This is a genomic window from Streptomyces sp. GD-15H (genome assembly GCF_045291515.1).
Taxonomy (GTDB): Bacteria; Actinomycetota; Actinomycetes; order Streptomycetales; family Streptomycetaceae; genus Streptomyces.
In genome coordinates, this window is the sequence record NZ_CP149447.1 from 2,869,600 (window position 1) to 2,927,270 (window position 57,671).

General features: G+C 73.3%; 20 protein-coding genes and 7 pseudogenes (2 of these 27 only partly in view). 11 read left to right on the forward strand and 16 right to left on the reverse strand.

Going from position 1 to position 57,671, the window contains the following annotated elements:
• The 5 genes and pseudogenes from WJ438_RS13315 to WJ438_RS13335 form a co-directional block, all read left to right on the forward strand.
• On the forward strand, positions 1–226 hold the 3' portion of the coding sequence (locus WJ438_RS13315; protein ID WP_406725430.1) for a cellulose-binding protein. Its footprint begins 710 nt before the window's first position; 226 of the gene's 936 nt are visible here — the last part of the coding sequence; its start codon lies off the left edge, out of view; its stop codon occupies positions 224–226.
• A 101-nt stretch (positions 227–327) separates the two neighbouring features.
• Complete coding sequence (locus WJ438_RS13320; protein WP_406725431.1) at positions 328–1,281, forward strand: ABC transporter ATP-binding protein; 954 nt, start codon at positions 328–330, stop codon at positions 1,279–1,281.
• A 2-nt stretch (positions 1,282–1,283) separates the two neighbouring features.
• On the forward strand, positions 1,284–2,054 hold the full coding sequence (locus WJ438_RS13325) for an ABC transporter permease (protein ID WP_406725432.1): 771 nt from the start codon (positions 1,284–1,286) through the stop codon (positions 2,052–2,054).
• A 157-nt stretch (positions 2,055–2,211) separates the two neighbouring features.
• Positions 2,212–3,511 (forward strand): annotated as a pseudogene (locus WJ438_RS13330) (ABC transporter ATP-binding protein).
• A gap of 221 nt (positions 3,512–3,732) precedes the next feature.
• Positions 3,733–4,365, forward strand: a pseudogene (locus WJ438_RS13335) (ABC transporter permease subunit); the annotation flags it as partial.
• Between the two features lie 32 nt (positions 4,366–4,397).
• On the opposite strand, the gene WJ438_RS13340 reads toward WJ438_RS13335, so the two are convergent.
• Complete coding sequence (locus WJ438_RS13340; protein WP_406725433.1) at positions 4,398–4,730, reverse strand: ATP/GTP-binding protein; 333 nt, start codon at positions 4,728–4,730, stop codon at positions 4,398–4,400.
• Positions 4,731–4,973: 243 nt separating this feature from the next.
• Between WJ438_RS13340 and WJ438_RS13345 the strand changes: the two are divergent.
• Positions 4,974–6,003 (forward strand): annotated as a pseudogene (locus tag WJ438_RS13345) (LLM class flavin-dependent oxidoreductase).
• 86 nt (positions 6,004–6,089) lie between these two features.
• On the opposite strand, the gene WJ438_RS13350 reads toward WJ438_RS13345, so the two are convergent.
• Complete coding sequence (locus WJ438_RS13350) at positions 6,090–6,482, reverse strand: SCO5389 family protein (protein WP_406725434.1); 393 nt, start codon at positions 6,480–6,482, stop codon at positions 6,090–6,092.
• Between the two features lie 314 nt (positions 6,483–6,796).
• On the opposite strand from WJ438_RS13350, the gene nucS reads away from it, so the two are divergent.
• The gene (gene nucS / locus WJ438_RS13355; RefSeq protein ID WP_406725435.1) at positions 6,797–7,468 is read left to right on the forward strand and encodes an endonuclease NucS; all 672 of its coding nucleotides are present in this window, start codon (positions 6,797–6,799) and stop codon (positions 7,466–7,468) included.
• Positions 7,469–7,569: 101 nt separating this feature from the next.
• Here the strand turns inward: nucS and WJ438_RS13360 are convergent.
• The 3 genes and pseudogenes from WJ438_RS13360 to WJ438_RS13370 all read right to left on the reverse strand — a co-directional run bounded on the left by WJ438_RS13360 (position 7,570) and on the right by WJ438_RS13370 (position 11,798).
• A pseudogene (locus WJ438_RS13360) lies at positions 7,570–10,132 on the reverse strand (ATP-binding protein).
• A gap of 327 nt (positions 10,133–10,459) precedes the next feature.
• A complete protein-coding gene (locus tag WJ438_RS13365) occupies positions 10,460–10,783 on the reverse strand; it encodes an STAS domain-containing protein (RefSeq protein WP_363037596.1) in 324 nt (107 codons plus the stop codon).
• Between the two features lie 166 nt (positions 10,784–10,949).
• On the reverse strand, positions 10,950–11,798 hold the full coding sequence (locus WJ438_RS13370; protein WP_406725436.1) for a 3-hydroxyacyl-CoA dehydrogenase family protein: 849 nt from the start codon (positions 11,796–11,798) through the stop codon (positions 10,950–10,952).
• A 343-nt stretch (positions 11,799–12,141) separates the two neighbouring features.
• Between WJ438_RS13370 and WJ438_RS13375 the strand changes: the two genes are divergently transcribed.
• Both WJ438_RS13375 and WJ438_RS13380 read left to right on the forward strand, forming a co-directional pair.
• Entirely contained in the window at positions 12,142–12,876 is a 735-nt protein-coding gene (locus tag WJ438_RS13375; protein ID WP_406725437.1) for a D-Ala-D-Ala carboxypeptidase family metallohydrolase, read from the forward strand.
• A gap of 154 nt (positions 12,877–13,030) precedes the next feature.
• Entirely contained in the window at positions 13,031–13,603 is a 573-nt protein-coding gene (locus tag WJ438_RS13380; protein WP_406725438.1) for a cob(I)yrinic acid a,c-diamide adenosyltransferase, read from the forward strand.
• Positions 13,604–13,655: 52 nt separating this feature from the next.
• Here WJ438_RS13380 and WJ438_RS13385 read toward each other — a convergent pair whose 3' ends face one another.
• The gene (locus tag WJ438_RS13385; RefSeq protein ID WP_406725439.1) at positions 13,656–13,790 is read right to left on the reverse strand and encodes a hypothetical protein; all 135 of its coding nucleotides are present in this window, start codon (positions 13,788–13,790) and stop codon (positions 13,656–13,658) included.
• Between WJ438_RS13385 and WJ438_RS13390 the strand changes: the two are divergent.
• Both WJ438_RS13390 and WJ438_RS13395 read left to right on the forward strand, forming a co-directional pair.
• Positions 13,783–14,055 (forward strand): annotated as a pseudogene (locus WJ438_RS13390) (two-component sensor histidine kinase); the annotation flags it as partial. The gene WJ438_RS13385 and the pseudogene WJ438_RS13390 overlap by 8 nt on opposite strands.
• Before the next feature lie 11 nt (positions 14,056–14,066).
• Entirely contained in the window at positions 14,067–14,705 is a 639-nt protein-coding gene (locus WJ438_RS13395; RefSeq protein WP_406729674.1) for a response regulator, read from the forward strand.
• Here WJ438_RS13395 and WJ438_RS13400 read toward each other — a convergent pair.
• The 10 genes and pseudogenes from WJ438_RS13400 to WJ438_RS13445 form a co-directional block, all read right to left on the reverse strand.
• Positions 14,629–16,518, reverse strand: coding sequence for a ketoacyl-synthetase C-terminal extension domain-containing protein (locus WJ438_RS13400; RefSeq protein WP_406725440.1), 1,890 nt, complete (start codon positions 16,516–16,518; stop codon positions 14,629–14,631). The two genes, WJ438_RS13395 and WJ438_RS13400, sit on opposite strands and share 77 nt — an antisense overlap.
• An 83-nt stretch (positions 16,519–16,601) precedes the next feature.
• The gene (gene fabD / locus WJ438_RS13405; RefSeq protein ID WP_406725441.1) at positions 16,602–20,294 is read right to left on the reverse strand and encodes an ACP S-malonyltransferase; all 3,693 of its coding nucleotides are present in this window, start codon (positions 20,292–20,294) and stop codon (positions 16,602–16,604) included.
• Positions 20,295–20,418: 124 nt separating this feature from the next.
• A pseudogene (locus tag WJ438_RS13410) lies at positions 20,419–26,271 on the reverse strand (amino acid adenylation domain-containing protein); the annotation flags it as partial.
• A 41-nt stretch (positions 26,272–26,312) separates the two neighbouring features.
• Positions 26,313–27,509 (reverse strand): methyltransferase, encoded by a 1,197-nt coding sequence (locus WJ438_RS13415; protein ID WP_406725442.1) that lies wholly within the window; start codon positions 27,507–27,509, stop codon positions 26,313–26,315.
• 2 nt (positions 27,510–27,511) lie between these two features.
• Positions 27,512–29,950, reverse strand: coding sequence for a beta-ketoacyl synthase N-terminal-like domain-containing protein (locus WJ438_RS13420; protein ID WP_406725443.1), 2,439 nt, complete (start codon positions 29,948–29,950; stop codon positions 27,512–27,514).
• Between the two features lie 4 nt (positions 29,951–29,954).
• Positions 29,955–38,900, reverse strand: a complete 8,946-nt coding sequence (locus tag WJ438_RS13425; protein ID WP_406725444.1) for an SDR family NAD(P)-dependent oxidoreductase — start codon at positions 38,898–38,900, stop codon at positions 29,955–29,957.
• Positions 38,897–39,274, reverse strand: a complete 378-nt coding sequence (locus WJ438_RS13430) for a phosphopantetheine-binding protein (protein WP_406725445.1) — start codon at positions 39,272–39,274, stop codon at positions 38,897–38,899. The genes WJ438_RS13425 and WJ438_RS13430 overlap by 4 nt, the downstream gene beginning before the upstream one ends.
• Complete coding sequence (locus WJ438_RS13435) at positions 39,163–40,092, reverse strand: KR domain-containing protein (RefSeq protein WP_406725446.1); 930 nt, start codon at positions 40,090–40,092, stop codon at positions 39,163–39,165. Before WJ438_RS13435 ends, WJ438_RS13430 begins: the two co-directional genes overlap by 112 nt.
• A gap of 970 nt (positions 40,093–41,062) precedes the next feature.
• Positions 41,063–57,579 (reverse strand): annotated as a pseudogene (locus tag WJ438_RS13440) (amino acid adenylation domain-containing protein); the annotation flags it as partial.
• Positions 57,540–57,671: the 3' end of an SDR family NAD(P)-dependent oxidoreductase gene (locus tag WJ438_RS13445; protein ID WP_406725447.1), read on the reverse strand. It continues 2,481 nt past the right edge of the window; only the last 132 of its 2,613 coding nucleotides appear in the window; its start codon lies beyond the right edge, outside the window; it ends in the stop codon at positions 57,540–57,542. The gene WJ438_RS13445 and the pseudogene WJ438_RS13440, both read right to left, overlap by 40 nt.

Consider the following 57,671-nt stretch of genomic DNA (forward strand, 5'->3'; position numbering starts at 1 on the left):
GGCCGAGGACATCGTGGCCGACGCCAACGCCAAGGCCGACCGGATCCGTTCGGAATCCGAGCGGGAGCTGGCGGCGCTGACCAACCGTCGCGACTCCATCAACGCCCAGCTGACCAACGTCCGCGAGATGCTGGCGACGCTCACGGGCGCCGCGGTGGCCGCGGCAGGCACGCCGGCCGAGGACGAGACCGCCTCCCGCGGGGTTCCGGCCCAGCAGACCCGGTAGGCAGCGGTTCCGGTTACCGGCCGGAATACCGTGGCTGAACATCGGCGAAGCCCTCTGCCACTGGGGTGGCAGAGGGCTTCGTCCCGTTCTAGCGTGGCCGCATGATCGAGCTCGAGGGGCTGACCAAGCGGTACGGCGAGAAGGTGGCGGTCAACAACCTGACGTTCACCGTCAGACCGGGCATCGTCACGGGGTTCCTCGGTCCCAACGGCGCGGGCAAGTCCACCACCATGCGGATGATGCTGGGCCTGGACCGGCCCACGGCCGGTGACGTCCGCATCGACGGCCGGCACTACGACCGGCTCAAGGACCCGCTGAAGTACATCGGCGCGCTGCTCGACGCCAAGGCCATGCACGGCGGCCGCAGCGCCTTCAACCATCTGCTGTGCCTCGCCCAGAGCAACGGCATCCCCCGGCAGCGGGTGCACGAGGTGCTGGACACGGTGGGACTGACGTCGGTCGCGAGGAAGAAGGCCAAGGGGTTCTCGCTCGGTATGGGTCAGCGGCTCGGCATCGCCGGCGCGCTGCTCGGCGATCCGCGCATCCTGATGTTCGACGAGCCGGTCAACGGCCTCGACCCCGAGGGCATCCACTGGATCCGCACCCTGATGAAGACGCTCGCCGCGCAGGGCCGTACGGTCTTCGTCTCGTCCCACCTGATGAGCGAGATGGCGCTGACCGCCGACCACCTCGTCGTCATCGGGCAGGGCCGGCTGCTCGCGGACACCTCCATGGCCGACTTCATCACGCGCCATTCCCGTTCGTACGTCAGGGTCCGCTGCCCGCAGCGGGAACGGCTGCTGGACGTGCTGCACGAGGCCGGCCTCACGGTCGTCGAGAGCGGCGACGGGGTGCTGGAGGTGGACGGCGCCAAGGCCGAGCGGATCGGGGAGCTGGCGGCCGCCCACCGGCTGGTGCTGCACGAACTGAGCCCGCAGCGGGCCTCCCTGGAGGAGGCGTTCATGCGGCTGACCGCGGAGTCGGTGGAGTACCACGCGCACTCCGACACACCCGCACCCCCGCAGCAGTGGGACGACGGCTGGAAGAGGGGCTGAGCATGGCGGCGGCGCAGGTCGTCCGGTCCGAGTGGACCAAGATCCGGTCGGTGGCGTCCACGGTGTGGACGCTCTCCCTGGCGGTGGTCGTCACCATCGCGCTCGGCATGCTGATCTCGGCGCTTTCCGCGAACGAGTTCGACGACATGAGCCCGCGGAGCAGGCTCTCCTTCGACCCGACGTTCATCAGCTTCGCCGGGATGAGCCTCGGTCAGCTCGCGATGATCGTGTTCGGGGTGCTGGTGGTGTCGAACGAGTACAGCACCGGCATGATCCGCACCTCGCTGGCCGCCGTGCCGCAGCGCGGCGCCTTCCTGGCCGGCAAGCTCGGTGTGGCCACCGCACTCGCGCTCGTCGTCTCCATGGGCACCAGCTTCGCCGCCTTCTTCCTCGGGCAGGCGATGCTCGGCGAGCACAAGGCGTCCCTCGGGGACGACGGAGTGCTGCGGGCCGTCATCGGCGGCGGTCTCTACATGACCCTGATCGCGGTGTTCTCGATGGGCGTCGCCACGATGCTGCGCTCGCCGATGCTGTCGCTGGGCATCCTGATGCCGTTCTTCTTCCTGATCTCCAACATCCTGGGCAACGTCGACGCGACGAAGAAGGTCGGCCGGTTCCTGCCCAACCAGGCGGGCAGCAAGATCATGCAGGTGGTCACGCCGCTCGACGACGACACCCCGTACGGGCCCTGGGGCGGTCTCGGCATCATGGTGCTGTGGGTGATCGCGGCACTCATCGGCGGATACCTGGTGCTGAGGAGACGTGACGCGTAGAGGCAGGGCAGGGCACGGGCCGGGCGAGGAGGCGTCCGGTCCGGGCGAGGCCGAGTTTTTACCTCGCCTTGGGTGGAACCGTCAGCCTCTCGATATCCTCCTAACCCTTACGGGGGTGTGTGCCCTCGTTGTCCTGAACCTCTCGATGGGGCGGAGCATGATCGAGGCAGTCGGCCTGACCAAGCGGTACGGCGACAAGACCGCTGTGTACAACCTTTCCTTCCAGGTACGTCCTGGCGCCGTCACCGGCTTCCTCGGCCCCAACGGTTCGGGCAAGTCCACGACGATGCGGATGATCCTCGGTCTGGACAACCCCACCGCGGGCCACGTCACGATCGGCGGCTATCCCTACCGCAGGTTGCCCAACGCCGCCCGGCAGGTCGGCGCGCTGCTGGACGCCAAGGCCGTGCACGGCGGCCGGTCCGCCCGCAGCCACCTGCTGAGCCTGGCCCAGCTGTCCGGCATCCCGGCCCGGCGGGTGGACGAGGTGCTGGGCGTGGTCGGGCTGCACGAGGTGGCCGGGCGGCGCTCCAAGGGCTTCTCCCTGGGCATGGGCCAGCGGCTCGGCATCGCCGCCGCGCTGCTCGGCGACCCCCAGGTGCTGCTGTTCGACGAGCCGGTCAACGGCCTCGACCCCGAGGGCATCCTCTGGGTGCGCAACCTGATGAAGTCGCTCGCCGCGCAGGGCCGTACGGTCTTCGTCTCGTCCCACCTGATGAGCGAGATGGCGCTGACCGCCGACCACCTCATCGTGATCGGCCGGGGACAACTCCTGTCCGACATGAGTGTGAAGGAGTTCATCTCGGCCAACTCCGCCGACTTCGCGCGGGTGCGCACACCCGACACCGAGCCGCAGCAGCGCGAGAAGCTGGCCGCCGCGCTCAGCGAGGCAGGCGGCCAGGTGCTGCCCGAGCAGGACGGCGCGCTGCGGGTGAGGGGACTGCCGCTGCCGCGCGTCAGTGACATCGCCCACGACACCGGCGTACGGCTGTGGGAGCTGTCACCGCACCAGGCCTCGCTGGAGGAGGCGTACATGCGGATGACGCAGGGAGCGGTCGACTACCGCTCCACCGACGACCAGAAGGCGGGGCTCCAGCAGCCGCTGCCGCCGGACACGCAGCCGCCGGTGCCGGTACCGGGCCATGGCCAGCCCGGATGGTACGCCCCGCCGCCGCCCCAGCAGGGCGGTCAGCAGTTCGCGGCGGCCCCGGGCGCACCACAGGCTCCCGCGGGCCCGTACGGCGCTCCGGGCGCCCCTGGAGCGGCTCCGAGCGCCCCTGGAGCCGCCTTGGGAGTGCCGGTGGCCAAACCCGTACGCCCAGCCCGCCCCGCAACCTCCCTCCGCCGCTCAGCCGGTCCGGGGCACCGCTCCGGCCGCTCCCCCGCCGACCGCGCCGACGGCCGCTCCCTCCAGCCCGTCCAGCTCCGACGTGACCAAGCCCGAGGACGCCCGATGAGCACGCCCCAGCCCCCGACACAGCAGGCCGCGCCCGCATGGCAGGCGACGGATCCCGGTTACCACTCGCCGATCCCGGTGGTGCGCACGCACCTGGGGCACGCGATCGCCTCCGAGTGGACGAAGATCCGGTCGGTGCGCTCCACGCTGTGGACGCTGGGCGTGTTCGTACTGCTCGTCGTCGGCATCGGCCTGCTGACCGGTGCGGTGGTGGCGAGCACCGACCCGGATCTGAACGGTGAGAACGCGCTGTCCATGGGCTTCTTCGGACTGCTCCTGGGCAGCATGTGCGTCATCACGCTGGGCGTGCTGACCACGGCCTCGGAGTACGGCACCGGCATGATCCGCACCACCATGGTCGCCTGTCCCTCACGCGGGCGGGTGCTCGCGGCGAAGGCCCTGGTGTTCTTCCTGGTCGCCTTCGTGGTGACGCTGCTGTCCGCGACGGCCGTCGCGTTCCTGCACGTGGCGATGCTGGAGGGCAACAACGTGGGGGAGCCCACCGGCGGCGAGTGGCTGAAGGCCACCGTCGGCATCTCGCTCTACATCGCGCTGCTCGGCACGCTCTCGCTGGCCGTCGGCTCGGTCATCCGGCACTCGGCGGGCGCCATCACCCTCATGATCGGCGCCGTGCTCGCCCCGCTGGTGATCGCGATGTTCATGTTCGCCTCCTCGCTGGAGGACGTGCGCACCGCTCTGTTCGAGTACTCCATCCCGAACCAGATGAGCGTCTTCTACGCCAACTCCCTGAGCACGTCCGGTCCGTCCGGCTGGGACCCGCTGTGGATCATGCTCGGGGTCACGGCCGCGGCGCTCGGCGGCGCCTTCACCCTGCTGGGGCGCCGGGACGTGTAGGGCGCCGGGGGACGCGGGGCCCTACCCGTCCCTCAGAACCTCGGCGCGTTACGGGACCGCCGCACCCGCGTGGTGCGGCGGTCCCTGGCGTGCCAGCAGGCCTTGTGCCAGTGCCGACGGTCGTCGATCCCCGCGTGCTCCGGCCAGGCCACCACGTGCGGCACCCCGTCCGGGATCAACTGGTCGCAGCCGGGGCAGCGGTACGCCTTGCCCTGGGCGCTGGAGCCCGCCACGTGCCGCACGCTCCACTCCTCGCCCTGCCAGCTCTCCGTGGACTGCCAGCCGCCGTACCGCCCGGAACGGTCGTCCCCGGCGCTCCGGCCGGACGAACCGGCTCCCTTGGGTCGGTTGCGACGCGGGGACACAGAACACCTCACGGGGCTATACAGGATGCGGGAACCGCTTCCAGCCTACGTGGCACGGGCCGGGGTACACGTACGGAACCAAACATCACAAGCTTCCCTTCACGGGGGCGCAACACTCGCTCCAGAACCGCCCATTCTGCAGACAATCCGTAAATTCCCCCTCCATACCGTGTCCTCGACACGTGTCAGACGGTTGTGCCCTGTGGGGGAGCTCCGTGTCGGAGCCAAGGAAGCAGGAAAGCGATGTACGTGGGAAGTTTCGTGTTGGCCGCCCAGTTCCCCGGGCAGGGCGAGGGGGAGGCACTGCACCGAGCGGTCCGCTCGGCCGAGGTGGCCGAGGAGGCGGGGCTGGACGCGGTCTGGCTCGGCGAGCACCACTTCGTGCCGTACGGCACCTGCCCGTCGGCGGTCACCCTGGCGGCGTTCCTGCTGGGCCGCACCCGCCGCATCCGGGTCGGTACGGCGGTCAGCGTGCTGCCCACCGCCCATCCTGTGGCGCTCGGCGAGCAGGCCGCGCTGCTGCACGTCACCAGTGGCGGACGGTTCTCGCTGGGCGTCGGGCGCGGCGGGCCGTGGGTCGACCTGGAGGTCTTCGGATCCGGGCTCGAGGCGTACGAGAAGGGGTTCCCCGAATCACTCGATCTACTGATGCGCTGGCTGCGCGAACCGTCCGTCGCGGCCGACGGGGAGCGCTTCCGGTTCCGTGAAGTGCCCGTCGTCCCGCGCCCGTCGGAGTCCCTCACCGAGGCGGAGGGCCCCGAGGTCGTGGTCGCCTGCACCTCCCCGGCGAGCGTGCGGCTCGCGGCCGAGCGCGGGCTGCCGATGCTGCTCGGCATGCATGTGGGGGACGAGGAGAAGGCCGAGATGGTCGCCCTGTGGCGGCGGCACGCGCGCGCGTGCGGACGGCCAGGCGTCCCTGATCCACCGCGCGGCCCATGTGTCGGCCGGCGTCGTGCAGATCGCCGACCGGCGCACCGAAGCGGCGGAGACGCTGCTCAAAGCGATGCCGGGCTGGCTGCGGCAGGGACTCGAGGCCCATGTCACGGTGGACGACCGGGAGCGGCGGATGCGCGACCCGCTGGCCTACACCGAACTGCTCTGCGGGCTGCACCCGGTGGGCACCCCGCGGCTGTGCGCGGACCGGCTCGCCGCGACCAGCGAGCGGACCGGCATCTCCCGGTTCGCCCTGCTCGTCGAGGGTTCCGGCGACCTCGCGGCGACCGAGGAGAACGTACGGCGGCTCGGCTCCGAGGTGATCCCCCAACTCGTCTGAACGAGCCGGGGGTTCGATGATGGCTTGCCGCCCCGGTACAGACCGCACCTCCCGCGTACGGAGCGACAAGCGACCGACGTGGCGCGTCAGCAGTCGCGGAGTTCCGGTGACTGGTTCAGCAGCTGACCACGGACCGAGGTGAACTTGGCCAGCCTCTCGTCGACCGAGGAGTCGAGCGGGAACACGGCCACCCGGTGGCAGTTCTGGAAGGCCAGCCGGACACCGAAGTGCCGCTGCAGCGCGCCGCGTATCGCGTCACTGGCGAGCGCGCGCAGCAGCTGACCGCGAGCCTGCTCGTCCGGCGGGGGCGTCTGGTTGTCGGCGAACTGTCCGCCGTCCACCTTCAACTGGGCCACCAGGGAGCTGATCATCTCCCACGCGTAGGGCAGGGAGGTCCGGACGCAGTCGACGAAGTCTGCTTCGTCGACCTCGCCTCGCTCGGCCTGTTCGAGTAGGGCCGGTGAGACGTCGAGCGACATGGGTTCTCCTCTCGCACCCCCGCCGGGCGGGGGTTGCCTGACAGATAAGGGAGTTCGCAAAATCCAACACGCTGCGTGCACACGCCGCGACCTCCCGTTCAATACCGTAAGCATCGGACCGTGACCGCACCAGGAGAATCCCCGGATGCGGGACTTGCTGTGGGCCGGGAATCGGCCATCATCGAACACGTGTTTTCCAGGAGATACAGGACACATCGGGAGGGCCTGGAGTGGCCCCTGTGACTCGGTTCCGAGTCACTCGTGAGGTCGGGCGAATCGCATCGACCGCGGCCTGTCGAGTAGCGTTGCCGACCATGCGTCTCGTCATTGCCCGCTGCTCCGTGGACTACGCCGGGCGGCTCACCGCGCACCTGCCCTCGGCACCCCGCCTGATCCTGGTCAAGGCGGACGGAAGCGTCTCGATCCACGCCGACGACCGGGCCTACAAACCCCTGAACTGGATGTCACCGCCCTGCACCCTCAAAGAGGGCAGCGGCGACGAGGAGGGGATCTGGACCGTCGTCAACAAGGCGGGCGAGAAACTCATCATCACGATGGAGGAGGTCCTGCACGACTCCTCGCACGAACTGGGCGTCGACCCCGGCCTGATCAAGGACGGCGTGGAAGCACACCTCCAGGAGCTGCTCGCGGACCGCATCGAGACGCTCGGCGAGGGCTACACCCTCATCCGCCGCGAGTACATGACCGCCATCGGCCCCGTCGACATCCTCTGCCGCGACGCCGAAGGACAGACCGTCGCGGTGGAGATCAAGCGGCGCGGTGAGATCGACGGCGTGGAGCAACTCACGCGCTATCTGGAGCTGTTGAACCGCGATCCGCATCTCGCCCCGGTGCGCGGCGTGTTCGCGGCCCAGGAGATCAAGCCACAGGCCCGTGTGCTCGCCACCGACCGGGGCATCGGCTGCCAGGTCCTCGACTACAACGCCATGCGGGGTATCGAGGACGACAAACTGCGCCTGTTCTGAGCGGCGTCACGGCCCACGCGAGGAGCCGGGTTCCTGACGGGAATCCGGCCCCTCGCACATGCCCGAAAGCGTCCCCGGGCGTCCGTGAACGCCCGGGGGCGTCAGATCACCATCGTCCCGGAGCTGCTCGGTGTGCCCGCCTCGCTGCTCTGCGGGGCGCTCGCCGAACTGCTCGTCCCCGGCTCCGTCTCCGCCGGGGTGGAGAAAGTGGGGCCGCTCGCCGAGTCGGACGTCTCCGGCGGCGGGGTTTCGTCCGTAGGTTCCGTCGTCGGGGTGGTCGGCTCGTCCGTGGGCACGGTCGGTTCGTCCGTCGGCTCGGCCGGCTTGCCGGTGGACTCGGTCGGCTTGGGCGACGTCGGCGGCTTCGCGGACGAGGACGCCGGCTTCGACGGCGTGGAGGACTCGGTCGTCGAGTCGTCCGGCTTCCCGGTGTCGCTCGGACCGGCCGAGGCCTCACCCGACTCCGTGGCCGTCGGCGTCGGGTCGTCGGAGGTGCCGAGGGTGCCGTCCGCGCCGGGGTCGGTCGGCCGGCTGGTGGCGTCACCGGTGTCACCGGTGTCGCCGCCCTCGTCGGTCCGCCGGTCCGCGCCCAGGCTGCCGTCGTCGACGCCCTGGCTCGCGGACGGGTTGACGCCCACGTTCTCCGACGGCTTACCGGCGTCGTTCTCCGAGGTGGCTCCGAGGGTGACCACCGTGCCCAGCACCGCGACGAGCAGCGCGCCCGCGCCGGCCGCCACGAGGTTGCGCCGGGCCATGCCCTTCAGACCGACGCCGGCCTCCTGCTCGGACGCGGGCCTGGGCACGGGCGGGACGCGGTGGACGATCAGGCCGGTGTCGGCGGGCGGCTGAAGCTCCGGGAAGGCCGTCGGCATCCCGCGGGGCGGCGAGGCCGACTCCTCGTAGTGGGCGTCCGGCACCTCCTCCCCCGCGGTCGGCGCGAGCGCCGGCGGGATGCCGGAGCGGTCGGCGACCAGCGCCAGCGCACGGCGTCCGGCGACGGTACCGCGCTTGTCGGCGACGGCCCCGCGCAGACCGATGGAGGCCTCCAGTTCGGCACGGGCCCGGTCCAGCTCTCCCGCACACAGGGCGTGGATGCCGAGCTCGTGGTGGAAGTAGGCCTCCTCCCCACGTCCCCGGCGAGCCGGGCCGCCTCCGCGCCGGCCCGCAGGGCCCGTTCCCAGGCACTCCAGTGCAGGCCCGCGGCGAACGCGGGTGCGGCGGTGCGGGCCAGTTGCACCGCCACGTCGGCCTCGCCCTCGCCGGCGGCCGAGGCGAGCGGCGACAGCACGGCGAGCGCGGCGAGCACCGCGTCGGCCTCGGCGCAGACCCGTTCCGGGGTGACCGAGGGATGTCCGGCCCACCAGGCGTAGTGCCGGGCAGCGGTGCGCGCCTGCGCCTCCACCCCGTCGGTGTACCCGGCGGCCTCCAGTTGGGCCGGTACGCCGGCGGCGAGCCGGTAGCGGAGCCGGCCGGAGCGACCAGTCCGCAGGCGGCCAGCTCGCCGAGCGCGGCGTCGGCGTGGGTGTCGCCGACCAGCGCGGGCAGATGCGCCTGGTGCGGGAGTTCGCCGCCGAGCGCGACGGCGAACCGCAGGGTGGCGCGGGCGGAGGCGCTGAGCCGTGCCGCGAGCAGTGGGGCGGGAGCGGCCGCCTCGCCGAGCGAGGGCAGCGGGATCTCGTCACCGTCGACGGCGTCGTCGGACAGTTCGCCGGGCCAGGCGTCCTCGAAGACGCCGAACTCGTCGACGGCACTGGTGCCGACGCGCAGCCGGTCGCGCTGCCGCAGCAGGGCACCGGCCTGGACGAAGCGCAGTGGCAGGCCCTCGGACTCGAACCAGAGGTCACCGGCCCAGTTCGACTCGTCCTCGGTGAGGCTCCGGCCGACGGCGTGCTCCAGCAAGTCGAGACCGGCCGCGCGGTCGAGTCCCTCGAGGACGACCTCCTCGACGCCGGACTCAGCCGACGGGGCGGGCACGTCCGGGGTGGCGCCGAGCAGGAAGGCGCACTCGGGGGTCGCGTCCAGCAGTTCGTCGAGGGCGGCGCCGCCGAACCCGAGGTCGTCGAGGACGACGACCGCGCCCACCTCACGGAGGCAGTCGGCGAGTTCGTCCCGGTCGGGGCGGTACAGCGGCGCGCTGTGCACGGCGTGGAAGAGGTCGTACAGCAGGTCGTCGGCGCTGCGGCGCAGGCCGCCCAGGCGGACGACGCCGTCGGGGGCGAGGTCCGCGCAGTCCTCGGCGACGGTGTCGAGCAACCGGGTGCGGCCGGAGCCCGCAGGACCGGTGAGGCGCACGGAGCGGCCGCGGGCGAGCAGCCGGACCAGCTTCTCGCGCTCGTCCTGGCGGGCCGTCAGCGGCAGCTCGGGCCGGGCCGGGCCGGGTGGGACGGGCGGTCGGGCGGACCGCTCGTGCTCGGCGCGCTCGGCCTCCGTCAGCTTCACGGGGCGTGCGGGCCGCTCGGCGGGCGGGCAGCGCTCTATCTCGCTGCCGTCGACGGGGTTGACGGTGAGCAGGAAGTCGCCGGAGATGAGCTGCGCCGTGCGGGCGAGCGCGGGCGCGGGCTGCCCGAAGTCGGACGTGAGGGATTCCCTGAGCGGGCGCTGCCGCGGCGCGTGCCCGTCACCCTCACGACCGTACTCCTCGGGTCCCGGGTTGTTCGGGTCCATAAGGTTCTAGCCCCCAAAAGCGTCGTGTGCCTGGGTCCAAGCCCCTCCCGGCCTTGCTGCACACCGCGCTGTCGCTTCTGGTCCGGGCCCGCTCGAGGGTTGGCGAGGCAGCGGGCAGCCGAACCCTAAACCTTCTCCCAGTATCTACGACAGTCCGGGGTGCCGCTCGGTCCGAGACATCACAGTCTCGTGAGGATTGTGCGCGCGTCGCACGGTTCGCCAGGGTCTTTCGTTCGGATCAGGCCCCGCGAGCCCGGCATGATCCACACGAGTGGCCCAGGGTCGGCCCGGGTCCTGCCGGTCGTCCGGTCCGGCCCCGTACGGACCTCACACACGGGGTAGCGTGTCCACCCCGATACCTCCTTCGATCGCCAGGATCCGGTGCAGCCGGGTGGCCACCAACAGGCGTTGCAGCTGCGGCGGTACGTCGCGCAGCACCAGCCGTCGGCCGCAGCGGCCGGCCCGTCGGTGGACCCCCATGATCACGCCGAGTCCGGTGGCGTCCCAGGAGTCCAGTTCGGACAGGTCCAGCAGCAGATCGCCGACTCCGTCGTCGACGGCCGAGTGCAGGACCGTACGGGCGTCCGCCGCGCTGCGGACGTCGAGGCGGCCCCCGACGACCAGTTCGGCGTGGTCGCCCCTGATATGCATATGCGCTCCCCGTGCGTGCCGTGCTCCGCGTTTTTCAGGTTTCTCACGTTTTTGCTGACAGTGATGCAACCTCTGACTGCGTGGAGCCCGCAGAGGTTGCCCCGCGTAAGCGAACCGATACCGAATTCACCCCGGCGCGTGAGGGGCGCCGGGGGATTCGGGATGATCAGTACGTGTAGAAGCCCTGCCCGCTCTTCCGGCCGATGTCACCGGCGTCAACCATCCGGCGCATCAGCTCGGGCGGGGCGAACTTCTCGTCCTGGGACTCGGTGTAGATGTTCCCGGTGGCGTGCAGCAGGATGTCGACGCCGGTCAGGTCGGCGGTGGCCAGCGGCCCCATGGCGTGGCCGAAGCCCAGTTTGCAGGCCAGGTCGATGTCCTCGGCGCTCGCCACACCCGACTCGTGGAGCTTCGCGGCCTCGACGACGAGGGCGCTGATGAGGCGGGTGGTCACGAAGCCGGCCACATCGCGGTTGACGACGATGCAGGTCTTGCCGACCGACTCGGCGAACTCCCGCGCGGTGGCGAGGGTTTCGTCGCTGGTCTTGTAGCCGCGGACCAGTTCGCACAGCTGCATCATCGGCACCGGCGAGAAGAAGTGCGCGCCGACGACCCGCTCGGGACGCTCCGTCACGGCCGCGATCTTGGTGATCGGGATGGCGGAGGTGTTGGAGGCGAGCACGGCGTCGTCGCGCACGATCCTGTCGAGGGCGCGGAAGATCTCGTGCTTGACCTCGAGCTCCTCGAAGACCGCCTCGACCACGACGTCCGCGTCCGCACAGGCGTCCAGGTCGGTGGTCGCGGTGATCCGGGCGAGAGCCGCGTCGGCGTCGTGGGCCTCGAGCCTGCCCTTGCTCACGAACCTGTCGTACGACGACTTGATTCCGTCGGTACCTCGCGTGAGCGCCTCGTCGGTGACGTCGCGCAGGATGACGTCCCAGCCCGCCTGGGCGGAGACCTGGGCGATTCCGGACCCCATGAGACCGGCCCCGATGACGGCGAGCTTCCGTGCCACTGTGCGACTCCCCTTCGAAACACTCACGCGCTGTTCCTCTACGTCACTCGCGGACACTAGCGCTCGCGAGCGGATGTGTGAGGGGTTAGTAATGCGTGTCACGTCTCACGCAGTGAGACGCCCATCACTCCCGGCGCTTTCAGGGCCCTCGGGTTCGCCGGCCCGTACGGCGGAGCCGCCACCGGCGGCCGACGGGATCCGATCACCAACCCTCCCCACCGTCAACTCCAGTTATTCATCCACAGATTGTTGACGCATGTAGCACTGTGCCGCACGCTGGTCGACGGGTACCGTCCGGGCGGCGGTACCACTCCACCCAGCGACGGACGGTCGGGAGGCCGGAATGCTGAGACGCGCGACGCGCATCCTTCTTTCATTTGTCATGGTCATGGCGGGCACGGTTCTCGGGGTGAGCGCCACCGCCGGCACGGCGCACGCCGACACGTGTTACACCTGGAACCGCACCCTGTCCCAGGGCTCCTCCGGCAGCGATGTGACGCAACTGCAGATCCGGGTCGCCGGCTGGGTGACCTCGGGCGAGCGGCTCTCCTACGACGGCCAGTACGGTGCCCGCACCGCCGCCGCCGTCAAGAAGTTCCAGTCGGCGTACGGACTGACCGCCGACGGTGTCGCCGGCTCGCAGACCTTCAACAAGATCTACGCACTCCAGGACTCCGACTGCACGCCCATCCACTTCAGCTACGCCGAACTCAACAAGTGCAACTCCGACTGGTCGGGCGGCGCGGTCTCGGCGGCCACCGCCAGGGCGAACGCACTGAAGACCATGTGGAAGCTGGAGGCGATGCGGCACGCGCTCGGTGACGTGCCGATCACCATCTCCAGCGGCTTCCGCTCCTACGCCTGCAACAGGGCGGTCGGCGGCTCCTCGACCAGCCGTCACCTCTACGGCGACGCGGCCGACCTCGTCGGCTCGCCGAGCCTGTGCACCCTCGCCCGGCAGTCCAGGGTCCACGGCTTCTCCGAGATCCTCGGCCCCGGCTACCCCGGCCACAACGACCACACCCACGTGGCCTTCGACCCGTCCCCGTACTGGTCCGCCCCCACCTGCGGGATCTGACACGGCACTTCGCCCCCCACGAGACCGGCCGTCACGGCGGACCGCCCCCACACACACCGGACGCACCCGCCCACCGGGCCGCCCGGCCGTGGTGCTCGCCGTGACGGTCGGCACACCGGTGTCCGGACGGCCGGGGCGTCACTAGGCTGACCGCATGGTCAACCTGACACGCATCTACACGAAGACCGGCGACAAGGGCACCACGAACCTCGGTGACATGAGCCGGGTCGCCAAAACCGACCTGCGCATCGCCGCCTACGCCGATGCCAACGAGGCGAACGCGGTGATCGGCACGGCGATCGCGCTGGGCGCCCTGGACGAGGAGGTCGTCCAGGTGCTCACCCGTGTGCAGAACGACCTGTTCGACGTGGGCGCCGACCTGTCGACACCGGTCGTGGAGAACCCGGAGTTCCCGCCGCTGCGGGTCGAGCAGTTCTACGTGGACCGGCTGGAGACGGACTGCGACCACTTCAACGAGCGGCTGGAGAAGCTGCGCTCCTTCATCCTCCCGGGAGGCACGGCGGGCGCCGCCCTGCTGCACCAGGCCTGCACGGTCGTCCGCCGCGCGGAGCGCTCCACCTGGGCGGCCATGGAGGCGCACGGCGACACCATGAACCCCCTCACCGCCACCTACCTCAACCGCCTCTCCGACCTCCTCTTCATCCTGGCCCGCACCGCCAACAAGGAGACCGGCGACATCCTGTGGGTACCGGGCGGCGAGCGCTGAGGGGCGACGGCAGCGGGCCGGCCGGGCGTCTGTCCCGACGGCCCGGCCGGGCTCACCGGCGGACGCTCTTCTCCGACTCGGCGAGACCGTCCCGGTCCGCCCGCCCCTCGCCCGCCGGAGCCTTCTTCGGCCAGAGCCAGTACGTCAGGATGATCAGGCCGTGGATGCCGGCGACCTGCCTGACCAACGCGCTCAAGCACGCCGCGCAGGGCGCGGCGACGGTGTGGCTGCGCGGGCGGAACGGCGCCCTCGAGCTGCGGGTGACCAGCCCCTACGGCGGCCGGGACACCCCACGCGCGCCGGGCTCCGGGGCCGGGCTCGTCGGGATGCGGGAGCGTGCCGCGCTGCTGCACGGCACCTTCGAGGCCGGCCCGGAGAACGCCGCGGACGGCGCCGGCGGCAAGCTCTGGGTCGTCCGCGCCACCCTTCCCGTCACCGACGTTCCCCGAGGAGGGACCGAACGATCCGCGTCCTGGGCGTCGAGGACCAGTCCGCCGTCCGCGCCGGGCTGGTGCTCATCCTGCGCAGTGCGCCCGACATCGAGGTGGCGGGTGAGGCGGCGGACGGTGAGCAGGCGGTGGCGCTCGCCCGTGATCTGTGCCCGGACGTGGTGCTGATGGATGTGCGGATGCCGCGCCTGGACGGGGTGTCGGCCACCCGGCAGGTGGTCGCGGAGGAACTCGCCGACGTGCTGGTGCTGACCACCTTCGATCTCGACGAGTACGTCTTCGGGGCGCTGCGGGCCGGGGCCTCGGGGTTCCTGTTGAAGAACACGGAGGCGAAGGACCTCGTCGAGGCCGTGCGCGCGGTGGCGCGCGGGGAGGGGACCGTCGCCCCGGCCGTGCCCCGGCGGCTGATCGCCGAGTTCGCCGCGAAGCCCGCCCGCGGGTCCACGGTCGGTCCGGCGGTGCTGGACTCCCTCACCCGGCGCGAGCGGGAGGTGCCGTCCTGTCTCGGCGAGGGCCTGTCCAACGCCGCCGTCGCGGAGCGCCTCGACATGGCGGAGGCCACGGTGAAGACCCACGTCAGCCGCCTGCTGGGGAAGCTGGGGCTGCGCAACCGGGGGCAAGCGGCGTTGCTGGCGCAGGAGTTGGGGATCTGAGGGACGGGGCGACCGCGTCACGGACGTCCGGGAGCCAGTGGCGCACCACCCGGAAACCGGGCGCATGAGGGCCGACGAACGCGACGGCGCACCGGTGGTCCGGGCCCGCCGCCACATCGGCGAGCGGAAGGGGCGCGCGGTCGTGCGGACGGCCGCGCCAGCCGAGCAGAGTCGCCGGCGTGTCGGGGCCGCTCACCGTGAGGTCGGCCGGGTTGACCGTCAGCCCGTCGCCGGTGGCCTTCAGGACGGCTTCCTTCCGCGCCCAGTAACGGGTGAACGCGCCCGGTGCGCGGGCCGTCGGCTGCGCAGCCAGCACACGCTGCTCGGTCTCGGACAGCACCACGCGGGGCAGCCGGGCGCGGTCGCCGTCGAGATGCCCGACGGTCTCGATGTCCACCCCGACCGGGCGGCCGACGGTGACCGCGACGGCGACCAGGTCCGCGCAGTGCGACAGAGAGAACTCCAGGTCCGCGGGCGGGTCCGCGAGGCGCGGTTTGCCGTGCGCGCCCCCGCAGCCGCGGCAGGTCCGCACCAGCCGGACCTGCCGCGGCTCGACCCCGGTCCGTGCCGCCACGACCAGACGGAGCAGGGCATGGGCAGTGGTGGAGAGAGTCCTGGCCTCCTCGAGGAGCAGACCCCGGACGCGCTCCCGCTCCCCGGGGTCGAGGAAATCCAGCAGGGCGGGATCCGCGAGGACGGGGGCCAGCCAGACATGGCACTCGGTCGGACCGGTCACCGTTGCTCCTTCCCTGCGCCCGGCCCGGCCGCCCGCCCACACGTCACGACGGTCATGCGCATGCGTCAGGCCCCGTCCCTGCGGGCGGCCGCGCGCTGGGCACGTCGCGAGACGCGTCTCTGGCCGTTCCGGTGTCCCTCGGGGCTGCGGTGCCGCCGTCGGGCACCAGTGGCAGGGCGACGTCGGCCTCCGCCACGGTCCGCTGCGGCGGGAGGTCGTCGTCCGCCGGGAGGGTGCGAACCTGTCCGGGAAGGTCGTCGGCGCCGGTGACGGACACCGCGGCGCGCACCCCCACCCGGTGAGCGTCCGCGGGGTGGTGTACTGCACCGCGAAGGCCGCCAGGACAGCCGGCTGCCGGCAGAGTGGCGGCGTCGGGGGCGCCGAGGCGTTCGGCGCAGCGCGCGAGGTGCTCCCGGAAGGCCGGTACGCGTTCCTGCAGGTCCTCGGTGTGCTCCCGCGACACGGCGGCGGAGCCGTCGAGCAACAGCACCGGCCGCGTGCCGGCCGCGGTCGCGGTGAGGATCCGGGCCTCGTCGCCGAGGGCAGGGCGAGCGCCGCGTCCCGCACGTCGGTGACGACCAGCGCCCGCCGGTGGCCGGGGATCCGGCGGCCCAGGGCGAGCGTCTGGGCCACGTACGTCAGGTCGAGGTCCCGGTGCTGCCGCAGGTGCCGGGCGAGGCGGGCGGTCGCCGTGTCGAGGGGGACCGCGCTGCGGGCCGGCAGCACGAGCAGCCGCGGCCCGGCGGCCCGGGTCCCGGGACGCGGGGCGGATGCGGGCGGCTCCTCCAGGGCGGCGTGGGCGTTGGTGCCGCCCACGCCGAACGAGCTGACTCCGGCCCGGCGCGGCGTCGCACCGGCCGGCCACGGTCTGGTCTCGGTGTTGACGTGGAAGGGGCCCACCGCGAAGTCGACCTCCGGGTCGGAGGACTCGAAGTTGAGGCTGGGGACGAGGGCGCGGTGCCGGAGCGTCAGGACCGTCTTGATCGGACCGGCCATGCCCACGATGGCGATGTCCGCGTCGGTCGCGTTCGTGCCGTCGACGACACCGGTTCCCTCGGTGCCCTCGTGCGAAGCCACGCTCGTCCCTCTTTCTCGCTGTGCCGACTGTCGGTACGGATGCCGGAGTCGTCCGGCGGATGCGGTGCGGGCTTCCGCCGGCCTCAGCAGCCGCCCGTGAAGGTGGCGGCCCGGCTGCGGAGCAGGTCCGCGGTCTCGGCCATCAGATGTTCGGCGACCGTGTCGACGTCCCGCGCCTGCCAGGAAGCGAGTTCGGTCCCGGCCACCCAGGCGTTGAACGCGCCCATCGCGGGCCCGCAGTAGACGAGGTAGTCGACCCGCCGGCCGGGCTCGCCCCGCCGTGCCAGGTCGAACCCGCGGTCCAGATACGTCCGGAAGGCGGCGGCCATCCGGGCCTTGGCGTCACCGGTCGCGCCCGCCGCGGCCTCCTCGAACGCGCCGCGCAGGAAACTCTCCTCGATCTGTCGGCGGGTCGGCCCGTCGATGTCCTCGAAGGATTCGTGCCGAGCCCACAGGTCGTGCAGTTTCGCCGCGCGGGCCGGAAGGAACACCCCGCGCCTGACCGCTCGCACCCGCATGCCGAGTTCGAACATCTCCGGGGCCGGCGTGAGGGCCACGTCGTACACGTCGAGCCGCTGGAGCAGATCCTTGACCTCGGCACTGGTGACGGCCTGCGGTGTGCACTGGTTGACGGAACCGGTCAGCACGAAGTCGGCGCCCATCATGAACGCGGCGGCAGCGGCCTCCGGAGTGCTGATCCCGCCGGCCGCGCCGACATGCACCCGAGGCCCGGACCCGGTGCGCTCGTCGCGCAGGCGGAGCACCGCGGGCAACAGGGCGGTGAGGCTGCCTACCGCGTCGTCGAACCAGGCCGAGCCGGCCTTGACGCAGAGGTCGTCGGCCATGGGCAGGCGGCCGTGGCGCTCGGCGTCCCGGGCGTCCACCTGCCCCTCGGCCACCAGGCGCTCGACCAGCGGCCGGGGCGGTGGGGCGAGGAAAGCGGCCGCCATGTCGGTGCTGGACACCTTGGCCAGCACCCGGCCACCAGCGAGGCGGTAGCGCACCAGCGCGGGGGTGATCCGCAGGAATCCCGAGGCCTCGACGGTGCCGACGCCCGTGCGCAGGAACAGGTCCACGAGCGCCGACTCCCGCCCGGGATCGGCCGGGCTGTGCAGCAGGTTGGCCCCGTACGCGCCGTCGGTACCCAACTGGTCACCCAGGCGGACCAGTTGCTCCTCCACTTCGGGCAGGGCCACACCGCCGGTGCCGTAGAACCCCATGGCACCGGCCTTGGCGAGCCGGGTCAGCAGCTCCGAACCCGACACACCTCCGTACATGGAGCCCGCGAGATAGGCGTACCGCAGGCCGTAGCGCTCCCGGAAGGAGACGGTTCCCAGCGTCTCGGCCCGAGCCCCGCCGCCAGTTCCGGGCCGGGAACCCGCCACCTGCGCCGCCGCGGCGGCGCCCTCCAGGCCCGAACGGTCGGATCCGGTGGTGCGGTGGGAAGCGAGGGGGAGGTCACCGGGGCCACCGGCGGCGAGGGGATCGAAGGGCGCGCGCCGGCCGGGAACGACGGGGTGACCGGGAAGGGGCCGGTCCTGGTCGACACTGCGATCGGGCACGGCGAAGCGGTCGGAGGGCACGGGCCGGCCGTGCTCGGCGGTGCGGTCGGACACGCGCCGGCCGTACGGGACGGAGCGGCCGGGGCCGGCCGGCGCCGCAGCCGGTCCGAAGGGCCCGTCCGGTGCCCGCCGCGCGGCCGGAACACTCGAGGACGGGCTCGGTGCCGCCGCGGCGTGGCACGGTGAGGCGGTGCCGGTCGGGGAGTCGGCGGCGGAGGCCGCCGTGGCCGCCGGTTGCGCACGGTGGGCACCGACCACCTCCACCGCGGGGCGGTCCGGCAGGGGTCCCTCCGCGGACCGGTGCCGAACGGGTTCCGCCACCGCTTGCCGCTCCGGCGGAGCTGCCTGGGCGGACCGGTGCCGCGGGGGTTCCCCGGCAGGAAGCGGCGAGGCCTCCGACCTGATGCGGGTGACCAGTTTGTGCAGGACCGCACCAGGGCCGAGCTCCTCGAACTCGAAGTCGCCCCGGCCCATCAGATAGCGCACGGAGTCGGTCCACAGCACCGGCGAGTGGATCTGCCGGACCAGCGTGCTCCGTACCTCACCGGGCCGGTAGGGACGGGCGTCCGTGTTGGCGATGACCGGTATACGGGGGTCGCGCAGGGTGAAGCCGTCCAGGTAGCGGGCGAACTCCTCGGCGACCGGGCGCATCGTGCGGGAGTGGAACGGGGCGCTGACGTTGAGTGTCAGGAAGTGCGCGCCCAGGCCCTCGAAGACGCTCTTGGCCTGCTCGATCTCGTCCGCGGGGCCGGCGAGCACGAACTGGGTGGGGGCGTTGTGGTTGGCGATGTCCAGGCCGGTCACCCCCTGCTCGGCGAGCGCCTGCTCCACGCGCTCCAGGTCGCATCCGAGGACGGCCGCCATCCGGCCGCCGTCGGCCCGGCTCATCAGCTCGCCGCGCCGCCGCACCAGCCTCAGGCCGGTCTCGAAGTCGAAGGCTCCCGCCGCGAACAGCGCGCCGTATTCACCGAGGCTGTGCCCGATCAGGTAGTCCGGCGGCCGGGGATCCTCCCGCAGCCGGTGCAGCCACGTCAGCGCGGACACCACGTACAGCGCCGGCTGGGTGAACTGGGTGAGTTTCAGTTCCCGGCGCGGGTCCTCCAGGCACAGCTCCCGGATCGAGTAGCCGAGCACCCGGTCGGCAGTCGCCGTCTCCTCGGGAAACGCGTCGAAGAGGTCCCTGCCCATGCCCTTGGCCTGGCTGCCCTGGCCGGGAAATCCACAGACCTTCATGGTTCCGTCCTTGGATGCGATGTGGGTCCGGCGCCGCGCGGGGAGCGCGGCACGTACGGCTGCCAGCTGCCGGGCGTCGTCGGCCAGCGGGCCGAGCAGGGCGTACGACCGGGAGTGGGAGCCGTCCCGCAGACCGCCGCGGACGAAGTTGTGGAGCGTTCCGGAGGGGCCGAGGTCGAGGTAGTGGTGCGGGCCTCGGCGCTCCAGCGCGGTGAGCGTGGCGGCGTACTCGATGGGCAGGCGGGCCGCGTTCCACAGGTGGTCGACCGTCATCCGGCCGACCTCGGCGCCGGTGACGCAGGACACGACGGGCAGGCGCGGCGGCCGGAAGTCGGCCTCGGCCATGAGGTCCCGGAACGCCGCTTCCCCTTCCTCCATCAGGGACGAGTGGAACGGGTAGGAGACCGGCACCCGGTGACAGACCACGTCGCGCAGACGCAGTTCGTCCTCCGCCGCGTCGAGGGCTTCCTCGGTCCCCGCGACCACGAAGTGGCCGGGGTAGTTGCGGGCTGCGATCTCGGTGCGGTCACGCAGTACCGGGACGCGCCGGTGCAGTTCCTCGTCGGCGAGGACGGCGAGCATTCCACCGCGCCGCGCGGACCGCAGTCGGCGCGCCTGCCGGACCACCAGGCGCAGGCACTGCTCGGTGTCCAGGGCGCCGGCCACCGCGGCCGCCGTGAACTCGCCCAGGCTGGCGCCGAGCAGCAGGTCGGGCTCGACGCCGTGGTGGATCAGGGTGTCGGCGAGGGCGAGCTCCACCATGACAATGGCCGGGTGGGTGAAGCGGATATCGTCGAACGCCTCCGTCCTGCGCCGTTCGTCGTGCATCTCGGCCAGCACCGACGCGCCGAGCTCGTCGCGGGCCACGGAGTCGAGCCGGTCCAGCGTGTCGCGGAACACCGGCTCGCTCCGGTACAGGCCGAGTCCCATCCGGCGGTACTGGGAGCCCTGGCCGGAGAACTGGAAGACGACGGGCGGCATCACACGCGGTCCCCTTCCTGCTGCCGCCGGACATCGACGACGCGGAACTCGTCCTCGTGGAAGGCCTCCAGGCCGGCCGGGGCGGCCCGTCCTGCCGCGCCGCCTCGAGGAGCGCGTCGACCGGGCGGTCGAGGCCGTCCAGCATGGCCGCGAGCACCGCACACAACCCGGTGAGCAGGCGGCGGGCTCCGGAGTCCGGGATCACTTCGCGGTAGTACGACAGGTGGATGGTGGTGGCGTTGGTGGGGAAGACGTCCAGCCGCAGCGGGAAGCCCATCTTGGAGACGAAGAAGGCCGTGCCGGAGCGTTCCATGCCGTCCACGCCGATGTTCTGGAAGACCACGTAGCTCTCGCAGGGCAGCGTGCCCTCGGGCAGGTCGCTCAGGGCGAGTACGGCGTCCAGGGACAGGGTTTCATGACTTCCCATCTCCACCAGCCCCGCGAAGAGGGTGCGCAGGAACTCCGCGGCGTCCTGCCCGGCCCGCAGGCGGGTGCGCAGCGGCAGGATGGCGAACGCGGGGCCGACCATGCCGGCGAGCGCCTGCGGGTCGGCGACCGGCACGGACCGTCCGGTCGTCAGCACGCCGTGCACCACGTCCTCGGAATCGCTCAGGGCTGCGTTGGTCAGCGCCCAGGCGCCCTGGAACAGCGCGTTGAGGGACAGCCGGTGCCGCTGGGCGAGCTGCCGCAGGGACAGCATGGTTCCCGGTTCCAGTGTGATCACCTGGCGTGCGTAACCACTCTCGGCCGGTGCCGGGGGCAGGTGTCGGCGCAGGCCGCGGGAGAGCGAGAAGGGCCGGGTGAGTCCCTCCAGCGCCTGTCGCCAGTAGCGTTCGGCCGGGCCCCGGTCCTGGGTGCGCGCGGCCTCGACGAAGTCACGGAACGGCAGGCGTTCGGCGGTCGGGGCCGGGGGCCGCCCGGTGGCACCGGAGTCCAGCAGCTCCTGGAGACGGTCGGTGACGATCTCGTAGCTCCAGCCGTCCAGGCAGAAGTAGTTGAGGCTCACCGCCACCAGGGCGGTGTCCGCGTCCAGCCGGGTGAGCAGATAGCGCAGCCCGTTCGGCGTACGGAGGTCCAGGCCCCGCTCGCGGTCCGCGCGCAGGTACTGCTCCAGGCGGGCGTCCTGCTCCTCGTCCGGGATGTCCCGCCAGTCGGCGAACACCACCTCCGGATCCGCTGCCGCGTGCACGACCTGCACCGGTTCCGGCACGCCTTCCCAGCGGAAGCTGGTCCGCATCAACGGGAACTCGTCGATCACGCGGCGCAGGCTGTCGGTGAACAGGTCCGTGTCGATCTCGGGCAGCCGCAGGATCTGCAGGCGGTGCACCAGGAACAGTCCCGGCCGGGGGTGTTCGCGCCACTCCTTCAGGGCCCACTGCTGGAACGGGGAGAGCGGATAGACGTCGACCACGTCAGGGGCGTCGTGCGACGCGTCCGGCGGGTTGTCCGAGGCGTCCGCGGATGCGCCCGTCGTCACAGCGGCGGCGTCGGCCGCGCCCGTCGACTTGTCCAGGGCGGCGGCCAGAGCCGCGACCGTGCCGTGCTGGAAGACCATCTGCGGGGTGAGTTCGAAACCCCGGCGGCCGGCTCTGGCCACGATCTGGATGGTGTGGATCGAGTCGCCGCCGAGTTCGAAGAAGTTGGTGTGCACGCCGACCTCGTCGATGCCGAGGACCTCTGACCACAGCTCCGCCAGCGCCTGTTCGGTGGGGGTGGTCGGCGTGTCGGTGCCGGCCTGGGCGTCGCCGAGGTCGACCGCGGGAAGCGCGTCGCGATCGAGTTTGCCGTTCACGCCGACGGGGAGGGCGCGCAGCGGCATGACGGCGGTGGGGACCATGTAGTCCGGCAGCCGGTCCTTGAGGTGCTGGCGCAGGTCGCGCGCCAGCCGGGCCGCCCGGTGCTGGAACGCCGGGTCGTTGGCCGGAGGTTTTGGCCGGTGGTGCGGCAGCGGCAGCCGATGGGTGCCGGTGCGGCTGAACAGCACGGCGTAGCTGCCGTCGGCCGCCTCCGGCATCCACGACACCCGCACCCGGTACCCGGTGGCCTCGCCGAGCAGCCACCACTGCTCCGGGTCGACGCCGGACCCGGGGCCGAGTACCGGGTCGCGCAGCAGCTCGCCGACCAGTTCCTGCCCGTCCTTCGCGGACAGCGCCTGACGCTTGTGGTGGGCTACGGCCAGCCGGGCGTTGGGCACGCCGAGCACCGCCAGGGCCTCGGGCCGCTGAGCGGTGAGCCGGGCGCGGATCGCGTCCGGGTCGAGGTCGTCCCGCCAGTCGACGACGCGGATGTCGGCGACGGCGTCCGCCGCCTCCTCGCCGACGTGGAGGACCGCGTCGTAGCGGTAGCGGGTCAGCTCGTTGCGGTGGACGCCGCGGCGCAGGTCCACGTCCACCTCGGCGATCCGGGGGCTGTCCTGGAGGAGCGAGGTGAAGAACGCGGGGTGCACCAGCAGTTCCTGCTCCTGCCGGATCTGCCGGACGACACGGGCACGCAGCCGGGCCGCGGTGAGCTTGGCCGGGGCGCGGTGCAGCTCCACCTCGGTGTGGAAGGTCTCCATCAGGGCCAGGTTGCGTACGTCCCCCACGAAGACCGTGCCCTCGTCGCCCACGGCGGCCACGGCCCGGTCCAGGACCGTGCGCAGGTAGTCGACGTCGGGGAAGTACTGGACGACGGAATTGAGGATCACCACGTCGAACGGCTCGTCGGACACTCCCGCGATGCCGTCGGCGGGGTTCCGGGAGAGCGTCACGCCCGCCAGTTCGGGCCGTTGGGCGACAAGACGGGTGCGTACGAAGTCGAGGGCGGCGGCGGAGATGTCGGTGCCGTGGTAGGCCTCGCAGTGCGGAGCGATGCGGGACAACAGCAGGCCCGTGCCGCAGCCGATCTCCAGAACGCGGCGGGGTTTCAGGGCGAGGATGCGTTCGACCGTGCCCTCGACCCACTCCCGCATCTCCGCGGCGGACAGCGGCTCACCGGTGTAACTGCTGTTCCAGCTGGTGATGTTGAAGTCCGCGGCGTGTGCCCCGTCCCCCTTGGCGTATGCCTCGTCGAACACGGCTGCCCAGGTGTCGACCTGTCCCTCGGCAGGGTCGGCCGGCTCTTCCTCGGCCGCCGTGGGGCGAGGCGTGGGGACGACGTAGGCGACCAGCTGCTTGCGGTCCGTGTCGTGTTCGTCGCCGCGGGCGACGACGGCCGCCTCACGCACCTCCGGGTGCCGGGTCAGCGCGGCCTCGACCTCACCGGGCTCGATCCGGATTCCGCGGATCTTCACCTGGAAGTCGGCCCGGCCGCGGTACTCGATCGCCCCCTCGGGCAGCAGCCGCGCCAGGTCGCCGGTTTTGTAGAGCCGGTCGCCGGGGGCGCCGAACGGGTCGGGGACGAAGCGCTCCTCGGTCAGTTCGGGCAGGTTGTGGTACCCACGGGCCACCTGCACGCCGCCGATGTGGAGTTCGCCGACGACACCGACGGGCACCGGGTTGAGGTGCCGGTCCAGCACCAGGACGCGGGTGTTGGCGAGGGGGCGGCCGATCGGCACGACGCCCCGTGGGTCACCGGGAACGCACTGCCAGGCGGTCACGTCGACGGCCGCTTCGGTGGGTCCGTAGAGGTTGTGCAGCTCGGTGTCCGGCAGCCGGCCGAAGAACCGCTCCTGCAGGCTGAACGGCAGGGCCTCTCCGCTGCACAGCACCCGGCGCAGCCGGGTGCAGGTCTCCTCGAGGCCGTCCTGCTCCAGGAAGACCTGGAGCATGGACGGCACGAAGTGTGCCGTGGTGATGCGCTCGCGGTGCATGAGGGCGGCCAGTGCGACCGGGTCCCGGTGCTCCCCGGGCGGGGTGAGTACCAGCGCGGCGCCGGTCATCAGTGGCCAGAAGAACTCCCACACCGACACGTCGAAGCTGCACGGCGTCTTCTGCAGCACGCGGTCCGTGTCGTCGAGGCGGTAGCGGTCCTGCATCCACAGCAAGCGGTTGACGATGCCGCGGTGAGTATTGAGCACCCCCTTGGGCCGGCCCGTCGACCCGGAGGTGTAGATCATGTAGGCGAGGGTGTCGGGGCCCGCATCCCGCGGCAGCGGGTCTCCGGACGCCTCGGCCGTCTGCTCCCAGCCGGCGTCGAGGGCGAGGACCGTGGCGGTGGTGTGCGGCAGCCGGTCCCGCAGGTGTTCCTGGGTGAGCAGGATCGCGGGGGCGCTGTCGGCGAGCATGAAGTCCAGTCGGTCCACCGGGTACTCGGGGTCGAGCGGCACGTAGGCGGCGCCCGCCTTCAAAACGCCCAGCAGGGCGACGACCAGTTCCAGGGACCGCTCGGCGCACACGGCGACGAACCGCTCCGGACCTGCTCCGTTCCGGCGCAGCCAGCGGGCGAGCCGCTCCGCCCGCTCCTCCAGGCCGGCGTAGCTGAGCCGCTCTCCGTCGAGGACGAGCGCGGTGGCGCCGGGGGTGCGGGCCGCCTGCTCGGCGATCAGTTCGTGCAGGCAGCGGTCCGCGCCCTCGAAGAAGCGAGCGGTGTCGTTCCACTCCTCGACGATCCTGCGGCGCTCGGCGTCGGAGAGGATCTCCAGTTCGGACACGCGGCGCCCGGGCTCGGCGATCGCCGAGCCCAGCACGGCCCGGTAGGCCTCCATCAGCCGGCGGACGGTGTCCGGGTCGAACACGTCGGCGTTGTACTCGACCTCGACCAGCAGCTCGTCCGAACGGTCGATGACGCTGATCCACAGGTCGAACTTGGCGGTGGCGTTCCGTACGCCCTCGATCGCCTCGATGACGAGTTCGGAACCGGTCTGCAGGGGGCGGGCGGGCAGGAAGTTGAAGCAGACCTGGAACAGTGGGTTCTGTGACAGGTAGCGCTCCGGCTGCAACGCGTCCACCAGGGCTTCGAACGGCACTTCCTGGTGCTGCTGGGCGTCGTTGACGACGCCCTGCACCCGGCGCAGCACCTCGTGGAAGTCAGGGTCGCCGGACAGGTCCGTGCGGTACACCAGGGTGTTGACGAACATGCCGATGAGCGGCTCGATGTCCACGTGGGTGCGGTTGGTGACCGGAGACCCGACCGGGATGCCGGTCTGGCCGGTGCAGCGGTGCAACAGCACGTTCAGCGCGGCGAGCAGGACGACGAACAGGCTGACGCCCTCACGCCGACACAGGGCGAGCAGCTCGTCGCGCACCCGGCCCGGGTAGACGACCCGGAGGTCACCGCCGGAGAAGGTCTGCACCGGGGGCCTGGGGCGGTCGAGCGGCAGTTCCAGGCTCTCGGTGCCGTCGCCGAGCTGTTCGCGCCAGTAGGACAGCTGGCTCTCCAGCCGCTCCCCCGCCATGTGCCCCCGCTGCCAGACGGCGAAGTCGGCGTACTGGATCCGCGGCTCGGGCAAGGGCGAGGGTCTGTCGGCCGCGAAGGCCTCGCAGAGGGTGAACAGCTCCTGCCAGAACAGGCCCAGCGACCAACCGTCGACCACGACGTGGTGGGCGTTGAGGAGGACCACGTGCAGTTCGGGCCCGAGCCGGTACGACGTGACCCGCAGCAGCGGACCGGTCGCCAGGTCGAACGGGCGGCGGGCCTCCTCGAAGACCAGGGCGTCGAGCCGGGCGGGATCGTCGCTGAGATCCACCAGCTTCACCGGAACGTGCAGGTCGTCGAGGATCTCCTGCCACGGTTCGCCGTCCTCGCTGGGCAGGCGGGTGCGCAGCGCCTCATGACGCCGCACCACTTCCCGCACCGCCCGCTCCAGCACCTCATGACGCAGCGGCCCGCGTACGCGGAAGCTCATCGGCACGTTGTACGCCGGGCTGCCCGGCACCATCTGGTCGAGGAACCACAGCCTGCGCTGGGCGAACGACAGGGGTGGCCGCCCGCCGGGCGGGCGGCGGGGGATGCCGGTGGCACCCGTCTCTCGGGCCGCGCCGGCCAGCTTCTGCAGCAGGGCCTGCTTCTGTGGGGAGAGCCTCGCCTTGCGGGACGCGAGCGCGTCGTCGTGGGACATGGCGGGAAGGGCTCCTCTCGGTCGTACGGGCTTCGCGTCGCTCACGCCAGCAGGGTGTTCACCGCGTCGTCCGGCAACTGGTCTATTTTTTCGATGAGTTCGGCCTCCAGGAGACCGGCCATGTCCGCGAGGGTGCGGGCCTGGAACAGTTCTCCGAGGTCGAGTTCGACCGGGAAACCGTTCTTCAGGCGGGAGATGATCTGGGTCAGCAGGATCGAGTCGCCTCCCACGTCCTGGAAGTCGTCGTCCGGCCGGACCGAGGTCAGGCCCAGCACCTCCTGCCAGGCGGCGGCGACCCGCTCCTGCAGCGGGCTGCCGAAGGCCGCGCCGTCAGCGGTACCGCCCGTGTCCTCACCCGCATCCGCACCCGCAGGGGCCGTGACACGGTCAGCGGCCTCGTCGACGGGCCCGCTCACGGCCTCCGTCGTGGGCTCGGCGATCGTGGCGGCAGCCGGTTCGCCGGCGTCCGTGGCCTCCCCCGCCGCCACCGGGCGGGCGCCCTCCTTCTCCGCCAGCACCACGGCCTGGAACGCGCGGTCCTCCCGCACCGGGGCGGGCGACAGGCCACGTACCCGGTGGAAACCGGACCGCTCCAGGGCCTGCCGCCACAACGGCACGCTGAGCAACGGGGAACCAGGGAGCCGGCAGTCGTCCTCGGCCGCCCACCACCCGCTCATCAGGCCGAAGGTCATTGTGAAGAAGTCCTGTTTGCGGGTGGTCTCCAGCACGATCAGCACACCGCCGGGGCGCAGCAGCTGCCGGGCATGGGCGAGCGTGTCGTCGATCCGCCGGGTGGCATGCAGAACGTTGCAGGCCAGAACGATGTCGTAGGCGCCCGGCTCGAAGCCCTGGCCGGCGGGCGGCTGCTCGATGTCAAGGGGCCGGAAATCAACGAAGGGGTGGTCCGCGCCGTACCGGCTGCGTCCGTGCTGGGTGAAACCGCGGGAGATGTCGGTGTACATGTAGCGCAGCCCGCCGCCGAGGCCGTCCAGCGCGGGGAGCACCTTGGCGGTGGTGCCGCCGGTGCCCGCGCCGATCTCCAGGACCGACACCGCGGCGCCGGGGTCGGCGGCCCTGCGCGCCCGGACATACTCCGCGACCAGCCGGGCGACCAGTCCGTTGGTGTCGTGGTCGCTGTGGTAGACGGCTTCGACCGCGTCGAACGAGCCGTCCGGGAAGAGCACCTCGTGCGCCTTCTTCCGCCCGGTCAGCACGTCGGGCAGGTCTTCCAGACACATCGTCAGCAGCCGGGCGTATCCCCCATCTCGGGGTACCGGGCCACCACCTCGTCGGTGACGGCCGTCACCTGCTCCGGGGTCCACTCCAGGAGATCGGGGCCGGTGCCCAGGTCGGTGGCGACCAGCTCCTCCCCCTCGGCGCGCAGCAGGCCCGCGGCGGTGAGGACGGCGAGCAGCTCCTGGAACAGCGGGTGGTGCTGGGGGACGACGGACAGCCGCCGTGCCAGCTCCTCGGGGCGGTGGCGCTCGCCTGGCGCGGCCAAGGCGTCCATGCGCCGCAGAGAGGCGAACAGCAGGGTGCGGCAGACCGTGGCGAGTTCGCGCACCATCACCTCGGAGCGTTGCGCGGCTTCGAGGTCGCCGGCCTTGGGATCGTCCCGCAGCTGGGCCTCCGCTGCCGTGTCGAGCGCCGCCATCACGGACGGCACGGCGCTCGCGTCGGCGGTCTCCGGAGCAGGGGCCGCCGGGGCGGAGACGGGGCCCTGCGCCCAGACGTGCGGGAACGTCTCGCGCTCGAAGGGGTGGGGCGGCAGGCCTGTGCGGCGCGGGGCCGTGCCGGTGTGCAGGCGGGGCCAGTCCACGTCGGTCCCGGTGACCCAGGCCGCGGCGAGGGCGTCCAGGTCACGGCCGACGGGCTGGTCCTCCCTGTTCCGGGTGCGCCGCTTGGGCGCCTGACCACGGTGCACGGAGGGCGCCGCGGTCCCGTCCGCGGCGAACTCCTCCAGGCGTTGGGCGAGTTCGCCGACGGTGTCGGCGCACACCGCGAGGCGTTGCGCGAACGGCTCCCGGCCGGTCTGGAGCGTGTAGGCGACGTCCGGCAGATCGTCGTCGCCGAGGCCGCCGCTCCTGAGCCGGGCCGCCAGCTCCCGCGCCTTGGTGCGCAGTTGCGTCTCGCTCACGGCCGACAGCGGCACCATTTGCCGCCTGCGACGGGGAACGGAACGGCGGGCGGGCTCGGGGTACTCCTCGACGATCACGTGGGCGTTGGTGCCGCTGTATCCGAAGGAGCTGACGCCGGCGAGCCGGGGCGCACCGTCGTGTGCCGGCCAGTCGGCCAGGTCGCGGTTGACCCGCACGGCGGTCTCGGCGAAGTCGGCGTGCTTGTTCCCGGTGCGGAAGTTGGCGGCGGGCGGCAGCTTGCCGTGCCGCAGGCACAGCAGCGCCTTGATCAAGCCGAGAACACCGGCGGCGCCCATCGTGTGGCCGATGTTGGCCTTGATCGAGCCGAGGGCGCAGAACTCCCGGCGATCGGTGAAGTCCGCGAACGCGTCGGCCAGGCCCTGCACCTCGATGGGGTCTCCCAGACGCGTGCCGGTGCCGTGCGCCTCCATGTAACCGAGGCGGCCCATGTCGATGCCGGCACGGCGGTAGACGCCGCGCAGCAGGTCGCGCTGGGCGCGGGAGCTGGGAGAGGTGATGCCGGAGGTCCGGCCGTCCTGGTTGGTGCCGCTGCCCCGGATGACGCCCAGGATCCGGTCGTGGTCGCGCACCGCGTCCGACAGCCGCTTCAGGACGACGACGCCGACGCCCTCGCCGAGCAGCATGCCGTCGGCGTCGGCGTCGAAGGGGCGGCAGCACCGGTTCGGCGACACCGTGCCGAGCGCCTCCATGGTGATGAAGGTGCCGGGGTGGTTTGCGAGGTACACGCCGCCGGCCAGTGCCAGGTCGGTCTCGCCGGACAGCAGCAGGCGGCGGGCGATGTCCACGGCGACGAGGGACGACGAGCAGGCGGTGTCCACCGTCATGGCGGGCCCGGCGAGGTCGAGGTGGTAGGCGAGACGAGCGGCCATGATGCTGGTGTCCGCGCCCATCAGCGCGTGCGCCGAGTACTCGGCCTGGGGCGCGAGCCCCGTGCTGCCGACCACCGTGGCGACGGCGCCGCCGCGCAGGGCGGAGGCATCGAGCGCCGCGTCCTCCAGCGCGTGGTACGAGGATTCGAGCAGCACGCGCTGCGCGGCGTCCATCGCCCGGGCCTCGTGCGGGGAGGTGCGGAAGAACGCCGGATCGAACAGTTCGGTGCCGGCCATGGAGCCGTAACGCGGCACCGCGGCGTCCGGGAAGTGCTCGCGGAACAGCGCCAGCGCCACCGGGTCCGTCACCTCGGTGGTGCAGTCGCGGCCCTCGCGGACCACCTCCCACAGCTGGTCGGGGTCGTCCGCGCCGGCCGCACGGCAGTGCATCCCGATCACGGCGACCGCGTCGGCGGGCTCCTGGGCGGCCAGCTGTGCCTCGACCCGTACCGCGAGGCCGTCGAGGTCGTCGGACCCGGTGACCGCGCTCGTCGGCAGCGTGGTGCCGAAGCGGCTGTTGACCACCTCGGTCATCCGCACGGCCGTGTCGAGATCCAGGCCGCGCAGGCCGGCGCGGCCGGCCTGCGCGGCGGAGAGGTCGAGGACCTGGGCCGCGATGTCCGTCAGCGCCTGCTTGACGTGGGGCGACATTGACTCAACTTCTCCTTCGGTTCCGCGCATCGCGCGGGTGCGCGTCGGTGTCGGCGAGATGTGACAGGTTCAGCCGCAGCCGCTCCTCGGACGGGGCGGAGGACAGCTTCCGCAGCCGGAGCAGACGGTGGACGACCCAGCCCCGCCGCAGCGGTTCGGCCAGGTCGGGATCGGGGTGCGCCAGGTCGTACGAGGCCACCTCGTCGATCACGAACCGGTGACGGGCGAACTGTTCGGCCCAGCTCTGCGCGGTCGGTACGGCGATCCCCGCCCGCTCGTCCACGAGGTCGCCGCTGAGGGTGCACACGAACTCCGCGAGCAGTAGCCCGCCGCCGTCCACGACGGCGGCGTCGAGGTGGGCGAGCAGCGCTCGCTTGTCGCGGACGCGGACGCAGCCGTGCACGGCGAACACCACGTCGTACCGGCCGGGTACGGGCTCCAGCGTCTCGTCCGCCGCCATCAGCTCCACACGGTCGTCCAGAACCCGCTCGCGCAGCTCGCGGGTGGCGTGATCGGCCAGTTCCTTGTCCGGCGTGACCCCGTGGACCAGCAACTCCGGATGACGTTCGGCGAGTTCGGTCAGCCCGCCGGTGTCACGGCAGCCGAACTCCAGCACGGCGCCGACCCGGTCGAGGTCCTGGTCCCGCAGAAGCGCCCGGCGCACCTCGGCGTGCCCCTGGGCAGCCGGACCGCCGACGGCCGCCGGGGGCGCCTGGGCCGGTCCGTCCGCCGCCCGGTCGGGCCGGGTGGCCGGACCGGGAGCGTCACTGGCCGCCGGGACCGTTACGGCCTCGCGGGTGGTCCGCCGGGGGCGCGGAGCCGCACGGCCGATGCGGTCGGCCAGGTGGTCGGCGAGGGGGCCGGGGGCCGGGTGGTCGAAGACGAGGGTGACGGGCAGCCGCAGGCCGGTGGCCCGGTTCAGCCGGTTGCGCAGCTCGACCGCGGTCAGACTGTCCAGGCCGAGTTCGACGAATCCGGTGTCCGGTGCGACGGCGACCGGATCCGCGTTCAGCACGGAGGCCACCTCGTTGCAGACCAGATCCAGCAGTACGGTGCGCCGTTCCTCCTCCAGCGCCCCGGCGAGGCGGTCGGGCCCGGCCTCCCGCGGGGCGGGGGCGGACCGCCGCGCGGTGCGGACGAGGCCACGGTGGAGGGGGTGTCCCTGTCCGGCGTCGGCCTGGGCGGCCAGCGCCCCGAGATCCAGCCGCATGGGGACCTGGAGCGGCGCGTCAGCGCCGCACGCCGTGTCGAACAGCGCCAGTCCCTGCCGAGTGGACATCGGCAGCAGGCCGCCCCGGGCCATCCGCCCCGTGTCGCCCTCGGTCAGGTGCCGGGTCAGTCCGGTCGCCTGCTCCCAGTAGCCCCAGGCCAGTGAGACGCCGGGCAGTCCGTGGGCCGCGCGATGCTGGGCCAGCGCGTCCAGGAAGCAGCTCGCCGCAGCGTAGTTGGACTGACCCGGGTTGCCCAGCACGCCCGCCGCCCCGGAGAACAGCACGAAGGCGTCGAGGTCCATCTCGCGGGTCAGTTCGTGCAGGTTCAGTGCCCCTTCCGCCTTGGGCCGCAGCACCGTGGCCAGCCGCTCGGGCGTCATCGCGTCGAAGACCCCGTCGTCGAGCGCGCCGGCCGTGTGCACCACCGTGCCGAGCGGATGCTCGGCCGGCAGGGCGTCCAGGACCTGCCGCAGCTGCTCGCGGTCGGCCACGTCACACCCCACCACCGTCACCTCGGCGCCGAGGGCGGTGAGTTCGCGGACCAGTTCGGCCCCCGACGGGTCGTCGGGGCCACGCCGGCTGAGCAGCACCAGGTGGCGTGCGCCGCGCTCGCTCACGAGGTGCCGGGCGAGCATCCCGCCGAGCACGCCGGTGCCGCCGGTGATCAGCACCGTGCGGCGCGGATCCGGGCGCCGCGGCACGGTCAGCACGATCTTGCCGGTGTGGCGCGCCTGGCTCATGAACCGGAACGCCTCGGGCGCACGCCGCAGGTCCCAGTGGGTCCTGGGCAGGTGGGTGAGGAGACCCTCCCGGAACAACCCGAGGATCTCCCGGAGGATCTCGCCGATCCGCTGTGGTCCGGCCTCGACCACGTCGAAGGCACGGTACCGGACACCGAAGTGCGCGGTGGCCACCTCCTGTGCGTCGCGGATGTCGGTCTTGCCCATCTCGACGAACCGGCCGCCGCGCGGCAGCAGCCGCAGCGACGCGTCGACGAACTCGCGAGCGAGAGAGTCCAGCACCACGTCCACCCCACGGCCCCCGGTCGCTTCCAGAAACCGGTCCACGAAGCCGAGTTCGCGCGAGGAGGCGAGGTGGTCGTCGCTCACCCCGAGCTCCCGGACGGCGTCCCACTTGCCCTCGCTCGCGGTCGCGAACACCTCGGCGCCCAGGTGACGGGCGAGCTGGACCGCAGCCATCCCGACACCGCCCGCCGCGGCGTGCACGAGCACGGACTCACCAGCACACAGCCCGCCGATGTCGACGAGGCCGTAGTACGCGGTGACGAAGGCGACCGGAACGGCGGCGGCCTGCTCGAACGACCAGCTGTCCGGGATGTGCGCGACCGTGCGGGCGTCGGCTATGCACACGGGGCCCAGGCCGCTGGGGAACACCCCCATGACCCGGTCACCGACGCGGAACCCGTCGACGGAGGGGCCGACGGCGGTGACCACGCCCGCTCCCTCCGCACCAAGGGTCAGGTCCCCCGGGTACATGCCGAGCGCACCGAGCACGTCACGGAAGTTCAGGCCCGCGGCGCGCACCTCGATCCGCAACTGGCCAGGCGCGGGCGGCGCGTCGGCAGTCGCCCACGGCACCAGCGCGAGGTTCTCCAGCGTTCCGGCGCCGACCGTGTCCAGCCGCCAGGCGGCCCCGTCGGACGGCGGTACCAGGGCTCCGTCGGCGCCCAGGCGGGCCAGCCGGGGCACGCGCGCCTCGCCGGCCCGCAGCGCGAGCTGCGACTCCTCGGCAGCCCCGGCGGCGGCCACCGCGGCGGGCAGCGCGGCGAGCGAGGCGTCGGTGCCGTCGGTGTCGACCAGCAGCAGCCGGTCGGGATGCTCCGCCTGCGCTGCCCGCAGCAAGCCCCAGACGGGGGCGTGCACCAGGTCGGTGACGTCCTCGCCGACCCGGGTGGCGACCGCCCCGCAGGTGATCACGACCAGGCGCTCCGCGCCGCGCGTGTCGTCCGCCAGCAGCCGCTGCACCTGCAACAGCACCCGGCCGGTGGCGTCGCGCAGCGCGGCCGACAAGTCGTCCGCCGGCTCGGCGGCCAGCGAGATCAGCCCCATGTCGCCGGGCAGTTCGGACACCTCCGCACCCGCGCGGCGCAGTGCCGGCGCCAGGCCGAGGTCGTCGGGGCCGGCCACGCTCCACCGCCCCGGCGTGTGCCCCGCCGTGTCCAGCGCGGTCCAGTGGATCTCGAAGAGGCCGTCGGGCACGGGAGCCGGGCCGATCCGCTTCTCGCCGCCGACCGGGCGCAGTACCAGGGAGTCGAGCGCGGCCACCGGCCGTCCCTCGGAGTCGGCGATCTGGGCGGAGACCGCGTCGGTACCTGCCGCGGTGAGCCTGATCCGCACGGTGGCTGCGCCCCGGCCGGTCAGCCGCCAGCCGCTCCAGGAGAACGGCAGCAGTCCGCCTCCGCCGCGCACGAACTCGCCGAATCCCATGGCGTGCAGGGCCGAGTCCAGCAGTGCCGGGTGCAGTCCGTAGCGGCCGGCGTCGTGAGCGTCCGTCGCCACGGCCTCGGCGAACACCTCGTCGCCGCGCCGCCAGACGGCCCGCAGCGCACGGAAGGAGGGACCGTAGGCGTATCCGGCGGCGGCCATGGTGTCGTAGTAGCCGTCGACGGGCAGCGGCTCGGCGCCCTCGGGGGGCCACGCGGTGAAGTCGAAGTCCGGGCCGGCGACGCGCGTGCCCAGGACGCCCGTGGCGTGCCGGGTCCACGCCGGTTCGGTACCGGTCCCGCCCGGCTGCGCGGGACGCGAGTGCACCTCGACCGAGCGGCCGCCGGCGGCGTCCGGCGGTCCCACGACGACCTGGAGCAGCACCCGGTCGGTCCGGGACATCGCCAGCGGAGCCTCCAGGGTCAGCTCCTCCAGTTCCGGGCAGTCGAGGTCCCGCCCTGCGTGCAGCGCAGCCTCGACGAATCCGGTGCCGGGGAAGAGCACGGTGCCGGACACGGTGTGGTCGGCGACCCAGGGGTGGGTGTCGAGCGAGACCTCGCCGTTGTGGACGACCCGGCCGTCGGCGAGAGACACGGCCGACGTGAGCAGCAGGTGGCCGGCGGCCGGGGTCCCGGCGGCGATACCGGCCGCGGGCGGGACGGGAGCGGATGCCGTGGGGGCGACCCAGCAGCGGCGGGCCTCGAAGGGGTACGTGGGCAGGCCGGGCACGCGGCCGGGAACGCCGTCCTCGTACAGCCGGTCCCAGTCGACCGCCGCGCCGCGGACCCACAGCTCGGCCAGGGCGCGCAGGTCGCGCGCGTTCAGGGCTTCGTCCACGGCGGTGGTGTCCACCCGCCCGGCGGTGCCCGAGACGACGGCGTCGCTCGGCCGGCCGCGCCGCCAGCGCGTCAGGTGGCCGGTCAGCTCCTCGGTGCCGGAGGCGATCACGGCCAGCCGTTGGGTGAGGTCGGTGCGGCCGACCTGGAGGGTGTAGGCGATCGCGTCCAGCCCGGCGGCCGGGCGCTCCCTCAGGAACGCCAGCCACTGGTCGACGTGGGCGGCGAGGCGTTCCTCGGTCTGCGCCGAGAGCGTCACGAGAACCGGGCCGCGCGGGCCCGGCCGGGCAGGTGCCTCGACGGGGGCGGGCGCTTCCTCGAGGACGAGGTGGGCGTTGGTCCCTCCGCCGCCGAGGCCGGTGATGCCCGCCCGGCGGGGCACGGTGACGCCGTCCACGACGACCGGCTCCCACTGCGCGGGGGTGCCGGACAGCCCGAAGGGCAGTCGGTCGAAGTCGATGGCCGGGTTGAACTCGTCCGGCAGCCGCGTCGGCGGCAGGGTGCGGTGCTGAAGGGCCAGGACCACCTTGAACAGCTGGGCCATGCCGGAGGCCGCCTCCGCGTGGCCGATGTTGGGCTTCAGCGAGCCGACGCGGTAGGTGCCTCGCGCACCGTCGCGGTCGGCGAACGCCTGGGTGAGGGCCGTCATCTCCACCGCGTCCCCGATCTCCGACCCGTTGGCGGTGGCCTCGACGTAGCTGACGGTGCGCGCGTCGACACGCGCGTCGCGCAGCGCCTCGCGGATCACCTCGGCCTGCCGCTGGGCGCTGGGGCTGGTGAAGCCGATGGTCCGGCCGTTGTGGTTGACGGCGCTGCCGCGGATGACGGCCCGCACCGGATCGCCGTCGCGCAGGGCGGCGCGCAGCGGCTTGAGGACGATCGCCGCCACGCCCTCGCCCGGGACGATACCGCTCGCCTCGCTGCCGAACGACGCGCAGTCGGAGCGGTCCGACAGCAGTCCGATCGTGGCGAGTTCCACGTACGTCGACGGGTGCAGGTACAGGTTGACCGCTCCGGCCAGAGCCATGTCGCAGCGGCCGCTGCGAAGGTTCTCGACGGCCCGGTGCAGTGCCACCAGGGCCGAGGAGCAGGCGGTGTCGACGGCCTCGCTCGGCCCGCCGAGGTCGAACTGGAAGGAGACCCGGTTCACCATGTCGCCGAAGGAGGTACGCGGCATCTCCAGCCGGCCCTCGGAACCCAGGCGCTGGAAACCGTGCTTGGCGCCGCCCGCGAAGATCCCGATACGGCCGCGGGTCCCGGACGGCAGTTTCGACGGGGCGTAGCCCGCGTCCTCCAGGGCCTTCCAGCACTCCTGGAGGAAGAGCCGCACCTGCGGGTCGGTGTTGCGCGCCTCCTGCTCGGTGAACCGGAACAGTTCCGGGTCGAACTCGTCGAACCCTTCGAGGAAGGCGCCCCACTTGGAGGGGCTCTTGCGGACGAAGTCCGCGCCCTCGGGCCGTGGGTCGTAGTGCTCGCGCCAGTCCCAGCGGCTGGGCGGGATCTCGGTGACGGCCGTGCGCCCCTCCATGAGCAGCGACCAGTAGCCGCCGAGATCGGCGGCGCCGGGGAAGCGTCCGCTCATCCCGATGATGGCGATGCCGTCCTCTGCGCCGAGGTCCGTGTCTCCGTCGCCTGTGGTGGTCGCGGGCATGTCGTCGGCGACGGCCGGCGTGTGCTGCGCGGCGGGCGGTGCCGGGACGGGCCGGGCCGGTTCCGGTACGCGGGGAGCCGTTTCGGCGGTGCCGGACGGGACCGGCCGGGTTCCGTCCCAGCCGAGGAAGGCCCGGCAGGCGTCGGGGAACCGCTCCATCAGGTGGGCGGCCACACCCTCGACCTTCGGGTACTCGAAGAAGAGGGTCCGGGAGGCGTCCGGGAACGCCTCGGAGAGCTGGTGGTTGAGGCGGGTACGGGTGACGGAGTCGATGCCGTAGCGGTGGAGGTGTTCCCGGGCGTCGACCGAGTCCGCCGACGCGCCGATCAGCTCGGCGGCCATCCGTACGAGCCGCTCCTCCATCGCCCGGTCGAGCCGTTCGGGCACGCGGGCGCCCGGGGACGCGGCCCCGGCCGGTTCGGGGCGGGGAGCGGCCGGCACGTTCGAACCCGGTACGGCCGTCGGCTCGGCCACTCGTCCTTCCGCCGGTTGCAGCCGGGCTCCGGCGGCCGCCCCGGTCGGGGTGGGGCTCTCGGTGACCGCCGTCGCGTCGGCAGCGGACTGCGACCGGGGTGCGGACGCCGGCTCGGGCCGTGTCACCGGGGAGCCGGGGGTGCGCGGTCCGGGTTCGGCCGTGGTGATGCCGTGCCGGTGCTTGGCGAACGGGTACCCGGGCAGGGGCACGCGGTGGAGCGGTCCGGGACCGTGGAGGCGGCGCCAGTCGACCGGGCCGCCGCTGACCCACAGTTCGGCGACGTGGGCCAGCTTGCGCCGGTCCAGCCACGTGCCCACGGCCTCGCGCAGTTCCTCCTCGTCGAACAGCCGGACCACGTCGCCCGGTGTGTGGGCCTGGCCGATCCAGCAGTTCGCCGGCAGTTCGCGGCCGTCGGCCAGGGCCTGCAGCCCGGCGAGCAGCTCGCCGAGGTCGTGGACCACCAGGGCGGCCCGCACCGGCAGCGCCGCCCGGCCCAGCTGAAGGGTACGGGCGATGTCGGCGAGTTCGGGCGGGCGGGACGCCGTGGTGCCTGAGGCATGCGCCGCCTCGTCCCCGGCACCGTCCGGCGCGCCGTCCGCGGCCGCGTACGCGGCGGCGAGCCGGCTCAGCTCGCCGACCGTGGTGCCCTCGTGCAGCACGTGGGCGTCCGGCCGGAAGCCGGTGGCCGCTTCCACCGCGTCGCTGATCCTGGCGAGTTGCTCCGGCAGGACTCCGTAGGAGTTCAGCCGCTCGTCGAGGGCGATGTCCTGTGCGGCGACATCGAGGACCTTCGCCACCGCGGAGCGCACCCGGTCGTCGGCGGCGGGGCGCACGGCCGGCGCCGGAACCGCCGGCGCGGCGAGGTGATCCGCCAGCGAGCGGGCGAGGGCGCGCAGCCGGTCGGTGTCGAGCGCGGACAGCGGGACGATGTGCACGGAGCCGTCGTCCCCGGTCCGCGGCCGGGTCACCGGCAGGTACTGCTCGACCACGAGGTGGGCGTTGGTGCCGCTGTGGCCGAAGGAGTTGACGGCTGCCATCAACGGTGCCCCGGTGGAGGACCGCCAGGGCTGGGGCTCCTGGTCGCAGACGAACGCGGAGTCGTCGAAGCCGATCAGCGGGTTGAGGCGGCGCAGGGTGGGCATTCCGGGCAGCAGGCCGTGCCGCATGGACAGCAGCACCTTGATCAGGCCGACCACGCCCGCGGGCGCACCCGTGTGCCCGATGAACGACTTGGCGCTGCCGACAGCGCAGAATCCGCGGGCGTCCGTCAGCTTCCTGAACGCCCGCACCAGCGCGTTGGCCTCGACGGGGTCGCCGAGCGCGGTGCCCGTGCCGTGTGCCTCGACGTATCCGATGCGCTCGGCCCGGATGCCGTGGCGCCGGTAGACGTCGAGGACCAGATCCTCCTGGGCGGCGCCGTTGGGCGCGGTGATGCCGTTGCTGGCCCCGTCCTGGTTCAGCCCGGTCGCCCTGATCACCCCGTAGACGTGGTCGCCGTCGGCCACCGCGTCGGCCAGCCTCTTGAGGACGACGACCGCCACCGCCTCGGAGTAGACCGTGCCGTCGGCGTCGGCGTCGAAGGTGCGGCAGGCGCCGGTGGGCGACATCGCGCCGCTGTCGACGAGCAGGTCGAGCCCGCGCGCGTCGAGGCCCGCGTTGACGCCGCCGGCCACGGCGAGGGAGGACTCGCCGGAGCGCAGGCTGTGGCATGCGAGGTGCACGGCGGCCAGGGAGGAGGAGCAGGCCGTGTTGACCACCAGGGCGCTGCCGCGCAGGTCGAGGAAGTAGGACAGCCGCGAGGCCACGAGCGCGTCCGACGCGCCGACGAACGATTCGTGCGGGTAGCCGGTGGGTTCGGCGCCGATGAACAGGCCGGTACGCGAACCGGCCAGCGCCCTGGGATCCAGCGCCGCGTCTTCCAGGGCGTGCCAGCTCTCCTGGAGCAGCAGCCGCTGGTGGTGGCTCATCAGGTCGGCCTCGTGCGGCCGGATGCCGAAGAACTCCGGGTCGAAGCAGTCCCGTTCGGCGAGCGCGCCGCCCCAGCGGTAGGTGCCGGGACCGTCGTCCGCGCGGTAGTGCTCCGGCAGTTCCCCGTAGGCGAGGCGGCCCTCGGTGAGGTTGTTCCACAGGGTGGGGATGTCCGGCGCCCCGGGGAACTGACCGGCCATGCCGATCACCGCGATGTCCAGCGTCTCGCTGGTCTGCGGGGCAGGGGGTGCGGGTTCGGCGGCCGGCTCCGGGCGGCCGGCGTCCAGCATGCTGCGTGCCTGCTCTGCGTCGACACCCCCTCTGGCATACCGGCCGAGGACGTCCCGGAAGTTCGTGCTGCTCATCGTTGCTCCTCCGTGGCCAGCTCGGCATCGAGCAGGTTCAGAACTTCCGCTGCGGACAGCTCACCGGCCGCGAAACGTGCTTCCAGCCCCGCGATCAGGTCTTCCGAGAGCCCCGCTCCGTCGGTTGTGGGCGCCGTGTCCTGCGCGGCGCCTTCACCGGCCCGGGACCGGGCCGGTGCGTCGGGCTCCCGGGTGGCGGTCAGCTCGGCCAAGTGGGCGGAGAGCCGTTCGGCGGACGGGAACTCGTACAGGGCACCGGCGTTCACGTCGACGCCCAGCTCCTGAGCGATCTCCGTGACGAACGCGGCACCGGTGATGGAGTCCACCCCGAGGTCGGCGAAGGCCACCGAGGGCGACAGCTCACCGGGCGGCACACGGAGCGTCCGCGCGAGTCGCTCCACCAGCAACCGCTCGATCTCGGGTCGGCGGTCCGCCGCGGCCGGTGCCGGGCGGGGCGCGTCGGCCAGCGGCAGGCGTGGGTCTCGCGCGCGGCCTCGCTCCGGCGGTCGGCGCCGTCCGCGCTGTCGGCGGGCGCCCGCATGGCGATCACCTGGTGGTACCGGCCGGCCCGCAACAGGCGGACCGCGGTGTCGAAGCAGGCCGCGCCCTCGTCGTCCTCGAGGAAGCCCAGCATCGGGAAGTTCCGGGCCTCGTCGCCGAACGACGACCGCCAGGCGCCCCAGTTGACGACGCCGACGGGGAACGCGGCGGTGCGGCCCACGGCTCGGGCGAAGGCGTCGGCGAAGGTGACGCCGGCCGCGTAGGCGGGATGGGTGCCTGCTCCGCCGAACGCGAAGGCCTGCGCGGAGGAGAGATAGCACAGGAAGTCGAGCGGCTGGTCCGCGACCGCCTCGTACACGTGGCGGGCGCCCGCCGCCTTGACGTCGAAGTGCACGCGGAACTCCTCCTCCCCCAGGTCGGCCACGTCCACCGGCGCCCCGGTGATCCGCGCGGCGCCCGCGAACACCACTCCGTGGATGTCACCGAGCAGTCCACGGGCCGCGTCCAGCGCCTCCCGGGCCTGCCACCCGTCCGTCACGTCACCGCGTACATAGCCCATCCGGCCGTCGGCCAGGGCGGCACGCACCGCGGGATCGTCCTCGCCACGGCGCCCGATGAGGACGACCTCGGCGCCGTAGCGGTCGACGAGGTGGCGGCCGATGGCCCGGCCGACGAAGCCGGTGCCGCCCACCACGACGTAGTGGCCGCCCGGGCGGATGCCCGGGAGCGCCGGATCGGTCGCCTCGGCGGGCGCGACCGGCCGGGTCTGATGCCGGTGGCGATGTCCGCCACGCAGGGCGATCAGCTCCCCGTCGACGGCCGGGCGTTCGGCGGCAACCGCGGCGGCCAGCGCCGCACGGGCATCGGGGCCGGTCAGGTCGGCGGCCGACACGTCCAGGTTGCGGACGGCGAACCGACGGCCGTTCCGGGCCAGGAAGTACGCCAGCCCCGCCAGGCCGGCCCCGGCTGCCGCTCGGTTCCCCGTCCACCGACTGGGTGTCGTGGGTGATCAGGAACAGGTCCGTGCGCGCGTCCGGCACACCGCGTGCCAGCGCCCGGACCAGGCGCAGCACCGCGCGTTCGGCCTCGGCATCGGTACCGGACTCCGCGGAGGCGGGGCCGATCACGACGTGCACGTGTTCCGGCCCGGCGCCGACGACGTCGTACGGGCCCTCGAGCGGCCGCACGGTCACCTCGGCGCCGGTCTGCCGGTAGTGCGCGGTCAGGGCGTCGGCCAGCGGTGTTCCGGCCGTGTCGGCGTGGATCAGGACGCGGCCGGGCGTGGCCGACGCGCCGGGCTCGCCGGGCGCCTGCGCCCAGCGCGGCACGGTCAGCAGCCCGCTCGGCGGCACCGGCACCACAGCCCCGGGTGTCGCCCGGTGCCGCTCCGCCTCCGTGGGAGCCGCTTGATGCCGTTCCTTCACCGCGGGCGCCGCCACAGCCGCATCCGTCGCGGAGTGCGCAGCGCGCCCCGGGCTGTGCGTGGGCACCCAGTACCGCTCGCCCGCGAACGGGTAGGTGGGCAGGCTCACCCGGCGCGGGCGGGCCGTGCCGTGCGCCGCGGGCCAGTCCACCCGGCTGCCCTCGGCCCAGCGGCGGGCCGTGTCGTGCAGGGCGGTGCCGGACGGCTCCGGACGGATCCCGTGCCGGGCCACGTCGTCCAGACGCTCCAGCAGCCGTCCCCTGTCCTGCTCGACGAACGCCACGCGCACGGGGAACTCGACGCGGCCCACCTGAAGCGTGTAGGCGGTGTCGGCCAGTGAGGGAGCGCCGGGGGCGGCGAGTGCGTCCCGCAGGCGCGCGGCCATCTCACGCAGGCGGTCCTCACTGCGTGCCGACAGCGGCACCAGCACCGGCTGAGCCGGGGACGAGGGACGGGCAGCGGGCTGCTCGGCCGGGACGTACTCCTCCAGGACGAGGTGTGCGCCCGCGCCGGTGGCACCGAACGAGCTGAGCCCCGCGCGCCGCGGTCCCTCGGGCGGGGCCGGCCAGTCGGCCGTCCCGCGCTGCAGCCGGAACGGGGTGCTGTCGAGGTCGAGCAGTCGGTTCGGGGTCTCTGCGTGCAACGAGGGCACGAGCACCCGGTGGTGCAACTGGAGTGCCACCTTGGTCAGTCCGGCGATCCCGGCGGCGGATTCGGCGTGGCCGATGTTGGACTTCACCGAACCGAGCGCGCAGAACCCGGTGTCCTGGGTGTCCCGCGAGAAGGCGGTGACCAGTCCGCGCACCTCCACCGGGTCGCCCAGCCCGGTGCCGGTGCCGTGCGCCTCGACGTAGCCGATGGAGCGGGCGTCGGCGCCGGCCTCGGCGAGGGCGGCGGAGATGACGTCGGCCTGGCCGACGGGGCTCGGCACACTGAAACCGCTGACGGCACCGACGTGGTTGACGGCGGATCCGCTGACCACCGCGTAGATGTGGTCCCCGTCGGCCTCGGCGTCGGCGAGCGGCTTCAGGACGACCGCGCCCACGCCCTCGGCGGAGACGTAGCCGTCACCGCCTTCCCCGAAGGAGCGGCAGCGCCCGTCGGAGGAGTGCATGCCGACCATGCCGTAGGTGCGGTACTTCCCTGGGTGGAGCGAGAGGTTGACGCCCCCGGCGATCGCCACGTCGCACTCCCCGCGGCGCAGGCTCTGCACAGCGAGGTGGACCGCGGTCAGCGAGGAGGAGCACAGGGTGTCCACGGTCAGACTCGGGCCGTGGAAGTCGCAGACGAAGGAGACGCGGTTGGCGATCTGTCCCTGGTTCAGACTGAGCGGCACCGGCGCCGGCGATTCGGCGCCGACGAGCGTGTAGTCCTTGTGCATGGCGCCCGCGAAGACGCCGACCGAGCGGCGACGGTGCGGTCCCTTGGCGGCGGCGAGGGTGGCCGGAGTGTAGCCGGCGTCCTCGATCGCCTCCCAGCAGGTGCGCAGGAACCAGCGCTCCTGCGGATCGGTGATCTCCGCCTCCTGCGGGGAGATCCGGAAGAAGGCGGCGTCGAACCGGTCGACCTCGTCGAGGAACCCGCCCCAGCGCGACGTCCCGGTGCCGGCGGTGTCCGTCCAGCGTTCCGTCGGCACCTCGCGCACCGTGTCGCGGCCCGCCCTCAGGTTCTCCCAGAAGGCGGCCAGATCGGCGGCGCCCGGGTAGTGCCCGGCCATACCGACGACGGCGAACCGCTCGACGTGGGCGGCCGGCAGCCGACGCCGTCTCAGCCGCGGGCGCTCCACCGGACGGCGCCCGGCGGGACCGTCGTGACCGGCCAGGACGGCGTGGGCGTTCGTTCCGCCGTCGGCGAAGCTGGAGACGGCCGCGACCCGCGGGGCGTCGTCGGGCCAGGGCAGCGACACTCGAGCGAACCGCAGGGGCACGGAACCGAAGTCGAAGTGCTCCGGAGGCTGTTCACCGCTCCGGAAGGGCGTGATGCGGCCGTTGCGCAGCATCAGCACGGTCTTGATCAACCCGGCCATGCCCTCCGCGCACTGCGGGTGCCCGATGTTCGGCTTGACCGAACCCAGGTAGCAGGGGGTGGTGCCGGCGGGGCGGTAGATGTCGGCGATCGCCTTCAGTTCGATCAGGTCGGGTACGGCGGACCCCGCCGCGTTGGTCTCGATGTGCGTCACGTCCTCGGGACGGACCCCGGCCCGCGACAGCGCGCGCAGCATGACGGCGCGCTGTGCGGCCGGGTTGGGTGTGGCCGGCCCGGCGGTGCGGCCGTCGTTGTTGACGGCGACCGCCTTGATCACGGCGTGTACGCGGTCGCCGGCGGCCAGGGCTGCGTCCAGCGGTCTCAGCAGCAGCACACCGACGCCCTCGGCGGGGGTGAGGCCGCGCGCGCGGCGGTCGAAGACATGGAATTCCGGTCCGGTGTTGAGCAGGCCGCGGCGGCCGAAGAGCCGGTGTCCGCCGGCGTCCGGCAGCAGGCCGACCCCAGCGACCACGGCCGCCTCGATGTCGCCCGCGCGCATCGCCTGGACGGCCTGCTGGAGGGCGACCAGCGCCGAGGAACAGGCGGTGTCCACGACCACACCGGGGCCGCGCAGGTCGAAGTGGTGCGACAGGTTGGCGGCAAGGTAGTTCTGGCCTGTCGCCACCACGGGATTGCGGCTGCGGTCCAGTGCCGTGCGGCTCGGATTGTGCCGACTGCGGCCGCCGACGTACACACCGATGTCGCGGCCCTTGACCTCCTCGGGCCGGTAGCCGGCGTCGCACAGGGCGAACAGCGTCTCCTCCAGCAGCAGCAGCGCCTGCGGGTCCATCGCGGCGGCGTCCGCGTCGGAGAGGTGGAAGTGGGCCGGGTCGAACCCGCCGATGTCGATCAGGCCCGCCATGAGCCCCTCACCGTCGCGCCAACGCCCCCGGGGCACCGGCCCCAGCGCCGACCGCCCTTGGTCGAGCAGCCGCCAGTAGGCGTCGAGGTCTCCGGCCCCGGGGAAACGGCCCGCCATTCCGATGACGGCGATGTCCCCGCCGGCGGGATGCGGCTCGTGGTCACCGGCCCGTTCGCGTACGGCGGCCGAAGCGCGCGGGGCACCGCCGGAGACGCCGGCCGCCACCGTGTGTCCGGCACCGTGGGCGGGCGGCTCACCGGTACCGGAGGCGAACGCGGTCGTCAGAGCGGGACCGTGCAGGGTGGCCAGCCAGGCGGTGAAGGAGTCCACGGTCGGGTGTTCCACCAGGGCGTCCGGCGACAGCTCGGCACCGAGCCGGTCCCCCACCCTGCGCAGGATCTGCACGGTCATGATCGAGTCGGTGCCGTAGTCGGCGATCGGCACGTCGGCGGCGAGGCGGTCCCGGTCGTAACCGACCAGTTCCGCGAGCTGGTCCAGGATCCAGTCGGCCGCGGCGGCCCGGGCGGTCGCCACGTCCCCGGCGAGCGCCGGCACGTTCCGGGGCGCGGATGACGCGGGCGGCCGGCCGGAACCGGGATCGGCGCCGTCACCTGCAGGCCCGGCCAGACGGCGCGGGCTCCAGTCGGCATCGACGACGGCCGGGAGGACCACCGGTCCGGCGCCGGTGGCCAGGACGTGGTCGAGCAGCCGCAACCCCTGCTCGACGGAGAGTTCGCCGAGGCCGGTCGCCTCGTAGCCGGGTCCCGGCCGCTCCGTTCCCATGCCGACGCCGCGCCAGCTCGGCCAGGCGACGCTCACCACGGGCAGCCCGTGGGGCCGCCGCCGGGCCACCGCGTCGAGGTGGGCGTTGGCCATGGCGTAGTCGCTCTGTCCGACCGCGGCGGCGGGCACCAGCGAGGCCACCGAGGAGAACAGCACGAAGAATCGCAGGGGGTCGCCCGCCACCGCGTCGACGAGGGCGTCCACTCCGGTGGTCTTGGGCGCCAGCACCGCGCGGACGGCACGGACCGGCTTGCTGACGAAGGCCAGGTTGTCCCGGTCCACCAGCCCCGCCGCGTGCAGCACCCCGCCGATCGGGCCGAGGTCCTGGCGCAGCTGTGCGAGCGTCGCGCCGACCGCCGTGGCGTCCTCCCCCAGCGGCAGCGACAGCACCCGCAGCCGGGCGCCCTTCCGGTCCAGTTCGCGCTCCAGCGCGCGCAGGCCGCCCAGTTTGCGACCGAGCGGCGAGTCGTCGCCGTACCGATCCCACTCCTCGCGCGGCGGAAGCTGCTCACGGCCCGTGAGCACCACCGTGCGAGCTCCCCACCGGTCCACCGCGTGACGGGCCATGGCGAGGCCGATTCCGCGGCTGCCGCCGGTGATCAGCAGGACCTCGTCGGCGGGGAACCGGACGGGGGCGCCGGTCCCGGTGGGCAGCTCGGCCAGGGCGGCCCGGTGGCGCACACCGTCCCGGTAGGTGACCTCCACCTCGTCGCCCGCGTCGACCAGTTCGCGTGCGACCAGCTCGGGCAGTCCCGGGTCGGCGGGGTCGGCCTCCAGGTAGCGGGAGCGCAGCCGACGGTATTCGTGACCCAGCATCCGGTACAGCCCGGCGCGGGCGTCACCGGGGCCGACGCCGAGCAGCAGCGCCGTCCGACCGGCCATCCGCTGCAGCGCGGGGAGCCAGTCCGCCAGGTCGGTCCCGCCCAGGTCGACGAGGGTGTCGAACCGGTCGTCGAGCTCTGCGGCGGACCCGACCGCCACGGCACCCGGCAGGCGGGCGGCGAGGCGCTGGGCGGCGTCAGGGGGGCCGAGAACGGCCACGGCCGCCGGCGCCCGGCCGGGAGTGGTGCCGGCCGGCTCCCAGGTGCGGCCCAGCAGCCGCGTGCCGGGGGGCGGTACGGCCTCGTCGGCCCGCTGTGCCACGAACACCTCGCCGAACGCGTCGGGTTCGGCCACCGGCCGCCAGATGTCGGTGAAACCGGTGTCCTGCAGCACCTCCTGCCAGCGGGAGCCGGTCAGGATCGGCGCCCCGGGCGTGCGCACCGCGTCGTCGTCGTAGCGCCACCAGCCCTCCAGCAGCCCGAAGGTCAGGGTGAGCACCGCCGACTTGCGGGTGATCTCGTTGACCACCAGCAGCCCGCCCGGCCGCAGCGCGGCGGCCAGGTTGCGCAGCACCCGCCGGATGTCGCGGGTGGCGTGCAGCACGTTGGTGGCCACGACCACGTCGAGCCCGCCGCCGGTCAGCCGCTCGCCCGCGCCCGGCTGTTCCACGTCCCAGCGGCCGTAGCGCAGGTATGGCCGGCCGGCGCCGAATCGGCGCTCCGCCTGGTCCAGGAAGGCCGGGGACAAGTCGGTGTACCAGTACGCGAGGCGCTCGGCGTCCGCGTCCACCCGGGGCAGGACGACGGCGGTGGTGCCGCCGGTGCCGGCGCCGACCTCGGCGACGCGCACACCCTCCGTGGGCTCCGCCGCCCGACGCTGCCGTACCGCCGCGGCCGTCACCTCGGCGACGACCTCGTTGAGCCGGTCGGCCACCGGATTTCCCTGGTAGACCGCCGTGAGCCTGGCCACGGAGCCGCCGGGGAAGAGCACCTCGGTCGCGGCCAGCTCGCCGGAGAGGATCTCGGGCAGCCGGTCGACGCACTCCTCGACCAGGGCGAGCTGGGCGTTCCAGTAGGGGTCGGCGGCACAGCGCTCGCGGACCGCGTGCCAGTCGGCGTCGTCGTGCGCCGGCTGCGCCACCGGCTCCAGCGTGCCGTCGGGGTGCGCCCGCAGCGACCCGGTGCCGGTGAGCAGCCGGACGGCCTCCTCCAGCCAGCGCCGGTAGGCGTCCTGGAGGGACAGCCGGTCCGCGAGCCGTTCGAGTGTCGTCGCCGGGCCGTCGGCGAATGCTCCGGCCGCACGCAGGCGGGCGAGCACTCGGCGGGCAACGAGGCGGTCGAGTTCCTCCGCAGGCAGCGGGCCGGGCGCCGGGGTGGGGGGCACGGTCACGGCCGCCCGGAGCCGGCTCGGTCCCGTGGGTGCGGGGGCCGCGGCCGTGGCCGGTGCCTTCGGCGCGTCCGCCACGTCAGGGCCCTGCCCGCCGGGCGGCAGGGCTCCGGGGTACTCGTGCCCGAGGTGGACCGCCAGCTCACGGACGGTGGGGAACTCGAAGGGCAGAGTCGGCGGAAGCGTCCGGCCGAGGGCCTTCTGAAGGTCTTCCACGAGGGCGAGCACCTGCACCGACTCCAGCCCGAGTTCGTGGTAGCCGGTGTTGGCCGGGATCGCCTCCGGCTCACGGCCCAGGACACCGGCGAGCAGGCCGCGCACCAGGTCCTCGGCCGCGCCGACGGCACCGGCGGGGTGCGTCCCGGCCCCCTCGGCGTCCTGCCCACTCCACCGGTCGGCGGCGCCCGCGGGTGCGGACGGCGCGGACTGCACGGCCTTGCTCGACAGGCCGGCCACCTCGGCCACCTTGCGTCCCTCCTCGTCGAAGAATTCCAGTGACATCCGGACGATCTCGCCTCGTCGCTCCACGTCGTCGCGGCGGACCCGGACGGTACGGCGCCCGGTCAGCGCTCCGGCAGTGCGGAACGAGGCGACGTGCAGCGGCAGATACGTCCGGCCCTCGGTGTCCAGCAGTGCGCCGGCGGCGACTGCGGCGCCGAGCAGCAGCGCAGGGTGTGCCAGGTGGTCGACGCCGGGCGGGGCGACGAGGTCGGCCACCAGGTCCCCGGCGTCGTGCCACAGCGATCCCTCGGCGCGAGCCGCGCCGGCGTACACCTGCCCGTTGGACTCGTCCCGCGCGTACACCTCGGACAGCGGGCGGGGCGTCCCGTGCGGCCGGGCCGTGAGATGACCGGCGAAGGACGGCGGATCGCCCGCGACGGCCTCGGCGGTGGCGTAGACCGCTCCGTCGCCGTCGGTGACGGTGACCCGCCAGCGGCCGGCCCCGGCCACGGCGCAGTGGATCCGCGCGGTCACCGGTGAGTCGGTCGCGTCCAGCGGCTGCGCCACCGTCAGGTCGCGCAGGGCCAGGCGCTCCACGGGCAGTCCGTGCTCGGCGAAGACCTGCGCGATGAGTTCGCAGTAGGCCAGTGCGGGCAGCAGGGCCCGGCCCCCCACCCGGTGCCCGGCGATGACGGGCGTGTCCGCGGACAGCTCCACCTCATGGACCAGATCGCGATCCGGCAACCTGGGCGCAGCGGCGTCCTCCCGGCGTGCGGCGCCCGTGCCGTCCGCCGTACCGCGCACCGCGGAGGCGGGCACCCAGCAGCGCTCCCGGGCGAAGGGGTAGCCGGGCAGTGCGACGGGGGGTCCGTCCTGCGGCCAGCTGACATCCGCGCCGCGGGCCCAGGCGGCGGCCAGCTCGTACGGGGTGCGGTCGGCCGGAGGCTGCGCCGAGCGTGCGGCGATCCCGGTGAGGACGTGCGGCGAACCGTCACCCGAAAGGTGCGCTTCCAGCGTCTTGACCAGGTCGTCAACGGTGTCGAAGACGACAGCCAGCCGGTGGGCCATGGGCTCGCGGCTCTGCAGGGTGCGGGCGAGCCGGCCGGGCGGCGTGCCGCGTCCCTCGCCACGCAGGAATCCGGCGATGCGCTCCGCGTACTCGGTGAGGCAGTCCGCGTCCCTCGCGGACAGCACGCACACGTACGGCCCCGCGTCGCGGTCGGCCTGCTCGGTCGGCACGTACTCCTCCAGGATCACATGGGCGTTGCTGCCGCCCGCCCCGAACGCGCTGACGGCCGCGGTGCGGGGCAGCGGACGGCCCGCCGGGTCGACACGTGGCTTCCATGGGGCGAGGTCGCGCTGGACGTGGAAGGGGGTGCCCTCCAGGCCGAGTTCCGGGTTGAGCCGTTCCGCGTGCAGCGAGGGTGCCAGCTCGCCATGGCGCAGCTGCAGCAGCACCTTGGTGAGGGCGGCCATGCCCGCGGCGGCCTCGGCATGTCCGATGGCTGACTTCACCGAGCCGATCGGGATGCGCACGCCCCGCAGGTCGTGTCCCTTGAAGGCGCGCGCGAGGCCGGCGATCTCGACCGGGTCGCCGAGCGAGGTGCCCGTGCCGTGCGCCTCCAGGTAGTCCAGTTCGGCCGGGGTCAGCCCGGCCCGGTCGAGCGCGTCGCCGATGACCACGGCCTGCGCCCGGGGGTTGGGCACGCTGTAACCCTTCCCGGCACCGCCGTGGTTGACCGCGCCGGCCCGGACCACGGCGAGGATCCGGTCGCCGTCGGCCTCGGCGGCGGAACGGCGCTTGAGCAGCACCGCGCCCACCCCCTCGGCGGGGACGTATCCGTCGCCCCCCTCGCCGAAGCTGCGGCACCGGCCGTCGGTGGAAAGGAATCCGCCCCTGGCCAGCTGCAGGTACTTCAGCGGATGGCTGGAGACGTTGACACCGCCGGCCACAGCGACGTCGCAGTCCCCCTCGCGGATGGCCTGGCAGGCCAGGTGCAGGGCGGTCAGCGAGGACGAGCACATGGTGTCGACCGCGATGCTGGGCCCGTCGAAGCCGTAGAAGTACGACACCCGGTTGGCCACCGACGCGTACGACGAGGAGGTCGGGCCTCCGGTGCCACGCAGGGCCTCCTCGACGCCGTACAGCTGGTAGTGGCCGTACATGAGCCCCACGAAGACGCCGGTGCGGACCGAGGAGAGAGCCGCCCGGGAGGTGCCGGCGTCCTCCAGCAGATGCCACACGGTCTGCAGGAACAGCCGCTCCTGCGGGTCGATGTGGTCGGCTTCCGCCTTGGACATGCGGAAGAACATCGGGTCGAACGACTCGACATCGGACAGCCAGCCGCCCCACTTGCCGTAGGTCTTGCCGACGGCGTCGGGGTCGGGGTCGTAGAACAGGTCGTGGTTCCAGCGCTCGCGGGGCACCTCCTCGACGCAGTCCCGGCCCTCCCTGAGGTTGCGCCAGAACTCCCGGAGGTCGTCGGCCTTGGGGTAGCGGCCGGCCACGCCGACGATCACGATGTCGTCCCGCTCGCCGGCGGGCACGGCGGCGAGCACGGAGCCCGGCCGTACAGCCGTCCTGGCGGGCAGGGCCCGCACGGCGGTGCGCGGAGGCTCGGCGGGTGTGGCGGATACGGGCTCGCGCACCGGGCCGGCGCCCAGCAGCTCGCGCAGCGGTCCCGGGTGCTCCTCGGCCAGGTGGCCGGCGAGTTCGCGCGTGGTGACGTACTCGAAGAACAGCGTCTTCGGCAGCGGCCCGAAGTGCCGCTCCAGCGCCCGGGTCAGGCTGATCACCAGCAGCGAGTCCACACCGTAGTGGTCGAACGACTCGTCCTCGGCGATGTCCTCCACCGGCGTCTTCAGTTCCCGGGCGAGCAGCCGGCGCAGGAACTCCACCGCACCCGCCCGCAGTTCCCCGGTGGGCTCGGCCGGCTCCGCGGGTGTGGGCCCGGCGGCCGACGGCAGGGGCCGAGGGGCGTCCGCGCGGTTCAGGGCCGCGCCGATCCGGGCGGTGTCGCCCGCGGTGAGCATGACCCGGGTGCTGCCGTGGGCCAGGGCGGCCTCGAGCGCGTCGAGCGCCGCCTCCGTGCCCAGCGGCTCCATGCCGAACTCTCGGCGCATCGCACGCCGGGCCTCGGCGCCGAGGGTCATGCCGCCGTCCTGCCACAGCGACCAGTCGACGGCCAGGCCGCCACCCGGGCGCCGCCGGAGGTAGTGGCCGAGGAAGCTGTTGGCGAAGGCGTAGTCGGTCTGGCCGGCGTTGCCGAACACCGCCGCGGTCGAACCGAACGCGACGAAGTAGTCCGGATCGTCGTCGCGGGTCGCCTCGTCGAGCAGCACGGTGCCGAGCACCTTCGGCGCGAGTACGACCTCCGCGTTCGCGTCGCTCTTGTGCAGGACCAGGCCGTCCCGCAGGGTGCCGGCGGCGTGGACCACGCCGACCACTCGCCCGAACCGGTCCCGGGCCGCGTGCACCGCCCGGGCCACGTCGGCGGGCACGGTCACGTCGGCCCGGACATGCAGCCAGCCGTCCGGAAGCAGGCCGGTCGGCGCGGACCTGCTGACCAGGACGATCCCGGCGCCGGGGTGCCGGGCGGCGATGCGGCGGGCGACGTGCAGGCCGAGCCCGCCCGACCCTCCGGTGATCAGGTGCGCTCCGTCGCGGGCGAACGGCGAGACTGCGGGAGCGGGCAGGGTCAGCGGACGCCAGGCACGGGACAGGCGGCGCCGGCCCTCCGCGCGCAACTCCGGCTCGCCCCCGGACAGCAGCTCGGCGCGCACCAGTTCGGCGAGGTCGCGCGGGGAGCCGCCGGCGCCCGTGCGGGCCACCACGCTCATCCGGATCTGCGGGTGTTCCTGTCCGATCGAGCGGGCGAAGGCGTCGAGCGCAGCATGTGCCGCTCCGGCCGCACCCGGCTCGTCGTCGTGCACGTACAGGTAGCGCAGCGGCCCGCCGCGTCCGGCGATCCGGGCGCGGCACAGCGTGAGGGCGCGATGGAAGCCGCTGCGCAGCGCCTCGTCCAGATCGCTGCCGGAGGCCAGGTGCACCAGGTGCGAGGCGCTGTCCGGGGCTCCGGTCCGGACGTCCCACTCGGGTGCGAGCACGGCCAGTTCCGACCGCAGCGACTCGGCTCGGTCGTCCCCGGTGTCGAGGATCACCAGTCGGCCCACCTCGGCGTGCGCCGCGGCGTGCGTGTCGGCCGTCTCCTGCCACACCGGTTCGAAGGCGTGCGCCCGCCGGTCGGCGCCGGGGACGGGACGCAGTACGAACCGCTCGATCCGCGCCAAGGGGGTGCCGTCCTCGGAGGCGAGCGTGATGTCGAACGCCTGGCCGTCCGGGCCCTGCTCTCCGGCCACGGCGTGCACCAGGCAGGTCTCCGGCCAGCCGGCCGCTGGTTCCGGTGCGAACAGCCGTACGGCACCGATCGCGTAGGGCAGGTGGGCCGTGGTGCCCCCGGTCAGCCAGCCGGCGGCCTGCAGGGCGCCGTCGAGCAGGGAGGGATGGAAGGCGAAGCCATGACCGAGGCCGGGGTGCCGCAGCACGGCCAGTGCCTCGCCGTCGCCGAGCCGGAGCTCCTGAAGGACCCGGAAGGCGGGGCCGTAGTGGAAGCCGACGTCGGTGAAGCGGGCGTAGCACTCCTCGGACGTGCGGGTGTCGGGGCACCGCTCGCGCAGTGCGGCCACGTCGACGGGTCCGGCGGCGTCCGCCCCGGTGGGCCCCTGGTCGTCGAGGAGGAGCCGTCCGTGCGCGTGCGGGTGCTCGCCGCTGATCTCGAACTCCCCGGACGGTGCCACCGTGACCCGCAGCTCCTGACGCCGACCGGGTGGCAGCGTGAGGGGCGCGGACCACACGACGTCCTCGATGTGCCGGACGCGGGCCCGGCCGTGGGCACGCTCACCGGCCTGCCGGGCCAGCTCCAGGTACAGCACGCCGGGCAGGACCAGGTCGTCGCCCATTCGGTGATCGGCCAGGTAGAACTCGGTTCCGGTGAGGCGCTTGACGAAGGCCGCGGTGTCGAACGTCGAGACGTTCTCGTCCAGCAGTGCGCCGTCCCCGGCCCGTCGCGTCCCGGCGTCCGCGGGCGCGTCGAGCCAGTGCCGCACGGGCTCGAACGGGTAGGCGGGCAGGCCAACCCGGCGGGCGGGCGGCAGGGCGGACCAGTCGATGTCCCCACCGTCGGTCCACAGTTCGGCAAGGGAGCGCAGGTCCCGCTCGGCGGCCAGTGCGCGGACGAAGTCCCGCCAGGCCGCGCCGGAGGCGGCCGAGGTGCGCCGCCGCCCGGTCCGCGCGTCGCCGCGCAGCACACCCGGCTCGGTCCGGCCCTCGGCGCAGTTGTCCAGGAGCCGCAGCAGCTCGGCGCGGTCGCGCGCGACGAAGGCGAGCCGCTCGTTCATGCTCTCGCGTCCGACCCGCAGGGTGTGGGCGACATCGGCGAGCGAGGGGTGCTCCCGGCGGACGAACGCGGCCAGCCGGCGGGCCTGTTCGCACAGGGCGCGCGCGGTGCGGGCGGAGAGTACGTAGAGGTCCTCGTGGTCCGGGTCGGGTCCGGGGCCGTCGACCGGTGTGTCCGGAGCCTCCTCGAGCACCACGTGCGCGCCCGCGCCGCCGAAGCCGAAGGAACTGACCCCGGCCCGGCGCGGCAGCGGCAGGCCCTCGGCGTCCACCGGGGAGGGCCAGGGACGGGTGGTGTCGACGACCTCGAACTGGCTGTCGTCCAGGGGGACGTAGGGGCTGCGCTCCCGAAAGTGGAGGCTGGCGGGCAGGGTGCGGTGGCGCAGCGCCAGGACCACCTTGAGCAGGCCGGCGATGCCCGCGGCGGCCTCCAGGTGACCGATGTTGGTCTTCACCGAGCCGATCCCGCACACCGGGCCGTCGGGCCGCGCGGTCCGGCCGAGCCGGGTGAACGCCTCGGTGAGGCCGGCGACCTCGATGGGGTCGCCCAGCGCGGTGCCGGTGCCGTGGGCCTCGATGTAGCCGACCGAGTCGGGGTCGACGCCGGCGGCCCGGTAGGCCCGCTCGAGCAGGTCCGCCTGGGCCTCGGGACTGGGCGCGGTCAGCGAGGTGGTGCGGCCTCCGTGGTTGGCCGCGGTCGCCTTGACGACCGCGGCCACCCGGTCACCGGCCCGGCGGGCGGCGGCGAGGTCACGCAGGACGACTGCGCCGACCCCCTCGCCGCGCACGTAACCGTCGGCGGAGGCGTCGAAGGCCTTGCAGCGGCCGTCCCCGCTGAGCATCTCGCCCCGGCTCAGCGCGGCGTAGAGCCCGGGGTCGAGGATCAGACTGACCCCGCCCGCGATCGCCAGATCGCAGCTGCCGTCGCGCAGCGCCGTGACCGCCTGGTGCACGGCCGTGAGCGAGCTTGAGCAGGCGGTGTCCACCGCCAGGCTGGGGCCGCGCAGGTCGAGGACGTAGGAGATCCGGTTCGGGATGATCGACTGCGCGGCCCCGGTGAGGCTGTGGGCCTCGGCCGCGTGTCCGGTGGACCGCTGGAGCTCGGCGTAGTCGGAGTTCGTGGTGCCGATGAAGACGCCGACCCGCCGGCCGCGCAGGTCCGAGGGCCGGTACCCGGCTTCCTCGAGCGCGGACCACACCACCTCCAGCAGCAGCCGCTGCTGCGGGTCCATCAGTTCGGCCTCCCGCGGCGAGATGCCGAAGAAGGCGGCGTCGAAACGGTCCACGCCCTGGACGAAACCGCCCCAGCGCGAAGGGGAGGCATCCGCGTGCGCGCGCCAGTCCCAGCGATCGGCCGGAATCTCCTGGATGAGGTCGTGTCCCTGCACCAGGTGGTTCCAGAACTCCGTCAGATCGGCCGACCCGGGCAGTCTGGCGGCCATGCCGACGATCGCGATGTCGCCGGCCGTACCGTCGGGCAGGCCGCTTCGGCCGGGCGCGGGGAGCTGCCCGGCCGGCGTGGTGATCGCCTCCACCGTGGCCGGGGGGGCCGAGGGGTGCGGGGTGTGGGAACCGCCCACGGGCGCCGAGGCCTTCGGGCGGTCCGGGGCGTCCGGGGTCTGCGCGGTCGCCGGGAGGGACGACGTGTCCGGGACGTTCCCGTCGTCCTGCCGGTCCTCCCCGGCGAGGTGGGCCACGACGGCCTCGAGGGTCGGATAGCGGTAGAACAGGGTGGGCAGCACCTCGATGCCGTACTGCTCCGTGATGCGGGTGCTGAGCGTGGCGAAGGTCACCGAGTTCATGCCGAGTTGGCCCAGCGGGACGTCGAGCGGCAGCCGTGCGACGTCCACCTCGAGGATCTCGGCGACCAGCCGGGCCAGGTCGTCCTCGCCGATCGCGGGCGCCGCGGCCCCGGCCGGGGCGGGGCGGGCGGGGACGGGGACGGGGACGGGGGAGCGTACGGGCTCCGGTGCCGCGCGCAGCTGCTCCAGCGGCGCGTCGCGCAGCGTGCCGCGGTCCACCTTCCCGTTGAGCGTGTACGGCAGCTCCGGAACGGACACCAGCACATCGGGGATGAGGTAGGCGGGCAACCAGGTTCCCAGGTCCTCGCGGGCGGGCAGCCGGGCGCCGTCCGCGGGCACGACGAAGGCGTACAGCGCGTTGTCGCCGCCGACCGGGCGGGAGACCACGGCGGCCTCCCGCACTCCGGGCCGGGCCCGCAGGACGGCTTCCACCTCGCCCGGTTCGATCCGGAAGCCGCGCACCTTGACCTGGGCGTCGAGCCGGTCCAGGTACTCGATCCGGCCGTCCGGGAGCGCCCGCACCAGGTCCCCGGTGCGGTAGCGGCGCTCACCGTCCACAGTGACGAACCGCTCCTCGGTCAGCTCAGGACGGCCCAGGTAGCCGATGGCGAGGCCGGCGCCGCTGATGTACAGCTCGCCCGGCACACCCGTGGGGACCGGGCGGCGGCGGGCGTCCAGCACGTGCAGCGTGGTGTTGGCGACCGGGTGCCCGATGGTGACGCGCTCCCCGGGCGTGAGCCGGCACACGGACGACCAGATCGTGGTCTCCGTCGGCCCGAACATGTTCCACACCTCGCCCGCCCGGGCGAGCAGCCGTTCCGCGGTGGCCTGGTCCAGCGCCTCCCCTCCGCACAACGCCTTCAGTCCGCGTGTGCCGCGCCAGCCGGCCGCGAGCAGCATCTTCCAGGTGGCGGGCGTGGCCTGCACGACGGTGGCGGGGCTGTTCTCCAGCAGGCGGCGCAGTAGCACGCCGTCCCGCGCCACCTCGGCGGGCAGGATCTCCACCCGGGCACCGGTGATCAGGGGCAGGAACAGCTCAAGGGCCGCGATGTCGAAGCAGACGGTGGTGAGCGCGAGCAGGTGGTCGTCGGCCGACAGACCGGGTTCCTCGGCCATCGACAGCAGCAGGTTGGCGAGCGCCCGGTGCGGCACCTGGACGCCCTTGGGGCGGCCCGTGGAGCCCGAGGTGTAGATCACGTACGCCGGGTCGTCGGGCGCCGGACCGCGGGAGTGGACCGCGTGCTCGCCGTGGAGCGCGGCAGCCCCCTCGGGGACCTCGTCGAGCCGCACCACCGGGACGCCGAGCGGAGGATGCGTCGTGGAGCCGGTGAGCAGCAGGTGCAGTCCGGCGTCCTCGGTCATGTAGCGCAGCCGGTCCTCCGGATAGCCGGGGTCCAGCGGCACGTACGCTCCGCCGGCCGCGAGGACCCCGAGCAGGGTGGTGAGCATGTCGACCGACCTGTCGACGAGCACGCCCACGGTGCGTCCGGGCCGGACTCCGTGCCGCCGCAGGTGTGCCGCCAGCTCCTCGACGCGTTCCAGGAGCCGGCCGTACGTCACCTCGGTGGTGGAGTCGGCCGCCGCCACCGCGTCCGGAGTGCGCCGGGCCTGCGCCGCGAACAGCTCCGGCAGGACGGCGTCCTCCGGCCAGGCCCGCCGCACCCGTCGCTCCCGCTCGTGGTCGAGACTCCGCTCCGCCGACGTGCGTACGGGGAGCCGGTCGAGCGCGGCACCGGGTTCGGCGAGCGCGGCACCGGTCAGCGCCTCGAAGTGCTCACCGAACCGCCGTGCGGTGTCCTCGTCGAGGAGGTCGGGATTGTATTTCAGGCAGTAGCGGGCGCCGTCCGCCTCCTCCACCACCTCCAGGGTGAGGTCGAACTCGCCTTCCTGGTGCACTCCGGGGAAGACCCCGGTCACGGGCGCTGTCCCGGAGCCGGTGTCGATCCAGTTCTGGAAGTAGAAGGCGGCGTCGAACAGGCGTTGGGCGCGCAGGTCCTGGGCGAGTGCGAGCAGGGGGTGATCGCCGTGCTCCAGCGCTTCGAGAGTGACGTCGCGCACCAGGCGCAGCAGGCCCCGGAAATCCTCCTCGGGTGTGATGTCGCAGCGCAGGACGACCATGTTCACGAAGTAGCCGACCACGTCGGCGTACTCGGGCGAGGGCCGTCCGGCGACGGGGGTGCCGACGTCCACGCGGTCCTGCCCGCAGTAGCGGTGCAGCAGCGCCGTGTACGACGCGAGCAGCACACAGAAGAGGGAGGTCCCCTCCTCGTCGGCGAGCCGCTTGGCCTGCCGGACGAGGGAGCCGCTCAGCCGCCCCTCGACGGACGCGCCCCGGTGACCGGGCACGGCCTGGCGCGGGCGGTCCCAGGGGAACCGCAGTTCGGGGCGGTCCCCTCCAGCCGGCGCAGCCAGTAGGAGCGCAGCCGCTCGCCCCGGGCGGAGGCGGGCAGCTGCCGCTGCCAGGTGACGAAGTCGGCGTAGGTGTGGCGCGGGTTCGCGGCCGGCGGTGTCCCCCGGTAGAAGGCGGACAGTTCGCGCAGGAAGACGGCGATGGAGACGCCGTCGAAGACGATGTGGTGGAACACCAGCAGCAGGACGTGTCGCCCGTCGGCCAGGGTCAGGACGGTGGCCCGCACCAGCGGCCCGGCCTCGAGGTCGAACGGCTCGCGGGCGAGCAGCCGCGCCTCCTCCCGGGCCGCTGCCACGTCGTCTGTGTCCAACTGCCTGTGTGTGAACGGCAGGCGCAGCACCGGCTCGACCCGCTGCCGGTCACCGGTGATCCGGACCCGCATCTGCTCGTGCCGGTCGACCAGGGCCTGCAGTGCCGTACGCAGGGCGGTCAGGTCGGTGTCCGGTTCCAGCCAGAACGCCAGCGGCAGGTTGTAGGCGTAGGTACCGGGGCTGGTGCGCTCGATCACGGCGAGTGCGCGCTGACCGGCCGACAGCGGGAATTCACGCGCGCTTCGGGGGTCGGCGCCGGGCGCGGCCGGCAGGGTGGGCGTCCGCGGGGCCTCGTCCGGGGCTGCCGCCGGTTCCAGGAAGTCCGCCAGGTCGCGCAGGGTGGAATGCCGCAACAAGTCTCGCAGCGAGACGCGGACGCCGAGGGTTTCCTCGATCACCGCCGCGACCTTCATGCCGCTCAGCGAGTCGAAGCCGTAGTCGGACAGCGGCCGGTCGGTGTCGAGGGACGCCTCGAGCTTCAGAGTGCGCTCGACGATCCGCGCGAGCTCGGGCAGCAGGGTGCCGCCCGCCGGGACGGTGGCGGGGCCGGCCGCCCGGCCGCGGGCACCGCCGGTGCCGCCCCGGCCGGGTCCGCCCGGCCGGCCTTCTG

What these genes read in the sequence shown, in the direction of transcription:
- WJ438_RS13320 (WP_406725431.1), top strand. Translation starts at nt 328, where the DNA reads ATGATCGAGCTCGAGGGGCTGACCAAGCGGTACGGCGAGAAGGTGGCG.
- WJ438_RS13325 (WP_406725432.1), top strand. Translation starts at nt 1,284, where the DNA reads ATGGCGGCGGCGCAGGTCGTCCGGTCCGAGTGGACCAAGATCCGGTCG.
- WJ438_RS13350 (WP_406725434.1), bottom strand. Translation starts at nt 6,482, where the DNA reads ATGTCGCTCGACGTCTCACCGGCCCTACTCGAACAGGCCGAGCGAGGC.
- nucS (WP_406725435.1), top strand. Translation starts at nt 6,797, where the DNA reads ATGCGTCTCGTCATTGCCCGCTGCTCCGTGGACTACGCCGGGCGGCTC.
- WJ438_RS13365 (WP_363037596.1), bottom strand. Translation starts at nt 10,783, where the DNA reads ATGCATATCAGGGGCGACCACGCCGAACTGGTCGTCGGGGGCCGCCTC.
- WJ438_RS13375 (WP_406725437.1), top strand. Translation starts at nt 12,142, where the DNA reads ATGCTGAGACGCGCGACGCGCATCCTTCTTTCATTTGTCATGGTCATG.
- WJ438_RS13380 (WP_406725438.1), top strand. Translation starts at nt 13,031, where the DNA reads ATGGTCAACCTGACACGCATCTACACGAAGACCGGCGACAAGGGCACC.
- fabD (WP_406725441.1), bottom strand. Translation starts at nt 20,294, where the DNA reads ATGCCGCCCGTCGTCTTCCAGTTCTCCGGCCAGGGCTCCCAGTACCGC.
- WJ438_RS13415 (WP_406725442.1), bottom strand. Translation starts at nt 27,509, where the DNA reads ATGTGTCTGGAAGACCTGCCCGACGTGCTGACCGGGCGGAAGAAGGCG.
- WJ438_RS13420 (WP_406725443.1), bottom strand. Translation starts at nt 29,950, where the DNA reads ATGTCGCCCCACGTCAAGCAGGCGCTGACGGACATCGCGGCCCAGGTC.
- WJ438_RS13425 (WP_406725444.1), bottom strand. Translation starts at nt 38,900, where the DNA reads ATGAGCAGCACGAACTTCCGGGACGTCCTCGGCCGGTATGCCAGAGGG.